This is a genomic window from Mycetocola reblochoni REB411 (assembly GCF_900163835.1).
Taxonomy (GTDB): domain Bacteria; phylum Actinomycetota; class Actinomycetes; order Actinomycetales; family Microbacteriaceae; genus Mycetocola_B; species Mycetocola_B reblochoni.
In genome coordinates this window covers 57052-114722 of record NZ_FUKR01000032.1, presented here as the reverse complement: position 1 = coordinate 114722, position 57671 = coordinate 57052, and the positions used below count along the sequence as shown (strand labels likewise).

General features: G+C 69.9%; 50 protein-coding genes and 1 tRNA gene (2 of these 51 only partly in view). 9 read left to right on the top strand and 42 right to left on the bottom strand.

Annotated elements, in window-relative coordinates:
• Positions 1 to 409, top strand: the end of a protein-coding gene (locus tag FM119_RS05465) for an ArsR/SmtB family transcription factor (protein WP_087136672.1). The gene continues 560 nt to the left of window position 1, outside the view; only the last 409 of its 969 coding nucleotides appear in the window; the start codon falls outside the window, past its left edge; it ends in the stop codon at positions 407 to 409.
• A 104-nt stretch (positions 410 to 513) separates the two neighbouring features.
• Here FM119_RS05465 and FM119_RS05460 read toward each other — a convergent pair whose 3' ends face one another.
• Positions 514 to 1434, bottom strand: coding sequence for a heme o synthase (locus tag FM119_RS05460; protein ID WP_087136671.1), 921 nt, complete (start codon positions 1432 to 1434; stop codon positions 514 to 516).
• A gap of 299 nt (positions 1435 to 1733) precedes the next feature.
• Here FM119_RS05460 and tkt point away from each other — a divergent pair, with 299 nt between their 5' ends.
• From tkt to pgl, 6 genes are read left to right on the top strand one after another with little or no spacing between them, the layout of a single operon-like run.
• Positions 1734 to 3827, top strand: a complete 2094-nt coding sequence (tkt, locus tag FM119_RS05455; protein WP_087136670.1) for a transketolase — start codon at positions 1734 to 1736, stop codon at positions 3825 to 3827.
• A 28-nt stretch (positions 3828 to 3855) separates the two neighbouring features.
• Positions 3856 to 4965: a transaldolase gene (tal, locus tag FM119_RS05450; protein ID WP_087136669.1), complete on the top strand. Its 1110-nt coding sequence runs from the start codon at positions 3856 to 3858 to the stop codon at positions 4963 to 4965.
• Complete coding sequence (locus FM119_RS05445; RefSeq protein ID WP_087136668.1) at positions 4962 to 6566, top strand: glucose-6-phosphate isomerase; 1605 nt, start codon at positions 4962 to 4964, stop codon at positions 6564 to 6566. Before tal ends, FM119_RS05445 begins: the two co-directional genes overlap by 4 nt.
• 24 nt (positions 6567 to 6590) lie before the next feature.
• The gene (gene zwf / locus FM119_RS05440; RefSeq protein WP_087136667.1) at positions 6591 to 8138 is read left to right on the top strand and encodes a glucose-6-phosphate dehydrogenase; all 1548 of its coding nucleotides are present in this window, start codon (positions 6591 to 6593) and stop codon (positions 8136 to 8138) included.
• Positions 8135 to 9085, top strand: coding sequence for a glucose-6-phosphate dehydrogenase assembly protein OpcA (locus tag FM119_RS05435; protein WP_087136666.1), 951 nt, complete (start codon positions 8135 to 8137; stop codon positions 9083 to 9085). The genes zwf and FM119_RS05435 overlap by 4 nt, the downstream gene beginning before the upstream one ends.
• Positions 9082 to 9852: a 6-phosphogluconolactonase gene (gene pgl / locus FM119_RS05430; RefSeq protein WP_087136665.1), complete on the top strand. Its 771-nt coding sequence runs from the start codon at positions 9082 to 9084 to the stop codon at positions 9850 to 9852. The genes FM119_RS05435 and pgl overlap by 4 nt, the downstream gene beginning before the upstream one ends.
• A gap of 215 nt (positions 9853 to 10067) precedes the next feature.
• Here pgl and FM119_RS05425 read toward each other — a convergent pair whose 3' ends face one another.
• The 16 genes from FM119_RS05425 to polA all read right to left on the bottom strand — a co-directional run bounded on the left by FM119_RS05425 (position 10068) and on the right by polA (position 31596).
• Positions 10068 to 10445 (bottom strand): RNA polymerase-binding protein RbpA, encoded by a 378-nt coding sequence (locus FM119_RS05425; RefSeq protein ID WP_087136664.1) that lies wholly within the window; start codon positions 10443 to 10445, stop codon positions 10068 to 10070.
• 8 nt (positions 10446 to 10453) lie between these two features.
• Complete coding sequence (secG, locus tag FM119_RS05420; RefSeq protein ID WP_087136663.1) at positions 10454 to 10705, bottom strand: preprotein translocase subunit SecG; 252 nt, start codon at positions 10703 to 10705, stop codon at positions 10454 to 10456.
• A gap of 68 nt (positions 10706 to 10773) precedes the next feature.
• A complete protein-coding gene (gene tpiA / locus FM119_RS05415; RefSeq protein WP_087136662.1) occupies positions 10774 to 11562 on the bottom strand; it encodes a triose-phosphate isomerase in 789 nt (262 codons plus the stop codon).
• A complete protein-coding gene (locus tag FM119_RS05410) occupies positions 11556 to 12767 on the bottom strand; it encodes a phosphoglycerate kinase (RefSeq protein ID WP_087136661.1) in 1212 nt (403 codons plus the stop codon). Before FM119_RS05410 ends, tpiA begins: the two co-directional genes overlap by 7 nt.
• Before the next feature lie 10 nt (positions 12768 to 12777).
• Positions 12778 to 13782 carry a type I glyceraldehyde-3-phosphate dehydrogenase gene (gene gap / locus FM119_RS05405; RefSeq protein ID WP_087136660.1) on the bottom strand — a complete coding sequence of 335 codons (1005 nt, stop codon included), beginning with the start codon at positions 13780 to 13782 and terminating at the stop codon, positions 12778 to 12780.
• Positions 13783 to 13882: 100 nt separating this feature from the next.
• Positions 13883 to 14509, bottom strand: a complete 627-nt coding sequence (locus FM119_RS05400; protein ID WP_087136659.1) for a superoxide dismutase — start codon at positions 14507 to 14509, stop codon at positions 13883 to 13885.
• 148 nt (positions 14510 to 14657) lie between these two features.
• On the bottom strand, positions 14658 to 15635 hold the full coding sequence (gene whiA / locus FM119_RS05395) for a DNA-binding protein WhiA (RefSeq protein WP_087136658.1): 978 nt from the start codon (positions 15633 to 15635) through the stop codon (positions 14658 to 14660).
• Positions 15636 to 15684: 49 nt separating this feature from the next.
• Positions 15685 to 16563, bottom strand: a complete 879-nt coding sequence (gene rapZ, locus FM119_RS05390; protein ID WP_087136657.1) for an RNase adapter RapZ — start codon at positions 16561 to 16563, stop codon at positions 15685 to 15687.
• 36 nt (positions 16564 to 16599) lie between these two features.
• A complete protein-coding gene (uvrC, locus tag FM119_RS05385) occupies positions 16600 to 18708 on the bottom strand; it encodes an excinuclease ABC subunit UvrC (RefSeq protein WP_087136656.1) in 2109 nt (702 codons plus the stop codon).
• Positions 18709 to 18713: 5 nt separating this feature from the next.
• Positions 18714 to 21614 carry an excinuclease ABC subunit UvrA gene (uvrA, locus tag FM119_RS05380; protein ID WP_087136655.1) on the bottom strand — a complete coding sequence of 967 codons (2901 nt, stop codon included), beginning with the start codon at positions 21612 to 21614 and terminating at the stop codon, positions 18714 to 18716.
• Positions 21615 to 21728: 114 nt separating this feature from the next.
• Complete coding sequence (gene uvrB / locus FM119_RS05375; protein WP_087136654.1) at positions 21729 to 23798, bottom strand: excinuclease ABC subunit UvrB; 2070 nt, start codon at positions 23796 to 23798, stop codon at positions 21729 to 21731.
• A gap of 44 nt (positions 23799 to 23842) precedes the next feature.
• On the bottom strand, positions 23843 to 24472 hold the full coding sequence (gene coaE / locus FM119_RS05370) for a dephospho-CoA kinase (protein WP_245827291.1): 630 nt from the start codon (positions 24470 to 24472) through the stop codon (positions 23843 to 23845).
• A gap of 9 nt (positions 24473 to 24481) precedes the next feature.
• Positions 24482 to 25141, bottom strand: coding sequence for a TetR/AcrR family transcriptional regulator (locus FM119_RS05365; RefSeq protein ID WP_179205217.1), 660 nt, complete (start codon positions 25139 to 25141; stop codon positions 24482 to 24484).
• Positions 25142 to 25395: 254 nt separating this feature from the next.
• Entirely contained in the window at positions 25396 to 26841 is a 1446-nt protein-coding gene (rpsA, locus tag FM119_RS05360) for a 30S ribosomal protein S1 (protein ID WP_087136652.1), read from the bottom strand.
• Positions 26842 to 27220: 379 nt separating this feature from the next.
• The gene (locus FM119_RS05355; RefSeq protein ID WP_087136651.1) at positions 27221 to 28936 is read right to left on the bottom strand and encodes a DUF885 domain-containing protein; all 1716 of its coding nucleotides are present in this window, start codon (positions 28934 to 28936) and stop codon (positions 27221 to 27223) included.
• Complete coding sequence (gene polA / locus FM119_RS05350; protein WP_087136650.1) at positions 28936 to 31596, bottom strand: DNA polymerase I; 2661 nt, start codon at positions 31594 to 31596, stop codon at positions 28936 to 28938. Before polA ends, FM119_RS05355 begins: the two co-directional genes overlap by 1 nt.
• Positions 31597 to 31652: 56 nt before the next feature.
• Here polA and FM119_RS05345 point away from each other — a divergent pair, with 56 nt between their 5' ends.
• On the top strand, positions 31653 to 32072 hold the full coding sequence (locus tag FM119_RS05345) for a hotdog fold thioesterase (RefSeq protein WP_087136649.1): 420 nt from the start codon (positions 31653 to 31655) through the stop codon (positions 32070 to 32072).
• A gap of 99 nt (positions 32073 to 32171) precedes the next feature.
• Here the strand turns inward: FM119_RS05345 and FM119_RS05340 are convergent, their stop codons facing one another.
• The gene (locus tag FM119_RS05340) at positions 32172 to 32777 is read right to left on the bottom strand and encodes an ANTAR domain-containing response regulator (RefSeq protein WP_087136648.1); all 606 of its coding nucleotides are present in this window, start codon (positions 32775 to 32777) and stop codon (positions 32172 to 32174) included.
• 37 nt (positions 32778 to 32814) lie between these two features.
• Between FM119_RS05340 and FM119_RS05335 the strand changes: the two genes are divergently transcribed.
• A tRNA-Leu gene (locus FM119_RS05335) sits at positions 32815 to 32897 on the top strand.
• 171 nt (positions 32898 to 33068) lie between these two features.
• Here FM119_RS05335 and FM119_RS13855 read toward each other — a convergent pair.
• The 24 genes from FM119_RS13855 to carA all read right to left on the bottom strand — a co-directional run.
• Positions 33069 to 33881, bottom strand: a complete 813-nt coding sequence (locus FM119_RS13855) for a hypothetical protein (RefSeq protein ID WP_087136647.1) — start codon at positions 33879 to 33881, stop codon at positions 33069 to 33071.
• Positions 33882 to 34012: 131 nt separating this feature from the next.
• Positions 34013 to 35455, bottom strand: coding sequence for a pyruvate kinase (gene pyk, locus FM119_RS05325; protein WP_087136646.1), 1443 nt, complete (start codon positions 35453 to 35455; stop codon positions 34013 to 34015).
• 171 nt (positions 35456 to 35626) lie between these two features.
• The gene (lgt, locus tag FM119_RS05320; RefSeq protein ID WP_087136759.1) at positions 35627 to 36589 is read right to left on the bottom strand and encodes a prolipoprotein diacylglyceryl transferase; all 963 of its coding nucleotides are present in this window, start codon (positions 36587 to 36589) and stop codon (positions 35627 to 35629) included.
• 45 nt (positions 36590 to 36634) lie between these two features.
• Positions 36635 to 37420, bottom strand: a complete 786-nt coding sequence (gene trpA, locus FM119_RS05315) for a tryptophan synthase subunit alpha (protein ID WP_087136645.1) — start codon at positions 37418 to 37420, stop codon at positions 36635 to 36637.
• A complete protein-coding gene (gene trpB, locus FM119_RS05310) occupies positions 37417 to 38631 on the bottom strand; it encodes a tryptophan synthase subunit beta (protein ID WP_087136644.1) in 1215 nt (404 codons plus the stop codon). Before trpB ends, trpA begins: the two co-directional genes overlap by 4 nt.
• Entirely contained in the window at positions 38631 to 39404 is a 774-nt protein-coding gene (trpC, locus tag FM119_RS05305; protein ID WP_087136643.1) for an indole-3-glycerol phosphate synthase TrpC, read from the bottom strand. The genes trpB and trpC overlap by 1 nt, the downstream gene beginning before the upstream one ends.
• Positions 39405 to 39408: 4 nt before the next feature.
• A complete protein-coding gene (locus FM119_RS05300; RefSeq protein ID WP_087136642.1) occupies positions 39409 to 39639 on the bottom strand; it encodes an HGxxPAAW family protein in 231 nt (76 codons plus the stop codon).
• 95 nt (positions 39640 to 39734) lie between these two features.
• Entirely contained in the window at positions 39735 to 40349 is a 615-nt protein-coding gene (locus tag FM119_RS05295) for a Trp biosynthesis-associated membrane protein (protein WP_087136641.1), read from the bottom strand.
• Positions 40346 to 41872 carry an anthranilate synthase component I gene (locus tag FM119_RS05290; protein WP_087136758.1) on the bottom strand — a complete coding sequence of 509 codons (1527 nt, stop codon included), beginning with the start codon at positions 41870 to 41872 and terminating at the stop codon, positions 40346 to 40348. Before FM119_RS05290 ends, FM119_RS05295 begins: the two co-directional genes overlap by 4 nt.
• Positions 41873 to 41874: 2 nt before the next feature.
• A complete protein-coding gene (hisI, locus tag FM119_RS05285; RefSeq protein ID WP_087136640.1) occupies positions 41875 to 42237 on the bottom strand; it encodes a phosphoribosyl-AMP cyclohydrolase in 363 nt (120 codons plus the stop codon).
• On the bottom strand, positions 42234 to 42998 hold the full coding sequence (gene hisF, locus FM119_RS05280) for an imidazole glycerol phosphate synthase subunit HisF (RefSeq protein WP_087136639.1): 765 nt from the start codon (positions 42996 to 42998) through the stop codon (positions 42234 to 42236). Before hisF ends, hisI begins: the two co-directional genes overlap by 4 nt.
• Position 42999: 1 nt before the next feature.
• The gene (gene hisG / locus FM119_RS05275) at positions 43000 to 43839 is read right to left on the bottom strand and encodes an ATP phosphoribosyltransferase (RefSeq protein ID WP_087136638.1); all 840 of its coding nucleotides are present in this window, start codon (positions 43837 to 43839) and stop codon (positions 43000 to 43002) included.
• A 40-nt stretch (positions 43840 to 43879) separates the two neighbouring features.
• Positions 43880 to 44143: a phosphoribosyl-ATP diphosphatase gene (locus tag FM119_RS05270; protein WP_087136637.1), complete on the bottom strand. Its 264-nt coding sequence runs from the start codon at positions 44141 to 44143 to the stop codon at positions 43880 to 43882.
• A 15-nt stretch (positions 44144 to 44158) separates the two neighbouring features.
• The gene (rpe, locus tag FM119_RS05265; protein WP_087136636.1) at positions 44159 to 44833 is read right to left on the bottom strand and encodes a ribulose-phosphate 3-epimerase; all 675 of its coding nucleotides are present in this window, start codon (positions 44831 to 44833) and stop codon (positions 44159 to 44161) included.
• A gap of 20 nt (positions 44834 to 44853) precedes the next feature.
• Entirely contained in the window at positions 44854 to 46362 is a 1509-nt protein-coding gene (locus tag FM119_RS05260) for an RsmB/NOP family class I SAM-dependent RNA methyltransferase (protein ID WP_087136635.1), read from the bottom strand.
• Entirely contained in the window at positions 46359 to 47306 is a 948-nt protein-coding gene (locus FM119_RS05255; RefSeq protein ID WP_087136634.1) for a methionyl-tRNA formyltransferase, read from the bottom strand. Before FM119_RS05255 ends, FM119_RS05260 begins: the two co-directional genes overlap by 4 nt.
• Before the next feature lie 79 nt (positions 47307 to 47385).
• Positions 47386 to 49449 carry a primosomal protein N' family DNA-binding protein gene (locus FM119_RS05250; RefSeq protein ID WP_179205215.1) on the bottom strand — a complete coding sequence of 688 codons (2064 nt, stop codon included), beginning with the start codon at positions 49447 to 49449 and terminating at the stop codon, positions 47386 to 47388.
• Positions 49450 to 49451: 2 nt separating this feature from the next.
• On the bottom strand, positions 49452 to 50645 hold the full coding sequence (gene metK, locus FM119_RS05245; RefSeq protein WP_087136633.1) for a methionine adenosyltransferase: 1194 nt from the start codon (positions 50643 to 50645) through the stop codon (positions 49452 to 49454).
• Positions 50646 to 50779: 134 nt separating this feature from the next.
• Entirely contained in the window at positions 50780 to 51991 is a 1212-nt protein-coding gene (gene coaBC / locus FM119_RS05240; protein ID WP_087136632.1) for a bifunctional phosphopantothenoylcysteine decarboxylase/phosphopantothenate--cysteine ligase CoaBC, read from the bottom strand.
• Between the two features lie 30 nt (positions 51992 to 52021).
• A complete protein-coding gene (gene rpoZ / locus FM119_RS05235) occupies positions 52022 to 52279 on the bottom strand; it encodes a DNA-directed RNA polymerase subunit omega (protein WP_087136631.1) in 258 nt (85 codons plus the stop codon).
• A 61-nt stretch (positions 52280 to 52340) separates the two neighbouring features.
• On the bottom strand, positions 52341 to 53261 hold the full coding sequence (gmk, locus tag FM119_RS05230; protein WP_087136630.1) for a guanylate kinase: 921 nt from the start codon (positions 53259 to 53261) through the stop codon (positions 52341 to 52343).
• Positions 53245 to 54099, bottom strand: coding sequence for an orotidine-5'-phosphate decarboxylase (pyrF, locus tag FM119_RS05225; protein ID WP_087136629.1), 855 nt, complete (start codon positions 54097 to 54099; stop codon positions 53245 to 53247). The genes gmk and pyrF overlap by 17 nt, the downstream gene beginning before the upstream one ends.
• Positions 54096 to 57383: a carbamoyl-phosphate synthase large subunit gene (gene carB, locus FM119_RS05220; protein WP_087136628.1), complete on the bottom strand. Its 3288-nt coding sequence runs from the start codon at positions 57381 to 57383 to the stop codon at positions 54096 to 54098. Before carB ends, pyrF begins: the two co-directional genes overlap by 4 nt.
• Positions 57383 to 57671: the final stretch of a glutamine-hydrolyzing carbamoyl-phosphate synthase small subunit gene (carA, locus tag FM119_RS05215; protein ID WP_087136627.1), read on the bottom strand. 878 nt of this gene lie beyond the right edge of the window; 289 of the gene's 1167 nt are visible here — the last part of the coding sequence; the start codon falls outside the window, past its right edge — the gene reads right to left on this strand; its stop codon occupies positions 57383 to 57385. The genes carB and carA overlap by 1 nt, the downstream gene beginning before the upstream one ends.

The window sequence follows — 57671 nt, the reverse complement described above, 5'->3', positions numbered from 1 at the left end:
CGCGCCGTTCGGCCGCGATCGGCCGGTCGGCGTGGACGGGCTGACGCTCGCGCCGTCGGTGTTCGTGATCAACGCCTCCACGATGATCGACCTCGATCGCTCCCCCACGCTGATCTACCCCGCCCGCGGTCAGGGCGCCATGTGGGCGCCGCTCGACCGGTCCGCCCCCGGCGCGACCGATGCGCTGCTCGGGCCGACGCGCGCGGGACTGCTGTCGTCGCTGGCCGAGCCGCGATCGTCCACCGAGCTCGCCTTCTCGCTCGGGGTGAGCCCCTCGGCCGTCAACCAGCACCTCCGGGTGATGCACGCTGCCGGCCTCCTGAACAGGACCAGGCACGGTCGGAGCGTGCTGTACTACCGCAGCGCCCTCGGGGACGCGCTCCTGGCCGGTCGCGGCACGCGGATCTGAGCTGGCCCGGCTGCCGGGCACGGAGCGGACACCGCTCCACGCGGACAGCCGCGCCACACCGGCGGCAGAGCTCGACGGGACGCGGAGTTAGATGAGCCGCGGAGTCAGAAGGGCAGCAGCGGGTCGACGCCGACCGCGACGAACAGCAGCGTCAGGTAGCTGATGGAACCGTGGAACACGCGCATCGGCGAGACATGGTCCTCACGGATCGCCCGGTTGTAGAGGCGGTGCGTCTCGAAGATGAACCAGCCGCCCGTCACGACCGCGACGATGCTGTAGACCAGGCCCATCCCCCCGACGGGGATGAGCAGGAGCGAGCACGCCACCGTCGCCCAGGCGTACAGGATGACCTGGAGCCCGACCTGCGCCCTGCCGCGGACCACGGCGAGCATCGGCACACCGGCCGCACGGTAGTCGGCGCGGTACTTCATCGAGAGCGGCCAGTAGTGCGGCGGGGTCCAGAGGAACACGACGGCGAACAGGATCAGGGCCTCCCAGCTGAGGGCTCCCGTCACGGCGGCCCAGCCGATCACCACGGGGAAACAGCCGGCGATCCCGCCCCAGACGATGTTCTGCTCCGTCCGGCGCTTGAGGATGAGCGTGTAGATCACGACGTAGAAGAAGATCGCCAGAACGGAGAGCGCTGCGGCCATGAGCGTCGTCGTCAGCGCCAGCCAGACCGTCGACGCGACCGCGAGGGTCCAGGAGAACACCAGCGCCTCGCGCGGGCTGAGCACGCCGGTCACCAGCGGGCGGTTCTTCGTCCTACCCATGATCCGGTCGATGTCACGGTCGAAGTAGCAGTTGAACGCCGCGGCCGAGCCGGCGCTCATCGCGCCGCCGACGACGGCCGCGAGGACGAGCCCGAGCGGAGGCATGCCGCCGTAGGCCAGGATCATCACCGGAACGGTCGTCACGAGCAGCAGCTCCATGACGCGGGGTTTCGTCAACGCGATGTATCCGCGGACCTTGTCCCGCACCGTGTACGTGGGGGTGCTGATCACCGTTTCGACAGTGCTGTCCATGACTCCTCTTAATGCGGTCGCCGATCCGGCCCGCGACGCGATGCTCTCGGGTCAAGTGTACGCGAGGAACGGCCAGGAAAAGCCCAGCCGATCGCGGCTCGCCGGAAGGCTTCCGGCCTCGTTCGCGTTGTCACCTATGGCTATGCTTGGTTGGGTGTTCGGAACGACCGTGGCGGCACGCCCGGTCCTCTGCGCTGATGCGGGAGACACCGTCTCCGGCGCCGCCCGGCACCGCACACAATCCGAGCGGAAAAACGCGGACTAACCACCGCCTGCACGAATGAGAAGGGTAAGCAATAGTGGCTTCACTCCAGTGGGAACCCATTGACAGCAAGGCGGTTGACACCGCACGCATCCTCGCCGCCGACGCGGTCGAGAAGGTCGGCAACGGCCACCCCGGAACCGCGATGAGCCTGGCACCCGTCGCCTACCTCCTGTTCCAGAAGATCATGCGCCGCGACCCCAGCGATCAGGACTGGCTCGGTCGCGACCGCTTCATCCTGTCTGTCGGGCACTCCTCGCTGACCCAGTACGTCCAGCTGTACCTCGGCGGCTACGGCCTCGAGCTCGACGACCTGAAGGCACTGCGCACCTGGGGCTCCAAGACCCCCGGTCACCCCGAATACGGCCACACCGCCGGCGTCGAGATCACCACCGGACCGCTGGGCCAGGGACTGGCCTCCGCCGTCGGTTTCGCCTACGCGGCCCGCTACGAGCGCGGCCTGTTCGACCCCGAGGCGGCCGCGGGCACCAGCCCGTTCGACCACAACATCTACGTCATCGCCGGCGACGGCGACCTGCAGGAGGGCGTGACGAGCGAGGCGTCCTCGCTCGCCGGCCACCAGGAGCTCGGCAACCTCATCGCGATCTACGACTCCAACCAGATCTCGATCGAGGACGACACCGACATCGCGTTCACCGAGGACGTCGCCGCGCGCTACGAGGCGTACGGCTGGCAGGTCCTCCGCGTCGACTGGAAGAAGACCGGCGAGTACGTCGAGGACATCCAGGAGCTCAACGACGCGATCGAGGCGGCGAAGGCCGAGACCGGCAAGCCCAGCCTCATCATCCTGCGCACGATCATCGGCTGGCCCGCCCCGAAGAAGCAGGGCACCGGCAAGATCCACGGTTCGGCGCTCGGCGCGGACGAGCTCGCCGCCGTCAAGCGGGTGCTCGGCTTCGACCCCGAGAAGACCTTCGAGGTCGCGGACGAGGTCATCGACCACACCCGTCAGGCCGTCGAGCGCGGCGCCCAGGAGCGTGCGGCGTGGCAGAAGGACTTCGACGCCTGGGCCGCCGCCAACCCCGAGCGCAAGGCTCTGCTCGACCGCCTCGAGGCCGGCGAGCTGCCCGCCGAGGTGGAGCAGGTCCTCCCCGTGTTCGAGGGCGGAACCCAGCTGTCCACCCGTGCCGCCTCCGGCAAGGTCATCAACGCCCTCGCCGGCGTCCTCCCCGAGCTCTGGGGCGGTTCGGCTGACCTCGCCGAGTCGAACAACACCACGATCGCCGGGGCGGCGTCCTTCGTGCCGAGCGAGCACTCGACGCGGGAGTGGACGGGCAACGACTACGGTCGCGTCCTGCACTTCGGCATCCGCGAGCACGCCATGGGCTCGATCCTCAACGGCATCGTCCTGCACGGCAAGACGCGCGCCTTCGGTGGCACCTTCCTCATCTTCAGCGACTACATGCGCCCCGCCGTGCGCCTGGCCGCGCTGATGAACGTGCCCTCGATCTTCGTCTGGACGCACGACTCCGTCGCGCTCGGCGAGGACGGCCCGACGCACCAGCCGATCGAGCAGCTCGCCTCGCTCCGCGCGATCCCGAACCTCGCCGTCGTCCGCCCCGCGGACGCCAACGAGACCGCGGCCGCGTGGCTCGAGATCCTCCGTCGCCACGGCGGTCCGACGGGCATCGCGCTGACGCGTCAGAACATCCCCGTGTTCGAGCGTGGGGAGGGCGCGGCCTCCGGCGACGTCTTCGCCTCCGCCGACAACACGGCCAAGGGCGCCTACGTCCTCGCGGAGGCCCCCGGCGGCACCCCCGACGTGCTGCTCATCGCCACCGGTTCCGAGGTGCAGCTGGCCGTGGAGGCGCGCGAGCAGCTCGCCGCCGACGGCATCAACGCGCGTGTCGTCTCCGCCCCGAGCCTGGAGTGGTTCGCCGAGCAGAGCGCCGAGTACCGCGAGCAAGTGCTGCCCTCCTCCGTGACGGCGCGCGTGTCCGTCGAGGCGGGAAGCCACCTCAGCTGGGACCGGATCGTCGGCGACGCCGGCCGCTCCATCGCGATCGACCACTTCGGCGCCTCCGCCGACTACAAGACGCTGTTCCGCGAGTTCGGCATCACCACCGAGGCCGTCGTGGCCGCAGCCAAGGACTCGCTCGGTCAGAACTGACCCCGCGTCTCGACAGAAGGAGTTCATCATGACGGAAACACCCACCGCAGCCCTCTCGTCCGCAGGCGTGAGCATCTGGCTCGACGACCTCTCGCGTGAGCGCATCTCGACGGGCAACCTGCAGAAGCTCATCGACGAGAAGAACGTCGTCGGCGTGACCACCAACCCGACGATCTTCGCCACCGCGCTGAGCAAGGGCGACGCGTACCGCGAGCAGGTGGCGACGCTCGCCGCCGCCGGTACCGACGCCTCCGCGGCCGTGTTCGAGATCACCACCGATGACGTCGCCGCGGCATCGGACCTGTTCCGGCCCGTCTACGACGCCAGCGCCGGCTACGACGGTCGCGTCTCGATCGAGGTCGAGCCCGGCCTCGCGCACGACGCGGCCGGCACGATCGCCGAGGCCACGCAGCTCTGGGCCAAGGTCGACCGCCCCAACGCGATGATCAAGATCCCCGCGACCGTCGAGGGCCTCGAGGCCATCACCGCCGTCATCGCCCAGGGCATCAGCGTCAACGTGACGCTGATCTTCAGCCTGCAGCGCTACCGCGAGGTCATCAACGCGTACCTCACCGGACTCGAGAAGGCCAAGGCCGCTGGCATCGACCTGTCGACGATCCACTCGGTCGCCTCGTTCTTCGTGTCGCGGGTCGACACCGAGATCGACAAGCGGCTCGAGGCGGTCGGAACCGACGAGGCGCTCGCCCTTAAGAGCAAGGCAGGCGTCGCGAACGCCCGCCTCGCCTACCAGGTGTTCGTCGAGGAGTTCGACTCGGAGCGCGCACGCGTGCTCCTGGCCGCGGGCGCGAACAAGCAGCGCCCGCTGTGGGCGTCCACCGGCGTCAAGTCCGCCGAGCTGCCCGACACGCTGTACGTGACCGAGCTCGTCGCCGACGGCGTGGTCAACACCATGCCGGAGAAGACCCTCGACGCGACCTTCGACCACGGCGTCGTGACCGGTGACACCGTCACCGTGTCCTACGACGAGGCGAACGCCGTCCTCGACGCCATCGCGGCGCAGGGCGTGTCCTACGACGACGTCACCGCGCTGCTCGAGAAGGAGGGCGTCGAGAAGTTCGTCGTCTCCTGGAACGAGCTGCTCGAGACCGTCGGCAGCGCGCTGGAGGCCGCACGATGAGCTTCGAGATCCACGTCTCCGGCGACGCGGCCGCGGCCGTCGAGGCCACACTCCCCCAGCTGCTGGACGACCACGTCGCCTCGCGCATCACCTCGCAGGACCCGACGCTGTGGGGGCCCGAGGCAGAGGACGAGTCGGCGAAGCGTCTCGGCTGGACCGAGGCCGTCGCCGTGTCCCGCGCCCTCGTGCCGGAGATCACCGCGCTGCGCGACGAGCTGCGTGCGCAGGGCGTCGACCACATCGTGCTGGCAGGCATGGGCGGCTCCTCGCTCGCCCCCGAGGTCATCACCCGTACCGCCGGTGCGGAGCTCACCGTGCTCGACTCGACGGCACCCGGCCAGGTCATCGCCGCCCTCGGCGACCGGCTCGCCACCAGCGCGCTCGTGGTGTCGAGCAAGTCGGGCTCCACCGTCGAGACGGACAGCCAGCGCCGTGTGTACGCCCAGGCGTTCACCGAGGCGGGCATCGACCCGCGCCAGCGCATCGTGGTCGTCACCGACCCCGGCTCCCCCCTCGACGTCCAGTCGCGTGAGGGCGGCTTCCGCGTGTTCAACGCGGATCCGAACGTCGGCGGACGCTACTCCGCGCTGACCGCGTTCGGCCTGGTCCCCTCGGGGCTGGCCGGCGTCGACATCACCGAGCTCCTGGACGAGGCTGACGCGATCTCGCTTCCGCTCGCGATCGACGACGCGGCCAACCCCGGCCTCGTTCTCGGTGCCGCGATCGCCGCGACCTCGCCGCGCCGCGACAAGCTCGGCATCGTCGCGGACGGCACGCACATCGTCGGGTTCGCCGACTGGGCCGAGCAGCTCATCGCCGAGTCGACGGGCAAGATCGGCACGGGCATCCTCCCCGTCGTTCTCGACACCCTCTCGACCGAGGTCGAGGCCGGATACCCGGACGTGCAGATCGTTCGGCTGGTCGAGGACGCCAATGCGCGCCACCTCTTCGGCGAGAAGCACGAGGGCGAGATCCACGTGTCCGGCACGCTCGGCGCGCAGCTGCTCGTCTGGGAGTACGCGGTCGCCGTCGCCGGGCGCCTGCTCGGCATCAACCCCTTCGACCAGCCGGACGTCGAGTCGGCGAAGGTCGCCACCCGCGGCCTGCTCGACGCACGCCCGGAGCCCGTCGCGCCGGCGTTCACCGACGGCGGCATCGAGGTCCGCGGCACCGCAGCGGTCGTCGACGGCCGCACGACGGTGGCCGAGGTGGTCACCGCGCTCCTCGAGCAGCTGCCCGAGGACGGCTACCTCTCCGTTCAGGCCTACGTGGACCGCCTCGCGCTCCCGCAGCTGGACGGGATCCGCAACCTGCTGGCCGCGCGGGCGGGTCGCCCGGTGACGTTCGGCTGGGGCCCCCGGTTCCTGCACTCGACCGGTCAGTACCACAAGGGTGGTCCCGCGACCGGCGTGTTCCTGCAGATCACGCAGAGCTCCGCGGCCGACCTGGCCATCCCCGAGCGTCCGTTCACCTTCGGGCAGCTCATCCAGGCGCAGGCCGCCGGCGACGCGAGCGTGCTCGCCGAGCACGGTCGCCCCGTCGTCACCCTCACCCTGCCCGACGGAGACGACCTCACGGCCCTGTTCTCCGCGGTCGACTAAGGACACGTCCAGCTAAGGAGTTGCATGTCCCCCGTGGATATCACAGCGGAGAACAACCCTCTCCGTTCCGCAGACGACCGTCGCCTCAACCGGATCGCTGGCCCGTCCAGCCTGATCATCTTCGGTGTCACCGGTGACCTGTCTCGGAAGAAGCTCATGCCCGCCGTGTACGACCTCGCGAACCGGGGGCTCCTGCCCCCCGGTTTCGCGCTGGTCGGTTTCGCGCGGCGGGACTGGGAGGATCAGGACTTCATGGAGGTCGTTCACGCCTCCGTGAAGGAGCACGCCAGGACCCCGTTCAGCGAGGAGGTCTGGAAGCAGCTCGCTCAGGGCATCCGGTTCGTCTCCGGCGAGTTCGGCGACGACGAGGCCTTCGCTCAGCTGAAGGAGACGCTGGACACGCTCGACACCGAGCGCGGAACGAACGGCAACCACGCCTTCTACCTGTCGATCCCGCCGAAGGCGTTCCCCCAGGTCACGGAGCAGCTGCGGCGTTCGGGGCTGGCGGAGGCCGGCAGCGACGAGCAGTGGCGCCGCGTCGTCATCGAGAAGCCCTTCGGCAGTGACCTCAAGACAGCTCGCGAGCTGAACGCCGTCGTCGAGTCCGTGTTCCCGGCCGACGCGGTGTTCCGCATCGACCACTACCTCGGCAAGGAGACGGTGCAGAACATTCTCGCCCTCCGCTTCGCCAACGAGCTCTTCGAGCCGGTCTGGAACGGTCAGCACGTCGACCACGTCCAGATCACCATGGCGGAGGACATCGGTGTGGGTGGCCGTGCCGGCTACTACGACGGCATCGGCGCGGCGCGCGACGTCATCCAGAACCACCTGCTCCAGCTGCTCGCGCTCACAGCCATGGAGGAGCCCATCTCGTTCGACGCCGCGGATCTGCGCGCCGAGAAGGAGAAGGTCCTCGCCGCGGTGAGCCTCCCCGAGAACCTGGACGAGGCCACAGCCCGCGGACAGTACGCCGGCGGGTGGCAGGGTGGCGAGCACGTCACCGGTTTCCTCGACGAGGACGGCATGGACCCCGCGTCCACGACCGAGACCTACGCGGCCATGAAGCTGAACATCAACACCAGGCGTTGGTCGGGTGTGCCGTTCTACCTGCGCGCGGGCAAGCGTCTCGGCCGACGGGTGACGGAGATCGCGATCGTGTTCAAGCGTGCGCCGCAGTACCTGTTCACCGAGAGCCAGACCGACCAGCTCGGTGAGAACGCGATCGTCATCCGCGTCCAGCCGGACGAGGGCGTCACGATCCGTTTCGGCTCGAAGGTCCCCGGTGCGGGGACGCAGGTCCGCGACGTGACGATGGACTTCGGCTACGGCCACGCCTTCACGGAGGCGAGCCCCGAGGCCTACGAGCGCCTCATCCTCGACGTGCTGCTCGGCGATCCGCCGCTGTTTCCGCGTCACGAGGAGGTGGAGCTGTCCTGGAAGATCCTCGACCCGATCGAGGAGTTCTGGGCCGACAAGGGCGGCCCCCTTGAGCAGTACAAGCCGGGGACCTGGGGTCCCACATCGGCGGACGAGCTCCTCGCTCGCGACGGCCGGACCTGGAGGCGCCCGTGATCATCGACCTGCCCAACACGACGACGAGCAAGGTCTCGAAGAAGCTCGTCACCATCCGCGAGGAGGGCGGTGCCGTCGCCCTCGGCCGGGTGCTGACGCTGATCATCGCGACGGAGCTCGGCTCGGAGGAGGCGGCCATCGAGGCGGCCAACGACGCCTCCCGCGAGCACCCGATGCGCGTGATCGTCCTGCTCACCGAGCCGGGCAATCCCGACGTCGAGCCCCGGCTCGACGCCCAGATCCGTGTCGGTGGCGACGCGGGCGCGAGCGAGGTCATCGTGCTCCGCGCCTACGGAGCGGTCGCCAGCAACGAGGAGAGCCTGATCACGGGACTCCTGCTGCCCGACGCACCGGTTGTGGCGTGGTGGCCGGGGCGCTCCCCCGTGACGCCGGCCAGCTCGCCGATCGGCCGGATCGCCCAGCGCCGGATCACCGATGCCTCCGCCGGAGAGATCCCCGTCGAGGCGGTGGCGTCGCTGAGTGACAGCTACCGCCCCGGCGACACAGACTTCGCCTGGACGCGCCTGACCCACTGGCGTGCCCAGCTGGCCGCCGTTCTCGACCAGGCCCCCTACGAGCCGGTCGAGAGCGTGGAGGTCTCCGGCGCCGCCGACTCGCCCTCGACGGTGTTGCTGGCCACCTGGCTGCGGCTCCGGCTGCAGGTGCCGGTCAAGTACAAGTCCCATCACCGGGGCAACGGGTCGAGCGGTATCCACGGTGTGCGCCTCAACCGCCGCTCGGGTGCTGTCGTGCTGGAGCGTCCCATCGAGAACGTGGCGACGCTCAGCCAGCCGGGCCAGCCGACGCACGACATCTCGCTGCCGCGGAGGAGCCTGCGCGACTGCCTGGCCGAGGAACTGCGCCGCCTCGGCCCCGACCTCATGTACGGCGAGGTCGTGACCCGGGGGCTCAAGGAGTTCGACACCGAGGTTCGGAGCAACGGATGACGAACGAGCGACGCGTCCTGATCCATGCGGACAAGCCGGCGCTGACCGCGTCGGTCGCCGCGCGGTTCCTCACGAAGACGGTCGACCTCCTCGACGAGTTCGAGGTGGCCCACGTGGTGCTCACCGGGGGCTCGGTCGGTATCGGGGTGCTGGAGGCCATCAACGCCTCGAGCGCCAGGGACACCATCGACTGGTCGCGTATGCACTTCTGGTGGGGCGACGAGCGCTTCGTGCCCGCCGGTGACCCGGAACGGAACGAGGGCCAGGCGCGCGCCGCTCTGCTCGATCACATCGCCGTTCCCGCCGGGAACGTCCACGTCATGGCGGCGGCAGACGAGGGGCTCGACCTCGACGCCGCGGCCGTGGCGTACGCGGACGAGCTTCGTCGCTACGCACCGGAGGGCGGTGACTGGCCACGGTTCGACATCACCTTCCTCGGCGTGGGGCCGGACGGCCACGTCGCCTCGCTGTTCCCCGACCGTGGCGAGGTCGGGGCGAAGGATGGCGCCGTTCTGCCGGTGCGGGACTCCCCCAAGCCGCCGCCGGAGCGCATCACGCTGACGCGGGGTGCGTTGAACTCCTCCGATCGCGTGTGGCTGGTGCTCGCCGGACCGGACAAGGCGTCGGCGCTCGGACTGGGCCTCGCCGGCGCGAGCTTCCATGAGGTTCCCGTCGCGGGCATCAAGGGGCGCAAGCGCACCGTGTTCTTCGTCGACCAGGAGGCCGCGGCCGAAGTCCCGGAGAACCTGATCAGCTCGTCCTACTGACGCGGTGACACAACGGGCGGGTCCTCTCGGGGGCCCGCCCGTTTCTCGTCCCCTCTCACCGGTGGCGTGCACGGGACGAGCGGTGCGATGGCGGACGCACATTGCGAGCGGTCTGTCGGCGAGTTGCGCTGACCGGCCGGGTGGTGTGGGCCGCACGGGCGACAGACGAAAGGCCCCGACACGTAATGTGTCGAGGCCTCTCGTGATGATATGACTCAGCGGCGGCGCGCTGCCGTCGCCGCCGTCCCCCGCCGTTCGCGGAGCTGCTGCAGCGCCTGCTCGAGAAGCTCTGCGGCCTCTTCCTCCGTGCGGCGCTCCTTCACGTAGGCCAGATGCGTCTTGTATGGCTCCGGCTTGGCTACGGCCGGCGGGTTGTCCTTGTCCTGACCGGCGGGCAGGCCGCTCTTCGGGCAGTCGATGACCTCGGGAATGTCCTCGTCCGCCACGTTCGCGGCGAAGTAGCGGACGGTCGCGTTTCCCAGGGCGTCCCAATAGGTGATCGCACGACGCTCGGCGTGAAAACCGTGGTCCTGCTCCCCCATCGGGCCCGCGCCGACGCGTGAGCCGCGGATCGCGCTTCCTCCTGCAACCATGATGCTCCTTAGACTCCGGCCTGGAACTTGGTGATCAGACCAAGCGCGACGATGGTGAGGAACCAGACCAATCCGAGGATGATCGTGATCCGGTTGAGGTTGCGCTCCGCAACGCCCGAGGCGCCGAGGTTCGACCCCATGCCACCGCCGAACATGTCGGACAGGCCGCCACCGCGGCCCTTGTGCAGGAGGATGAGGAAGGTCAGGAGCAGGCTGGTCAAACCAAGCACAACCTGCAGGACGACCTGAAGAATTTCCACGAGGACCTTTCTGGAATGAGGCACAGAGCTGCCTCAACTATACCCGCTGGAAGGCGGTACGCCCTGGACTACAGTCCGACGTGACTCTGATAACGGATGATGCTCGCGAACTCGTTCAGGTCGAGGCTCGCACCGCCGACGAGCGCGCCGTCCACGTTGGGCTCCCGCATGAAGCCGGCGATGTTGTTCGCCTTCACGGAACCGCCGTAGAGGATGCGCGTGCGGTCGGCCGCCTCGTCACCGAGTGACTCGCGCAGGGCGGAACGCAGCTCAGCGGCGACCTGCTCGGCCTGCTTAGGCGTCGCGGCCTGGCCGGAGCCGATCGCCCAGACGGGCTCGTACGCGACGACGATGTCCGCGGCGGAGTCGACACCCTCCAGTGCGCGCGTCAGCTGTGCGACGGGAACCGCGCTCGGACCGTGCTTCTCCAGGTCCTCCGCGGTCTCGCCGACACAGATCACCGGCACGAGCGAGGAGCCGAGCGCGGCCGAGACCTTCGCGGCGACGACCGCGTCGTCCTCGCCATGGAGGGTCCGACGCTCCGAGTGACCGACGAGCACGTACCGGCAGTCGAGGGACGCGAGGAAGGACGCCGCGACCTCACCCGTGTAGGCGCCGGATGCGTGCACCGAGACGTCCTGGGCTCCATAGCCGATCTCGTACTTGTCCGCCTGGACGATCGTCTGGACGGAGCGGAGGTCCGTGAACGGGGGGAACACGGCCGCCTCGACGGAGGAGTAGTCGTGCTTGGCGTCCTTGAGGGCCCAGGCGAGCTTCTGCACGAACGCGATGGCCTGGAAGTGATCCAGGTTCATCTTCCAGTTGCCCGCGATGAGCGGGGTGCGTGTGGTCACCATCCGAGGACCTCCAGTCCGGGAAGAGTCTTGCCCTCGAGGAACTCGAGGCTGGCCCCACCGCCGGTGGAGATGTGTCCGAAGTCGTCGTCCGAGAAGCCGAGGGCGCGAACGGCCGCGGCGGAGTCGCCGCCACCGACGACGCCGAGTCCGTCGACACGCGTGAGCGCCTCGGCCACGGCCTTCGTTCCCGCCGCGAACGCGTCGAACTCGAACACGCCCATCGGGCCGTTCCAGAACACGGTCTTCGACTCCGCCACGATCCGGGCGAAGGTGGCCGCGGTTTCGGGGCCGATGTCCAGCCCGATGCCGGAGGCGCCGAAGGCGGTGTCCTCGATCGCGTCGACCGGCGCGACGACGTGGTCGGCGTCGGCGGCGAAACGGGAGGCGACGACGACGTCGCTCGGCACGACGAGGGTGACCCCGAGGCGCTCAGCCTCGGAGATGTACCCGCGCACCGTGTCGAGCTGGTCCTTCTCGAGCAGGCTCGCGCCCACGGGGTGGCCCTGAGCGGCGAGGAAGGTGAACAGCATGCCGCCGCCGATGAGCAGCGTGTCGACGCGAGGCAGGAGGTGCCCGATGACGCCGAGCTTGTCGGACACCTTGGAGCCGCCGAGAACGACCGTGTACGGACGCTCGGGCTTCTCGGTCAGGGCCTCGAGGACGTGGAGCTCGCGCTCGATCAGACCGCCGGCCGCGCTCGGCAGGAGGGTGGCGAGGTCGTAGACGCTGGCCTGCTTGCGGTGGACGACGCCGAAGCCGTCCGAGACCAGCACGTCGCCCAGCTCGGCAAGCTGGGCGGCGAAGGCGGCGCGCACCCCCTCATCCTTGCTCGTCTCCCCCGGGTTGAACCGAAGGTTCTCGAGGACGACGACATCGCCGTCCTCGAGCGCGGAGACCGCATCGTGCGCCGACTCGCCCACCGTGTCGGTGGCGAAGGCCACCGGGCGGCCGAGCAGCTCGCCGAGGCGAGCGGCGACGGGGGCAAGTGAGAACTCCTGCTTCGGCTCGCCCGCGGGGCGGCCGAGGTGGGAGATCACGATGACCCGTGCCCCGGCCTCGCTCAGCTCACTGATCGTGGGCAACGAAGCCCTGATCCTGCCGTCATCGGTGATGACGCCGTCGCTGACGGGGACGTTCAGATCGCTTCGGACGATGACGCGTCGGCCCGCGAGGGAGCCGAGGGATGAGAGGGTGCGCAGAGCCATATCGCTGAGCCTACAGGCGGTCGGCGACGAGCTCGGTCAGGTCGACCAGGCGGTTGGAGTAGCCCCACTCGTTGTCGTACCAGCTGGAGAGCTTGACCTGGTTCCCGATGACGCGCACGAGGCCCGCGTCGAAGATCGACGAGTGCGGGTCGGTGACGATGTCGCTGGAGACGAGGGGCTCCTCGGTGTACTTGAGGATGCCCTTCAGGGGGCCCTCGGCGGCCTTCTTGTAGGCGGCCTTGACCTCGTCGACGGTGACCTCGCGGGCCGACTCGACGGTCAGGTCGGTGATCGAGCCGGTGGGGACCGGGACGCGCAGGGCGAAACCGTCCAGCTTGCCCTTGAGCTCGGGCAGGACGAGGCCGATCGCCTTCGCCGCACCGGTCGAGGTCGGGACGATGTTGATCGCCGCGGCACGGGCGCGACGGGGGTCGCTGTGCGGGCCGTCCTGCAGGTTCTGGTCAGCCGTGTACGCGTGAACCGTGGTCATCAGGCCCGTGACGATGCCGAACTCGTCGTTGAAGACCTTCGCCAGCGGCGCGAGACAGTTGGTCGTGCACGAGGCGTTGGAGATGATGTGGTGGTTCTCGGGGTCGTAGTCGCCGTCGTTGACGCCGAGGACGAAGGTGGCGTCCTCACCGGAGGCGGGGGCCGAGATGAGCACCTTCTTGGCGCCGGCGGCGATGTGCTTCTTGGCGTCGTCCGCCTTGGTGAAGCGACCGGTGGACTCGATGACGATGTCGACACCCAGCTCGCCCCACGGGAGGTTCGCGGGGTCGCGCTCGGCGAGGACCTTGACGGGCTTGCCGTCGACGACGATCGTGTCGCCGTCGACCTCGACGGTCGCGTCGAGACGGCCGGTGATCGAGTCGTACTTGAGCAGGTGGGCGAGGGCGGCGGGGTCGGTCAGGTCGTTGACGGCGACGATCTCGAAGTCACTGCCCTTGGCGAGGGCTGCGCGGAAGTAGTTGCGGCCGATGCGGCCGAAACCGTTGATACCGATCTTTACGGACAAGATCTTCTCCTGTTGCTGGGGCGCTGATGCGCGAAACGAATTATTTCCCTGCAGAAATAAGATGGGGTACCCGCGCTAGCCGGGCACCCCATCGTGTCGATTACGACAGTACCAGCAGGCCGTCCGTCTTCTCGCGTGCGGTCAGGAACCGCTGCTGGACGTTCTCCCAGTCGACGATGTTCCAGAACGCCTTGACGTAGTCGGCGCGGACGTTGCGGTAGTCGAGGTAGTACGCGTGCTCCCACACGTCGAGCAGCAGCACAGGCACCACGCCGACGGGGAAGTTCGACTGCTGGTCGAAGAACTGCTGCACGAGCAGGCGCTGGCCGATCGAGTCCCAGACCAGTGCGGCCCAGCCCGATCCCTGCACGCCGAGGGCGGCGGCGGTGAAGTGGGCCTGGAACTTGTCGAAGGAACCGAAGAAGTCGTCGATCGCGCTCGACAGCTCGCCGGTCGGCTTGTCGCCGCCGTTCGGCGAGAGGTTCGTCCAGAACACCGAGTGGTTGACGTGACCGCCGAGGTTGAACGCGAGGTCCTTCTCGAGCTTGTTCACGTTCGCCAGGTTGCCGGAGTCGCGCGCCTCGGCGAGCTGGTCCAGCGCCGTGTTGGCACCGGTGACGTAGGCCTGGTGGTGCTTGGAGTGGTGCAGTTCCATGATCGCACCGCTGATGCTCGGCTCGAGCGCGGCGTAGTCGTATGAAAGCTCGGGGAGTGTATAGACAGCCATCTGTGCTTCTCCTTACGTGATGTCGCAGCTGACGCTGCATGGAGCGTGGTCCACGGAAAAGTCTAGTCGTCGGGCGCCGAAGCCCAAGCTCCCCGAGCGCCCGCGTCGCCCGGTTACGCCCCGGGCGAAATCCTCCGTGCCGGGCGGATCAGATGCCGTCGATGTCTCCGGGCAGGCTGGCCTCGGTGCTGGGGACGCCGAGCTCCTGGGCGCGCTTGTCCGCCATCGCCAGCAGGCGGCGGATACGGCCGGCGATGGCGTCCTTCGTCATCGGCGGGTCCGCGTGGTGGCCGAGCTCGTCCAGGCTCGCGTCGCGATGGGACAACCGCAGCTCCCCCGCGTAGCGGAGGTGCTTGGGGACGTCGGTCCCGAGCAGCTCGAGCGCACGTTCGACGCGCGCGCAGGCCGCCACGGCCGCCTGCGCGGAACGACGGAGGTTGGCGTCGTCGAAGTTGACCAGGCGGTTCGCCGTGGCCCTCACCTCGCGCCTCTGCCTGATCTCGTCCCACTCCGCCACGGCCCCGTTCGCCCCCATGCGGATCAGCATCGAGCTGATGGCCTCGCCGTCGCGGATGACGACGCGCTGCACTCCCCTGACCTCGCGGGCCTTCGCGGAGATGTCCAGCCGCGACGCGGCACCGACCAGAGCCATCGCCGCCTCGTTGCTGGGGCAGACGATGTCCAGCGCCGCGCTCCGGCCCGGCTCCGTCAGGGTTCCCGCGGCGAGGAAGGCGCCGCGCCAGAGGGCGGCCAGGTCGTCGCGCGAGCCGGTGGTGAGCCGATTGGGCAGGCCGCGCACGGGCCGCTTACGCGCGTCGAGGAGGCCCGTCTGGCGTGCGAGGGTCTCCCCCTCCATCACGCGCACGATGATGAGGTCCTGCCCCGTTGTGGAGTTCGTTCCCGCGCGCGCCGCGATGCTGCGGACGCCGTAGATCTCGGCGAGGTCCTTGCGGATCCGCTGCGCCAGGACGACTGTCTCGACCTCGACCTCGACCACGAGTCGGCCGGAGATGACGTGCAGCCCCCCGGCGAAGCGCAGCAGCGCGGTCAGCTCGGCAGCCCGCACGGAACTGCGGGTCTCCGCCACCCGGGACAGCTCTGCCTTTACTTCGGTCGTCAACGCCACTTAAGCACTCCACTTTCTCTGCGTCCCTCGTGGGGCCGCGCTCTCACGGTTATTCGCGCCCGAGGTCGCGATGTCTGATGGTCACCGCGACGCCGGGCAGGCTGGACAGGCGCGCGGCGATCCTCTCCACGAGCGCGACCGAGCGGTGTTTACCGCCGGTGCATCCGATCGCGAAGGTCGCGTTCCGCTTGTTCTCGCGCTGGTACCCGTCGAGTGTGAGTTCGAGGGCGGTGCTGTACGCATCGATGAACTCCTCGGCGCCAGGGCGGCCAAGAACATATTCTCTCACCTGTTCGTCCCGACCGGAAAACGAACGCAGCTCCGGGATCCAGAACGGGTTCGGCAGGAATCGGGCGTCGGCCACCGTGTCGGCGTCCTGGGGGTGGCCGTACTTGAAGCCGAAGCTCAGCATGGTCACCCGCACCCCGGGTGTGTCTTGCTCGCGGAAGAGCTCGTTGACGCGGGTCGCGAGCTGGTGGATGTTGAGCTCGCTGGTGTCGATGATGACGTCACTGGAGTCGCGGATCTCCGACAGCCGTGCGCGTTCGGTCGAGATGCCGTCCAGCAGGGTGCCGCCGTTCTGCAGCGGATGCGGACGGCGCACCGCGTCGAAGCGCGTGACGAGAACGGCGTCGCTCGCGTCGAGGAACACCACTCTCAGCTGCGTGCCCTCCCTCAGCGTGCCGATCATCTGCTGCAGGTCGGGGAAGAAGTCCCTCCCCCTGACGTCGACGACGGCGGCGATCCGGGGCAGCCGGTCGTCGGCACGCTCCGCGAGGTCGACGAGGGGGCGCAGCATTTGCGGGGGCAGATTGTCGACGACGTACCAGCCCAGGTCCTCCAGCGCCTTGGCGGCTGTCGAGCGCCCGGCGCCGGACATCCCTGTGACGATGAGGACTTCTTGCTGGGGCTGGGTCGTCTCGGACATGCTGCCTTCTCGCGCTGACGGTGGGGTTGTCCCAGCCTAGCGACTGAGCCGCTCGCGGACAGCGCCCGCCAGGGTGGGCCCGATCCCGTCGACCTGAGCGATCTCGTCGACCCCCGCCGCGCGCAACCGTGTGACCGAGCCGAAGTGTCCGAGCAGGCGTTTGATCCGTGCGGGACCGAGTCTGGGCACGTCGGAGAGCACCGTCGTGATGTCGCGCTTGCGGGTGGCCCGCTGGTAGGTGATTGCGAAGCGGTGGGCCTCGTCACGGATCCGCTGGATGAGGAACAGCGCCTCGCTGTTCCGCGGCAGGATGACGGGGAAGTCGTCGTTGGGAAGCCAGAGCTCCTCGAGACGCTTCGCGATGCCGCACACGGCGATGTCCGTTCGCCCCGCCTCCTCGAGCGCGCGCCAGGCGGCCTGCACCTGGGGTTGGCCGCCGTCGACGATGAGGAGCTGTGGCGGGTAGGCGAAACGGCGACGAGGGGTCGTCGCCACGACGACCGCGTCGGGGTCGGCGACGTCGACCGGCGGCGCGGCGTCCTCGCCGTCGAGCGGCCCTCCGCTCACGGTGACGCCCGGTCCGGCGGGTCCAGGGGTCGCGTCCTCCGGTCGCGCGTCGTCCGGCGCCGCCCCGGCCGCCCCAGCCGACGCGGCGGTTGCGGTCGGCGCTGTCGCTCCGCTGGGCGGCGTCGCTGCAGCGGACGCGGTGGCCGCCGGCTCGTGAGCGCCATCGGGGCCGGCATCGCCGTCGTCGGCTCGCAGCCGGGCCAGGCGCCGGGTCAGCACCTGGTGGATCGAGTCGGTGTCGTCGGTGGTCTCGGCGATGGAGAACTTGCGGTACTGGTCCTTGCGCGGAAGCCCGTCCTCGAAGACCACCATGGACGCGACGACGTTCGTCCCCGCGAGGTGCGAGATGTCGTAGCACTCCATCCGCAGCGGCGCCTCGCTCATCCCGAGGGCGTCCTGGAGCTCGGCCATCGCGTCGCTGCGGGCCACGAAGTCGGCGTTTCGCCTGCTCGTGTACAGCTTGAGCGCGTGCATCGCGTTGACCGAGGCGGTCTCCATGAGGGCCTGCTTCTCGCCCCGCTGCGGGACGGCGAGGCTCACCCGCCCCCTCCCCCTGTGCTGGCTGAGCATCGCCTCGAGCTCCTCACGGTCCTCGGGCAGCTCGGGAACCAGGATCTGCTTCGGGATGTCGTCGACGCCCGAGGCCTCCGCGTAGACACGCTGCAGCGCGCTGCGGACGATGTCGGCCGTCGACATGTCGATCTCCTTGTCGACCGTCCACCCGCGGACCCCCCTGATCCGGCCGCCGCGAACGGTGAACCCCTGGACCGTGGCCGAGAGCTCGTGGTGTGCGACGGCGTACAGGTCGGCGTCGACGCGGTCGGAGAGCACCACGGCGCTCTTGGACAGCACAGCCTCGAGCGACTGCAGACGGTCCCGGTAGAGCGCCGCGCGCTCGTAGTCCTGCTCGGCCGCGGCCGCCATCATCTGCTCGCGGGCCTCGGCGACGAAGCGGTCGTCGCCCCCGGACATGAAGGCGACGAAGTCATCGACGATGGCGCGGTGCTCGTCGATCGTCACCCGTCCGGAGCACGGCCCGCCGCACTTGCCGATCTGCCCGGCAAAGCACGGCCGACCCGACTGCATCGCCCGCTTGTAGTTGGCGTCGGAGCAGGTCCGGATCGGGAATGCCTTGACCATCAGTTCGATCGTGTCGTTGACCGCCCAGATCTTCGGGTACGGGCCGAAGTACTTCGCGCCCCTGATCGAGCGGTTGCGCGACACCATGACGCGCGGTGCCTCGTCCCGCAGCGTGACGACCATGTAGGGGTAGCTCTTGTCGTCGCGGAACTTGACGTTGAACGGCGGATCGAACTCCTTGATCCACGTGTACTCCAGCTGCAGTGCCTCGACGTCGCTTCCGACGACGGTCCAGGTCACCCCGGTCGCCGTGGTGACCATGCGGCGGGTTCGTTCGTGCAGCGTGTGCAGCGGACCGAAGTAGTTGCTCAACCGCTGCCGGAGGTTCTTCGCCTTCCCGACGTAGAGCACCCGCCCGTCCGGGCCGGTGAACCGGTACACGCCCGGGGTCGTCGGTATCTCCCCGCTCGCGGGGCGGTAGCTCAGCTGAGTGGACATGCCGCTCAGGCGGACCGGTCGGCCGCGGCCAGCCCTGCCGTCTCCTCGGCGAAGATCTCGGCGAGGAAGGTACCGGTATGGCTGTCCGGGTTGACGGCGAGCTGCTCCGGTGTCCCGGTGCCGACGATCGTCCCCCCGCCTGCGCCGCCCTCAGGCCCGAGGTCGACCAGCCAGTCGGCGGACTTGATGACGTCGAGGTTGTGCTCGATCACCAGGACGGTGTTGCCCTTGTCGACGAGCGAGTTGAGCACGAGGAGCAGCTTGCGCACGTCTTCGAAGTGCAACCCCGTCGTCGGCTCGTCGAGCACGTAGATGGAGCGACCGTTGGTGCGCTTCTGCAGCTCCGTCGCCAGCTTTACCCTCTGCGCCTCGCCGCCGGACAGCGTGGTGGCGCTCTGTCCCAGCCGGACGTAGCCGAGGCCGACGTCGACGAGGGTCTTCAGGTAGCGGTGGATGGCGCTGATCGGCTCGAAGAAGACCGCGGCCTCGGCGATGGGCATGTCGAGCACCTCGGCGATGTTCTTGCCCTTGTAGTGGATCGCCAGGGTCTCGCGGTTGTAGCGCGCCCCGTTGCAGACCTCACACGCGACGTAGACGTCGGGAAGGAAGTTCATCTCGATCTTGATGGTGCCGTCGCCCGAGCACGCCTCGCAGCGTCCACCCTTGACGTTGAAGCTGAAGCGGCCAGGGAGGTAGCCCCGTGCCTTCGCCTCGGCGGTCTCCGCGAAGAGCGTGCGCACCCGGTCGAAGACGCCGGTGTACGTGGCCGGGTTCGACCGGGGGGTCCGGCCGATCGGCGCCTGATCCACGTGGATGACCTTGTCGAGGTGATCGAGGCCCGTCACCCGTGTGTGCTTGCCCGGCACCTTGCGCGCGCCGTTTAGCCGGTTGGCGAGCACCCGGTAGAGGATGTCGTTGACGAGGGAGGACTTGCCGGAGCCGCTCACGCCGGTGACCGCGGTCAGCGTGCCGAGGGGGAACTGCGCGGTGACGTTTCGGAGGTTGTTGGCCTGCGCCCCCGTCACGGTCAGCATCCGTCCGCGGTCGACCGGGCGGCGCGTGCTCGGAGTGACGATGGAGCGTCGGCCGGAGAGGTAGTCGCCGGTCAGGGAGTCGGTGTTGTCCAGCAACGAGGCGTAGTCGCCGGAGTGGACCACGGTCCCCCCGTTCACGCCCGCGCCCGGACCGATGTCGACGATCCAGTCGGCTGCGCGGATGGTGTCCTCGTCGTGCTCGACGACGATGAGGGTGTTGCCCAGGTCTTTGAGCGCCAGCAGTGTCTCGATGAGGCGACGGTTGTCGCGCTGGTGCAGGCCGATGCTCGGCTCGTCGAGCACGTAGAGCACACCCGTCAGACCGGACCCGATCTGCGTGGCCAGCCGGATGCGCTGCGCCTCGCCGCCGGACAGCGACCCCGCGGCCCGGGCGAGCGAGAGGTAGGTCAGCCCCACCTGGATGAGGAAGTTGAGCCGGACCCGGATTTCGCGGAGCACCTGCGCCGCGATCCGCGCCTCACGATCGGTGAGCGTGAGCTCCTCCATGAACTCCCGTGCGTCGGCCAGGCTGAGCTCGGCGACGGCCGCGATGCTCCTGCCGTTGACGGTCACGGCGAGGACCTCGGGCTTGAGCCGGGTGCCCCCGCAGCTCGGGCAGGGGATCTCGCGCAGGTACTCGGCCCAGCGGGCGCGCTGGGTGTCGGTCTCCGACTGGGCGTACTGGCGCTCGATGTAGGGGGCCACGCCCTCGAACCCCGAGGTGTAGCTGATCTCTCGGCCGTAGCGGTTCTTCCACTTGACCTTGACCTTGAAGTCCTTGCCGGTGAGGATGCTCGTCCGCACGGCAGCCGGCAGCTTCTTCCACGGCGTGGTCAGCGAGAAGCCAAGGTCGTCGGCGAGGGCGACGAGCAGCTTCTCGTAGTACTGGTACAGGCCCTTGCCCTGGGTGCTCCACGGCACGATCACGCCCTCGCTGATGGACAGCTGATCGTCGCCGATGAGGAGTTCGTCGTCGACGGACATCCGTGTGCCCAGGCCCGAGCACTCCGGGCAGGCGCCGAAGGGTGCGTTGAACGAGAACGTCCTCGGCTCGATCTCGGTGAGCTGGATCGGGTGCTGGTTGGGGCAGGCGAGCTTCTCGGAGAAGGTCTGCACGGCCTCGTCGCCCTCTTGGTCCACGTAGTCGATCTGGACGAAGCCGTCGGTCAGGCGGAGGGCGGTCTCGAGAGAGTCGGTGAGGCGTCCGAGGATGTCGGGCCCCGCGACGAGCCGGTCGACCACGACCGAGATGTCGTGCTTGTAGGACTTCTTCAGCGTGGGCGGCGAGGCGAGCTGGATCTGCTCGCCGTCCACGATCGCGCGGACGTACCCCTGCCCGGACAGCTCCTGGAAGAGCTCGACGAACTCGCCCTTCTTCTGCGTGACGACGGGACTGACGACCATGTACCTGGTGCCCTCGTCGAGCTCCATGAGGCGATCAGCGATCTGCTGTACCGTCTGGCGCTGGATCGGCTCGCCGCACACGGGGCAGTGCGGAATGCCGATGCGTGCCCAGAGGAGGCGGAGGTAGTCGTAGATCTCGGTGATCGTGCCGACGGTGGATCGTGGGTTGCGGTTGGTCGACTTCTGGTCGATCGACACGGCGGGGCTGAGCCCCTCGATGAAGTCGACGTCCGGCCGGTCCACCTGGCCCAGGAACTGGCGGGCGTACGCGGACAGGGACTCGACGTAGCGGCGCTGGCCCTCCGCGAAGATCGTGTCGAACGCGAGCGAGGACTTCCCCGAGCCCGAGAGTCCGGTGAAGACGACGAGCGAGTCTCGGGGGACCTCGACGTCGACGTTGTGGAGGTTGTGCACTCGGGCACCGCGAACGCTGAGAACGCTACCCGTATTGATCCTTTGAATCGTCACCCGACGAGTCTACGGCGCACCTCCGACACTGTTCGCTGTGGGCTGTCGTCCGAGTCTCGTGCCGGTCCGCCGGGACATCCGGAGGGGGTCACGGGGTGCGCCAGGGTGCCGCGATCAGGCGTCGACGTGACCGGCGCTCTCCATGCGCCTGAGCTCGCGCTTGAGCTCGGAGACCTCGTCGCGCAACCGTGCCGCCAGCTCGAACTTGAGCTCCGCCGCTGCGGTCAGCATCTGGTCGTTCAGGTCGGCGATGATGCCTTCGAGGTCGTTGGCGCCCTCCGCCGCGATCCCGGTACGCGCCGGTGCCGGGGCGGAGCGCTTGCCCGACCCCGCCCGTCCGGCGAGCAGCTCGGCGGTGTCGGCTCCCTCGCGGGCCAGGACCTCGGTGATGTCGGCGATGCGCTTCCGCAACGGCTGAGGGTCGATGCCGTGTTCGGTGTTGTAGGCGACCTGGATCTCGCGACGGCGCTCGGTCTCCTCGATGGCGAGTGCCATGGAACGTGTCACCGTGTCCGCGTACATGTGCACCTCGCCCGAGACGTTTCGGGCGGCGCGCCCGATCGTCTGGATGAGGGACGTCGACGAGCGGAGGAAGCCCTCCTTGTCCGCATCGAGGATCGCGACGAGGGAGACCTCCGGCAGGTCGAGACCCTCGCGGAGCAGGTTGATGCCGACGAGGACGTCGTAGACGCCCGCTCGGAGCTCCGTCAGCAGTTCGACGCGTCGCAGGGTGTCGACGTCGGAGTGCAGATACCTGACCCGCACACCGGCCTCGGTCAGGAAGTCGGTCAGGTCCTCCGCCATGCGCTTCGTGAGCGTCGTCACCAGCACGCGCTCGTCGCGCTCCGTCCGCTGGCGGACCTCCTCGAGCAGATCGTCGATCTGGCCCTTGCTCGGCTTGACGACGATCTTCGGGTCGACGAGGCCGGTCGGGCGAATGATCTGCTCGACGACCCCGTCGGCCACCCCGAGCTCGTACTTGCCCGGCGTTGCCGAAAGGTACACCGTCTGTCCGACACGGTCCTTGAACTCCGACCAGGTCAGCGGCCGGTTGTCGAGGGCGCTCGGCAGCCGGAACCCGTGGTCGACGAGCGTGCGCTTGCGCGAGGCGTCCCCCTCGAACATGGCTCCGATCTGCGGCACCGTGACGTGCGACTCGTCGATGACCGTGAGGAAGTCGTCGGGGAAGAAGTCGAGGAGGCAGTGCGGCGCCTCACCGGGCTGGCGCCCGTCGATGTGCCTCGAGTAGTTCTCGATGCCCGAGGTGAAGCCGATCTGCTCCATCATCTCGAGGTCGAAAGTCGTGCGCATCTTGAGCCGCTGAGCCTCCAGCAGTTTGTTCTGGGACTCGAGCTCCGCGAGCCGCTGGTCGAGCTCGTCCTGGATGGAGACGATGGCCCGCTGCATCACGTCGGTGCTGGCCACATAGTGGGATGCGGGGAACACGGACACCGACTCGGGCGAGGCGATGATGTTGCCGGAGAGCGGGTGCAGGGTGTGCAGTGCCTCGATCTCGTCTCCGAACATCTCGATCCGGATCGCGTGCTCCTCGTACATCGGGATGATCTCGATCGTGTCGCCCCTGACCCGGAAGGTCCCCCTGCTGAAGTCGATGTCGTTGCGCTTGTACTGCATCGACACGAACTTGCGGATCAGCCAATCGCGGTCGATGCGCATCCCCGCCTGCAGCGCCACCATCGCGTTGAGGTATTCCTCCGGCTTGCCGAGTCCGTAGATGCAGGACACGGTCGACACCACGATCACGTCGCGGCGGCTGAGCAGCGAGTTGGTGGTCGAGTGCCGAAGGCGCTCCACCTCCTCGTTGATCGACGAGTCCTTCTCGATGAAGGTGTCGGTCTGGGGGACGTAGGCCTCCGGCTGGTAGTAGTCGTAGTAGGAGACGAAGTACTCGACCGCGTTGTGGGGGAAGAGCTCGCGGAACTCGTTGGCCAGCTGTGCGGCGAGCGTCTTGTTGTGGGCGAGAACGAGGGTCGGCCGTTGCACCGCCTCGACGAGCCACGCCGTCGTGGCCGACTTGCCCGTTCCGGTCGCGCCGAGCAGGACGACGTCGGTCTCCCCCGCGTTGATGCGTCCCGCCAGCTCTGCGATCGCCTGGGGCTGGTCACCGCTGGGCTGGTAGGGGCTCTCAACGGTGAACGGGCGGACGGCACGGGTGGGTTCCATGTCAAAAGTCTAGGCTCGACCACCGACACGGCGGGCGCTGTTCACTACGGGCGATGGCGGGAAGGGAACGAGCGCGGGCGGATCCGTTCGCGCCACAGCTGGTCGGTCTGCGCGAGGGTCTGCGCCTCCGTCCCCTCGGTGTTGAGCACGACATCCGCGACCGCCCGACGCTCCGCGTCACTCGCCTGCGCGGCGACGCGCGCCTGCGCCTGCTCCCGGCTCAGACCCCTGTTCTCGACGAGGCGCCTGACCCGAGCCTCGGCGGACGCCTCGACCACGACGACCAGGTCGAACTCGTGCGGGACGGCCGCCTCGACCAGGAGCGGGACGTCGTAGACCACGACGGCATCGGGGTCGGACCCGGTCGCCGCCGTGATGAGTTCGGCCGTGCGCCGCCTCACCGCGGGGTGGACGATCGCGTTGAGCTCGGCCCTCGCATCGTCGTCGGAGAACACGATCGCCCCGAGCGCCGCCCGATCGAGGGAGCCGTCCGCAGCCAGGACGGCAGGGCCGAAGTGCTCGCGGATGCGGCTGAGGGCGTCCGTGCCCGGCTCGACCACCTCGCGGGCCACGACGTCCGCGTCGATCACCACCGCGCCGAGGGTGGCCAGACGTCGTGCGACCGTGGACTTCCCCGCGGCGATTCCGCCCGTGAGACCGATCAGCATGGACATGAGCCCAGGTTACCCCTGCTCGTCGAGATGCTCGCTGAGGTAGCGCAGCGGAAGGGACACCGCTTCACCCAGCAGTCTCTCGTCGCCGGAGGGGCTCATGTCGAACGCGAGACGCTGCAGCGACAGGGACAGCTCGTAGGCGACGGTGACGTGCTGCACCCACTCCTCCGAACTCGGCAGACCGAACGTGGACAGCTCCCCCGCGATCGCCGTGCCGATGCCGGTGATGCGCTCCCGGTAGCGCTCGCTGTCGCCGGTCTCGCCGAGGATGCGGTGGTGCACGCTCTGATAGCCGGGGATGGTGCGACGGGCCTCGGCGGAGGCGGTGAGGATCGTCGCGAAGCTGTCCTGCCAGCTCTGCGGCGACGACTCCGCGAGGCGGGCCACCGCGATGTCGAGGAAGCCCTTGAGGACGTGGTCGTACACACCGAACATGAGCGCGATGCGGTCGGGGAAGAACCGGTACACCGTCCCGATCGCCAGCCCCGTCCGCTTCGCCACCTCCGCCGTCGTCACGCTCGCGTAGCCGCTCTCGTCGATGAGGTCGGCGGTCGCGCGAAGGATCACGTTGAGGGACTGCTTGCTGCGGTCCTGGCGCGGGTTGCTCCTGAGCCCGCTCGCTGAGCTGAAGTCGGAGTCGAGGTAGGACTGGAGTGAGTGAGTGAGCAACGGCGTCCCTAAGACGTTGAGAGGTATGTGGGGGCTACGCACCAAGGCGCGATACCGACTGATCTTAGCAGCGACTTCTCAGCCTGATCCGCCGCCCCGGGCAGCGCCACGCCGGACGAATCGCGTGGAGGACGGCGAAGAAGCCGCGATCCGTGCGGTCGAGGGACTGTGGCACGGGAGGAGCGAGTCGACGTTCGGCCGGGGACGCCGAAGGGGCCGGCCCGGAAAACCGGGCCGGCCCCTTCTGTTCGTGCTTAGGAGTTGCTCGAGAGACGCTCGCGCAGGGCGGCGAGGGACTCGTCGTCCGCGAGGGTTCCAGCCGAAGCCGAGTCGCTCGAGAAGCTCGGGCCACCGGTCGAGGCAGGAGCCTCGGCCTCTTCGGCCTGCGACGTGGCGACCTGCTTCTTGTGGGCCTCCCAGCGAGCCTGAGCGGCGGCGTACTCCTGCTCCCAGGTCTCGCGCTGAGCCTCGAAGCCTTCCTTCCACTCGTTGGTCTCCGGGTCGAAGCCCTCGGGGTACTTGTAGTTCCCCTGGTCGTCGTACTCCGTGGTCATGCCGTACAGCGCCGGGTCGAACTCGGTGCCCTCGGGGTCGACACCTTCGTTGGCCTGCTTGAGGCTCAGCGAGATGCGGCGACGGTCGAGGTCGATGTCGATGACCTTGACGAAGACCTCTTCGCCGACCGAGACGACCTGCTCGGCGAGCTCGACGTGCTTGCCGGAGAGCTCCGAGATGTGCACGAGGCCCTCGATACCGTCGGCGACGCGAACGAACGCACCGAAGGGAACGAGCTTGGTGACCTTGCCCGGTGCGAGCTGACCGATCGCGTGGGTGCGGGCGAAGACCTGCCACGGGTCTTCCTGCGTCGCCTTGAGCGACAGCGAGACGCGCTCCCGGTCCAGGTCGACCTCGAGGATCTCGACGGTGACTTCCTGACCGACCTCGACGACCTCGCTGGCGTGCTCGATGTGCTTCCAGCTGAGCTCGGAGACGTGAACCAGGCCGTCGACGCCACCCAGGTCGACGAACGCACCGAAGTTGACGATCGAGGACACGATGCCCTTGCGGACCTGGCCCTTCTGGAGGTTGTTGAGGAAGGTGGTGCGGCTCTCGGACTGCGTCTGCTCCAGCAGGGCGCGACGCGACAGGACCACGTTGTTGCGGTTCTTGTCGAGCTCGAGGATCTTCGCCTCGATCTCCTGGCCCAGGTACGGGGTCAGGTCGCGGACGCGGCGCAGCTCGATGAGCGACGCGGGAAGGAAGCCACGCAGGCCGATGTCGACGATGAGGCCGCCCTTGACGACCTCGATGACCTGGCCGGTGACGACGCCATCCGACTCCTTGATCTTCTCGACATCGCCCCAGGCGCGCTCGTACTGGGCACGCTTCTTGGACAGGATGAGGCGACCCTCCTTGTCCTCCTTCTGGAGAACAAGAGCCTCGACCGTGTCGCCGACCTTGACGACCTCGTTCGGGTCGACGTCGTGCTTGATGGAGAGCTCGCGGGAGGGGATGACGCCCTCGGTCTTGTAACCGACGTCGAGGAGGACCTCGTCGCGGTCGATCTTCACGACGGTGCCCTCGATGAGGTCGCCGTCGTTGAAGAACTTCAAAGTCTTCTCGACCGCGGCGAGGAAGTCTTCAGCGGATCCGATGTCGTTGATCGCGATCTGCTTGGGTGCGGTCGTTGCGCTTGTCATGTAGTGGTTGCTCCAGTACGGATGTAATGTCGGGCCGCACGGCGATCGAGCAGGGCTGATCGGGAGTCCCGCGCGGCGAACGAATAGGACGTCACGGATGTGACCTCCATATCCTACCCGGGGCGCGACGCGCGGTGCAAGGCGCCGAACGGGCGGATCCGCCCGTCACGACGCGGGTTTCGCTGGACACGACGACGGCCCGTGGACGCGGCGAGGACCGCGGACGGCGGTGGCGTCGTGGACGGTGACGGATGCCGCACAGGACCGGTGAAGCCGGCGGGGCCTGAAACGACTCCGCTGCGTCCTGCCCGTGGGCCACTCCCTGGTTGGCTCCCCCGCGCCGCGGCGCGGCGTTGCCGACCCGTCCGCATCACGACGGCTATGGCCCGCTGGAGCCGAGGGCCTTCTCGAGGGTGTCGAGCCGCAGCCCGCCGAGCGCGAGAGCCTCCGCGTGGAAGGCGGCGACGTCGAAGTCGTCGCCGTCGCGTCGCTGCCGATCCGCACGAAGCGACTCCCAGATCCGCTGGCCCACCTTGTACGACGGTGCCTGCCCGGGCCAGCCGAGGTAGCGATTCAGCTCGAAGCGCACGAAACCATCGTTCATGTTCACGTTGCGCGAAAGGAAGTCATGCGCGTACTCGGCCGTCCATACCCCGCCACCGTCGGGGCGCTGCTTGCCCAGATGCACGCCGATATCGAGCACGACCCTCGCCGCGCGAAGCCGCTGGCCGTCGAGCATCCCCAGGCGGTCGGCGGGGTCGTCGAGGAAGCCGAGCTCGTCCATGAGCCGCTCGGCGTACAGCGCCCACCCCTCGATGTGGCCGGAGGTCCCGGCCAGCTGGCGGCGCCACCTGTTCAGCTGACCCCGGTTGACGACCGCCTGCCCGATCTGCAGATGATGGCCGGGGATGCCCTCGTGGTAGACCGTCGTCTTCTCGCGCCAGCTGTCGAACCGCGTCACCCCAGGGGGAACCGACCACCACATGGTGCCGGGGCGGGAGAAGTCGTCGCTCGGTCCCGTGTAGTAGATCCCGCCGTCCTGGGCCGTCGCGATCCGGCATCTCAGGTCGTGCAGGGGCTGGGGGATGCTGAACTGGGTTCCGCTCAGCCGGGCCAGGGCGTCGTCACTGGTGTGCTGCATCCAACGCTGAAGGGCGTCCGTGCCGGTGATGACGTAGCGTTCCTGCGTCTCAAGGAAGGCGATCGCCTCGTCCACGCCGGCGCCGGGAAGGATGCGGTCGGCTGTGGCGTTCTGCTCTGAGACCATGCGGTCGAGCTCGGCCAGCCCCCACTCGTAGCACTCGTCCAGGTCGATGCGCTGACCGAGGAACTCCTCCGAGCGCAGCGCGTAGACGTCGCGCCCCACCCCGTCTTCGCGTCGGGCTCGGGGAAGGTACTCGTCGCGGAGGCGTGCGGCGAGCCCGGCGTAGGCCGCTCTGGCCCCCGTCAACGCCTCGGTGACCGCGCTGAGGAGGGTGTCGGGAAGGGCAGCCCCCTCCGCCGCATCGGCGAGCAGGGCGAAGCCGCCGTCCGTGTCGGCCGTGGACTCGAGCTGCGCGGCGACCTCGACGACCTGGCGCGCGGCAGGCGCGCTGCCGCCATCCGCCGCGCGGTGCAGCGAGCGAAGGTAGCCGGTGAGCGCGTCGGGGACTGCGGCCGCGCGCTCGGCGATCCTCGCCCAGTCGTCCTCCCCGTCGCGGGGCATCAGGTCGAAGGCGTCCCTGATCCGCTGCGGCGGGCTCTCGATGACATTGAGATCGCCGGCGTCGAGACCGGCGTCGTGCGCGGCGAGACGCAGCCGCAGCCCCGAGCCCAGATCCGCGCGGGTCACCTCGTCGCAGGCGTCCTGGGGGCGGAGGCGGTCGAGTTCGGTTCGCGCCCGGGACAGGCGCTCGGCCGCCGCGTCCAAGCCCTCGGGCGAGAAGTCGCCGAGCCTGCCGTCGCTTCGGCGGTCGCCGAGATAGCTGCCGACGAGCGGGTCGAGCTCGATCTCCACATCGACCCAGCGCTCGGCGAACCGGTCGATCTCAGTCCAGCTCCGCTCGCCCGGCTCGGCGTTGTGCGAGTCCGAAGCGTCGACGTCCTGAGCGGGCATCAGTGACCCGCCGTATTCCAGTCGGTTCCGACTCCGAGCTGCACATCCAGTGGAACGCTGAGCTCGGCCGCACCCGACATGTGCCGCGTCACGAGCTCTCCCAGGGTGTCCGTCTCGCCGGGGGCGACATCGAAGACGAGCTCATCGTGCACCTGAAGCAGCATGCGGCTACGGAGATCCGAGGTGCGCATCTCATCGGCGATGCGCACCATGGCGATCTTCATGATGTCGGCCGCGCTGCCCTGGATCGGGGCGTTGAGGGCCGCGCGCTCCGCGTTCTCGCGCACCACGCGGTTCGGGCTGCTCAGCTCGGGGAAGGGGCGTCGACGGCCGAAGATCGTCGTGGTGTACCCGTCGGTCTTGGCCTGCTCGACGACGTGCCGGAGATAGTCGCGCACCGCGCCGAAGCGCTCGAAGTAGTCGGACATGAGCTTCTTCGCCTCCGACGACTCGATGCGCAGCTGCTTGGACAGGCCGAAGGCGCTCAGGCCGTAGGCGAGCCCGTAGGACATCGCCTTGACCTTCGAGCGCATCTCCGGGGTCACGTCGCTCGGGTCGACCCCGAAGATCCTCGCGCCGACGAAGCGGTGCAGGTCCTCCCCCTCCTTGAACGCCTGGATCAGCCCGGGATCGCCGGAGAGGTGCGCCATGATCCGCATCTCGATCTGGGAGTAGTCCGCGGTGAGCAGCGTCTCCATGCCCTCGCCCGCGTGGAAGGCGCTGCGGATGCGCCGGCCCTCCTCCGAGCGGATCGGGATGTTCTGCAGGTTCGGATCGGTCGACGACAGACGGCCGGTGGAGGCGCCGATCTGCCCGTAGGTCGTGTGGATCCGCCCGTCGGGGGCGATCGCCTTGTCGAGCGACTCGACGATCTGCCGGAGCTTGGTCGCGTCCCTGTGCTGCAGCAACAGTCCGAGGAAGGGGTGAGGGCTCTTGGCCTGCAGGTCGGCCAGGGCACCCGCATCCGTCGAGTACCCGGTCTTGTTCGCCCTGGTCTTGGGCATGCCCAGCTGGTCGAACAGGACCTCCTGCAGCTGCTTGGGCGAGCCCAGGTTGACCTCGCGGCCGATCTCCGCGTAGGCCTGCGCCGCGAGGTCGGCGGCACGGTCGCCGAGAGACGTGGACAGGGTGTGCAGCTCGTCATGGCTGACGGCGACGCCCGCGAGCTCCATCTCGGCGAGGACGGGCAGGACCGGCACCTCGATGTCGTCGAAGACCCGCAGCGAGCCCTCGTCCAGCGCCTCCCGCATGACCGGCGCGAGCCGGGACAGGAACCACGCATCGACGGCGAGCCCCGAGCCCTCGGAGGCGATCAGCTGGTTGGGGTCGCCGACCGGCAGGTCCTCCCCCAGGTACCGCCTGGCGATGCCCGCGAGATCCTTCTCCGGCGATCCCGGACGCAGCACCCAGCCGAGAAGCTCCACATCGATGATCGGTCCGGCGACCTCGAGCCCCGAGCGATGGAACGCCTTGATGAGCGACTTGGCGCCGGCCATCACGACGGGAGAGTCCCCGGTGAGCCACTCCTCGAAGGGCGCGTAATCGGCACCGTGCAGCTGCCAGGCGAGCTCGACCGACTGCTCCGCTGTCGACAGTGCCACGTCGACGACCCTGCCCTCGACCACGTCGGCCGTCAGCGCGATGCCGCAGCCGCTGGCCGCGTTGCGTTCGATCCAGGCGCGCAGCTCCTCATCGAGCAGGCGCTGCGGCTCCGGGCGCTCGGGCGCGGACGTCGGGGTCGCGCTACCGGCCTGGCTGGCTGAGGGGTCGATCCCCTCGGTCTTGAGCAGACGGTCGAGCAGCGTCCGGAACTGAAGCCGGGCGAAGATGTCGCGAACGGCCTCCTCGTCGATCGCCGAGCGGGCGAGCGACGACAGCTCGACCGGGAGCGCCAGGTCGGTGACGAGCCGGTTGAGCCGGCGGTTGCGGACGGCCCTGTCCTTGTGCTCGCGCAGGCTCTCGCCGACCTTTCCGGTGATCGCCTCGGCGTTCTCCAGGATCCCGTCGAGGCTGCCGTAGATCCCGAGCCACTTGACGGCAGTCTTTTCGCCGACCTTGGGGACTCCGGGCAGGTTGTCGCTCGTCTCGCCCACGAGCGCGGCGACGTCGGGGTACTGCTCCGGCCGGATGCCGTAGCGCTCCTGGACCTTCGCCGGGTCGTAGCGGGTGAGATCGGACACGCCCTGGCGGGACGGGTAGAGCAGTGTGACCTCGTCGTTGACCAGCTGGATGGTGTCGCGGTCGCCCGAGACGACGAGCACGCGATAGCCGGCGGCGGAACCGGTTGTCGCCAGCGTGGCGAGGATGTCGTCGGCCTCGTAGTCCTCGACCGTGATGGTCGTGATGTTCATCGCCGCCAGCGCCTCCTGCAGGAGCGGGATCTGGCCGATGAACTCCGGAGGGGTCTCGCCGCGCGTTCCTTTGTACTCCGGATACTCCCTTGTGCGGAACGAGTACCGGGAGATATCGAAGGCCACGGCGATGTGTGTGGGCTTCTCCGCCTTGAGCAGGTTGATCAGCATCGCGATGAAGCCGTGGATCGCGTTCGTGTGCTGCCCGTCCGAGGTCTGGAAGCTGTCGACCGGCAGGGCGTAGAACGCCCGGAAGGCCAGCGAGTGGCCATCGATCACGAGCAGAGTAGGCTGATTTTCATTCGACACCTGTTCAGCCTACAAGCCGCCACCGACGACGGCGCGGCAGCAGAAGGAGCACCCGCATGGACGACGGCCTCGACTACATCCGCGACCGTGGAATGGGGCAGCTCGCGGAGAAGATGGGCATGGTCTTCACCGAGTTCACCGTGGAGCGGGCGGTCGCCACGCTCCCGGTGGAGGGCAACAGGCAACCGGTCGGGCTCATGCACGGCGGTGCGTACGTCGTGCTCGGCGAATCGCTCGGCTCGATGGCGGCGAACCTCTGGGCGGGCGCCGACAGGGTCGCGGTCGGCATCGACATCAACGCCACGCACACGCGGTCGGCCGTGGACGGCATCGTCACCGGCGTGTGCACGCCGGTGCACCTCGGTCGGACGCTGACGGTGCATGAGATCGCGATCACCGACGAGCAGGGGCGGCGGTGCTCCACCGTGCGCATCACCAATCTGATCAGGTCGGTTCCGACGCAGCCGCAGCACTAGCGCCTGGCGCCAACGGCCCCGGCCGTCGACCCACGACGAGACGGGGCCGGCCACCGTGATCGGTGGCCGGCCCCGTCTGGTCGGCGGAGTCCGCCGAGCCTACTTCTTCGCGCTCAGCTGCTCGATGATCGCGTGGGCGACGTCGTGCATCGTGAGCCGGCGATCCATCGAGGCCTTCTGGATCCAACGGAAGGCCTCGGGCTCGGACAGGCCCATCTTCTCGTTCAGGAGGCCCTTCGCCCTGTCGACCAGCTTGCGGGTCTCGAAGCGCTCGACCATGTCGGCGACCTCGGCCTCGAGGGTGATGATCTGCTGGTAGCGGCTCAGAGCGATCTCGATCGCCGGGATCAGATCGTTGGGGCTGAACGGCTTGACGACATACGCCAGCGCCCCCGCCTCGCTCGCGCGCTCCACGAGCTCCTTCTGGCTGAAGGCCGTCAGCAGGACGACCGGAGCGATCTGATCCTTGTTGAGGCGCTCGGCCGCGGAGATCCCGTCGAGCTTGGGCATCTTGACGTCCATGATCACCAGGTCGGGGCGAAGCTCGGTGGCCAGGGCCACGGCGGCCTCGCCGTCGCCGGCCTCGCCGACGACATCGAAACCGTTGTCACGCAGGATCTCGACGATGTCGAGCCGGATCAGGGACTCGTCCTCAGCGACGACGACACGACGCGGTGCCGGGGAGGTTGCTTCTTGATCAGTCACGCCACGATTCTACGGTACTATCGGCACGTTGTTGTGCGCCGGTGTGGCGGAATGGCAGACGCGGAGCACTCAAAATGCTTTGTCCGTGAGGACGTGTGGGTTCGAGCCCCACCACCGGCACAACCGCCCTCCGTGGCACTCCCCCGTGACCGCGCCCGACGCGGCCCATCGATCGCGTCGTGCTGCCGGCACCCCTCATCGAGGCGCGCGTACGTGACGTCCCGGCCTCCCGGCGGCGGACGCCCGTCCGTCGCCGGGAGTGTCGCTTCGCCGCGCGATACGACGGATCGCTCAGCCCTGGGGCCAGAACGCGTCGTAGACGTGAGACGTGGAGTCGTCGATCGTGCCCTCCGAGCCGGAGGCCCACGTGGCGATCCAGATGCCGTCCCGGATGAGGGACTGCTCCTCGACCCACCAGGTGTCCCAGGTGTTCGGGTCGTCGTCGGGCTCGTCGGTCGGGCTCAGCAGCACGAGCGAGCAGAGGGTGCCCCCGTGCGCCTCGGAGCAGGTGGCCCCGTTCGCCGTCAGGAGGTCGACGGCTTCGGCCGCCTGCGCCTCGTCGACGTAGCGGACACCGTTGAAGACGCCGCCCTCGGTCGGCCCACCCCAGCGGCAGTCGAAGCCGTCCAACGAGGTCCGGAACGCCTCGACGGGTTCCTCTCTCAGGATCGGGGTCTCGGCCGTGCCCGGGTCGTTGAGGACCACATCATCGATGTTCTGCCAATACCCCGGCGTGTAGATGCTGCGGCACTCCGTCGGGTAGGAGACAGGGGCAGCCGTCGTCGGACTGGCCGAGGGCTGCTCCTGTGTGGGCGAGGGCGTGGACGACGGCGTCGCGGTCGGTGCGCTCGTCTCCGTGGCGGAGGCGTCCGTGGCGACCGGGGCCGTCGGGGCGACCGGTCGAAGCAGGGCGAAGGTCACCAGCCCCGCGACCACGGCCGCGGCCAGCAGGACAACAGGGATGACCCAGCGGCGTCGGCGTGTGGCCGTCCCATCCCCGTCCGGAGCGGTGCTCGTCGCGTCGGACGGCGCCCCCTCCGTCGGGTCGACGGCGGATGCTGGGGGCTGCTCATCCGGCTGAACGGGGTCGCGAGGGTCGGTCATGTGCTCCTGCTCTCGTGGTGCGGCGTCCACCGGCGCGGACGGCTCATGATGCAGAGCATAGGGGGCGCACAGAAACGCCGTCCCCTCCCGACAGCGTGTCGGGAGGGGACGGCGGGACCGGCGGTCGCGTGCTACTTGACGTAGGCGGGGGCCACGCCGGCGTGGGCGTCACCGACCCTGTGCACGCGGACGTCGTTGGTCGACCCCGCAATGCCGGGAGGCGAGCCGGAGATGACGACCACCTTGTCGCCCTCACGGGCGAGCTTGCCCTCGAGCAGCGCGTCGTCGACCTGGCCGAACATGGCGTCTGTGTGGGTGACGCGCTCGACGATGGAGCCCGTCACACCCCAGATGAGCGACATGCGGCGCAGCGTCTCCTCGCTCGGCGTGAAACCGATCACAGGGATCCTGCTGCGCAGCCGCGTCATGCGGCGCACGGAGTCGCCCGACTCGGTGAACACGCAGAGGAACTTGGCGCCGACGAAGTCGGCGACCTCGCTGGCCGCCAGGGTGATCGCGCCGCCCTGGGTGCGGGGCTTGGTGCCGAGCGGGGCGATGCGGTCCAGGCCGTGGTCCTCGGTCGACTCGATGATGCGGGCCATCGTCTGGACGGTGATGGTGGGGAACTCGCCGACGCTCGTCTCGCCGCTGAGCATGACCGCGTCCGCGCCGTCGAGGACGGCGTTGGCGACGTCGCTCGTCTCGGCGCGGGTCGGACGCGGGCTGGAGATCATCGACTCGAGCATCTGGGTGGCCACGATGACGGGCTTCGCCATCCGGCGGCACAGCTCGACGGCGCGCTTCTGCACGATCGGAACGGCCTCGAGCGGGAGCTCGACGCCGAGGTCGCCACGGGCGACCATGATGCCGTCGAAGGCGTCGATGATCTCCTCGAGGTTGTCGACGGCCTGCGGCTTCTCGATCTTGGCGATGACGGGGACCTTGCGGCCCTCCTCCGCCATGATCTCGTGCACGCGCTTGATGTCCTTCGCGTCGCGCACGAACGACAGCGCGATGAAGTCGGCACCGAGGTTGAGCCCCCAGCGCAGATCCGCCTCGTCCTTGTCGCTCAGCGCGGGGACGTTGACGGCGACGCCCGGCAGGTTGATCCCCTTGTTGTTGGAGACGGGGCCGGGCACGACGACCTCGGTCGTGACGACCTGGCCCTCGACGGACAGGACCTTGAGGGTGACCTTGCCGTCGTCGATGAGGAGCGGGTCGCCCGGCTTGACGTCCTGGGGCAGGCCCTTGAACGTCGTCCCGCTGATCTCGCGGTTGCCGACGATCTCCTCGGTCGTGATCTTGAAGATGTCGCCCTCGGCGAGGTTGTACGGGCCGCCCTCGAACTTGCCGAGACGGATCTTGGGGCCCTGCAGGTCGACGAGCACGGCGACCGGCTGACCGGCGTCGGCCGCGGCCTGACGGACGTTGGCGTAGACGCCCTCGTGCACGTCGTAGCTGCCGTGGCTGAGGTTCATCCGCGCGACGTTCACCCCGGCGTCGATGACGGCGCGGATCTGGTCGTAGGAGGACGTTGCGGGACCGAGGGTTGCGACGATTTTCGCGCGTCTCATAAATAAATCTCCATGATTCTGCGTTCCGCGTCAGTGGGTGCGGGTGCGTGAACGCGTGGCGGTTCCAGTGTAGGGCGAGGTCGGGCCGGGGTCAGCCCCGACCGGGGGGTGCTGCTCGTCTCGCGTGGGCGGGGCCTGCGATCGCGACCCGGATCCGGTACCCGCCCGCGCCTAGCGGGTGGGGTGGGCTGGTGCGGTGACCGGGTGCTCCGCGCCGGGAGCGTCCGTGGCGGATCCCGCCTCGGGGGCTGACACGTCGACGAAGCCGTCCACGTCGTCGTCCGCCTCGTCGGCTGCAGGGCCGCGGCCGGCGCGATAGGGCGACGTCTCCAGGCCCGGGTGCCGACGGCCCTGCACGATGAGGATGACGATGCCGAGCACGACCGCGCCCAGCGCCATCCACACGTTGATGCGCAGGCCGAGCACCACGATGCTCGGGTCGATGCGAATCGTCTCCCACACCACGCGGCCGGCGCCGTACCAGATCAGGTAGAGCGCGAAGGTGCGGCCCCACTGCAGACGCAGACGGGAACCGACCGCGATGATCGCGGCGACGCCGATGAGGTTCCAGATGATCTCGTAGAGGAACGTGGGGTGGAACAGCACGCCCTCGGGCAGGCCGATCGGGTAGGCCGGGTTGCTCGACTCAATCTCCAGGCCCCACGGCAGCGTCGTCGGCTGGCCGAAGAGCTCGTGGTTGAACCAGTTGCCGAGCCGGCCGAAGGCCTGGGCGAGCAGCAGACCCGGCGCAAGCGCGTCGGCGAAGGCCCAGAACCGGATGCCGGTCATGCGCGAGGCGATGATCGCGCCGACCGCGCCGCCGATCAGCGCGCCGAAGATCGCGATGCCGCCGGCACGGAGGTCGAACACGGCCCAGAACGGCTGGCCGATGTAATCCCCCAGGTGCGTGAGCACATGGAACGCGCGCGCCCCGATGATGCCGAGCGGAACGGTCCACAGCACGAAGTCGAGAACGACGCCGCGCTCCCCACCCCTCGCCGTCAGCCGACGGTCGGTGAGCAGCGCCGCGGCGATGATGCCGGCGAGGATGCACAGGGCGTAGAAGTACAGCGGGAACGGGCCGATCGAGAAGTGGTTGACGCTCGGGCTCGGGATGCTCAGAGGGAAGCTCATCGCGATGCGCACCTTTCGTGCTGCGGGTGGGGTGGTGAAGTCAGGTCAGGAGGTGCGTGCGGTGCCGGTGGCCAGCTCGGCCGCCACGCGTGCGACCTCGTCGACGCCGCGCTCCAGCGCGGACACCAGAGCCGAGCCGACGATCGCACCGTCGGCGTACTCGAGCACCTGGGCGACCTGCTCGGCGGTGGAGATACCCAGGCCGACGCAGGCGTTCTCGACACCGTGCGCGCGCAGGCGGCCGACGAGGGTCCGCGCGGCCGAGTCGACGTCGCTCCTGGCCCCGGTGATGCCCATCGTCGAGACCGTGTACACGAACCCGCGGCTCTCCGACACGACGGTGTCGAGCCGGGCATCGGTCGAGCTCGGCGCGGCGAGGAACACCCGGTCCAGCCCGGTGCGCTCCGACGCGGCGAGCCAGTCGCCGGCCTCGTCGGGGATCAGGTCGGGGGTGATCAGGCCGGAGCCGCCCGACTCGAGCAGCTCGTCCGCGAAGCGGTCCACGCCGCGCTGCCTGACCAGGTTCCAGTACGTCATCACCAGGACCGGCACGTCGACCTGGGCGGTGATGCGCCTGATCGCCTCGAAGGTGTCAGAGACGTGGAAGCCGGCGTTGAGCGCCCGTTGCGTCGCCGCCTGGATGACCGGGCCGTCCATGACCGGGTCGGAGTACGGGATGCCCAGCTCAATGACGTCGACGCCGCTCTCGGCGATGGCAACGGCGGCGTCCACGCTGCGGTCGAGGTCAGGGAAACCGACGGGGAGGTAGCCGATGAGCGCTCCCGCCGCGTCGGCGTTGCGCTGGATGATGCGTTCGGAGACCCCGGTCACGACTGCGTTGCTCCCTCGTCGATGAGCCGGAAGTACTCCCCGGCCGTGGTCATGTCCTTGTCTCCCCTGCCGGACAGGCTGACCAGGACCGTGTCGTCCTCGCCGAGCTCCTGCCCGAGGCGGATCGCCCCGGCGAGGGCGTGCGCGGACTCGATGGCGGGGATGATGCCCTCGGAGCGGCTGAGCGTGAGCAGGGCGTCCATCGCCTCGGCGTCCGTGACCGCCCGGTAGCTGGCCCTGCCGGTGTCGGCGAGCCAGGCGTGCTCGGGACCGACGCCGGGATAGTCGAGCCCGGCGGAGATCGAGTGCGACTCGATCGTCTGGCCGTCCTCGTCCTGGAGCAGGAAGCTGTTCGTCCCGTGCAGCACGCCGGGGCGGCCCTTGGTGATGGTCGCGGCATGCCGCGGCGTGTCCACGCCCTCGCCTCCGGCCTCGAAACCGAACAGCGCGACCCCCGGGTCGTCGAGGAAGGCGTGGAAGATCCCGATCGCGTTCGACCCGCCCCCGACGCAGGCGGCGACGGCCGTGGGCAAAGCCCCGGTGCGGGCGAGCATCTGCTCCCTGGCCTCCTCGCCCACGACCTTCTGCAGGTCGCGGACCATCGCGGGGAAGGGGTGCGGGCCGGCCACCGTGCCGAAGATGTAGTTGGTCGTCTCGACGTTGGTGACCCAGTCGCGCATCGCGTCGTTGATCGCGTCCTTGAGGGTGCGTGATCCTGCCTTGACGGCGACGACCTCGGCACCGAGCAGCCGCATCCGCGCGACGTTGAGCGCCTGGCGCTCGGTGTCGACCTCGCCCATGTAGACGACGCAGTCCAGACCGAACAGGGCCGCGGCCGTCGCGGTCGCCACCCCGTGCTGGCCCGCGCCCGTCTCGGCGATCACCCGGGTCTTCCCGATCCGCTTGGTGAGCAGTGCCTGGCCGAGCACGTTGTTGATCTTGTGCGAACCGGTGTGGTTCAGGTCCTCACGCTTGAGGAAGATGCGTGGCCGACTGCCGACGGCCTGCTGGAAGCGGGGAACCTCGGTCAGCCGCGAGGGGCGGCCGACGTAGTTGTCGAGCAGCTCGTCGAGCTCAGAGTGGAAGGCGGGGTCGGCCTTGGCGTCCTCCCACGCCAGGGTCAGCTCGTCCAGCGCGGCGACGAGCGACTCGGGAACGTACCTCCCACCGAAGTCGCCGAAGTACGGCCCGGTCTCATCGCGAAGTGCCACTATCCCACCGCCAGAAAATCGTTGAGCGTCGTCACCGGGTCCCCGGTGACCAGAGCCTCGCCGATGAGGACGACATCAGCGCCGGCCTGCCGGTACGCGGCCACGTCGTCGGGTGTGGACACCGCCGACTCGGCGATGCGCACGACGCCGGCGGGGATCTGCGGGGCGAGGGTGCCGAACAGCGCGCGGTCCAGCTCGAAGGTCGACAGGTTGCGCGCGTTCACACCGAGGAGCTCCGCACCGACGTCGAGCGCCCGCTCCACCTCGTCGGCGCTGTGCGTCTCAACGAGCGCGGCCATGCCCAGCTCCCTCGTCTCGTCGTGCAGTCGTCTCAGCTCGTCCTGCTCGAGGCCGGCCACGATGAGCAGCACGATGTCCGCTCCTGAGGCCCGGGCCTCGAGGACCTGGTACGAGCTGGAGATGAAGTCCTTGCGGAGCACGGGGACGGACACGGTCTCCCGAACCGACTCCAGGTCGGCGAGCGAGCCCTTGAAACGGCGGCCCTCGGTGAGGACGCTGATCGCGCTCGCGCCGCCGAGCTCGTAGCTGGCGGCCAACTGCGCAGGGTCGGGGATGTCGGCGAGGTCGCCGCGCGACGGTGATGCACGCTTGACCTCGGCGATCACCTTCACCCGGTCGGAGGGGGCGAGCGCGTGGAGGGCGTCCAGGGGGGCGCGTCGGGCGAGGGCGTCGGCACGGACGGCCGACAGCGGGCGGGCCAGCTCGCGCTGCCGCGCATCCTCGGCGGCGCCCGCCATCAGATCGGTGAGCACGGCGTCAGTGGCCCTTCGGCTGGTACTTCGGACCGTTCACGCCGTAGCCGGCCTTCGCCAGGATCGGCCCGAGGGCCGCCCCGACCAGAAGGATGGCGACGCCGACCCAGAAGGCCGGCCACGAGTCGACGAAGAGGGCGACCGTTCCCACGACGAACGCGACAAGCATCACGATGACGCAGACCCATGCTGCGGGCGAATGCCCGTGGCCGAGGTCGTCCAGCTCGCTGCTCATGTAACTCCTTTGAAGTCGGATGGGTGTCACCTCAGTCTAGACCGCTCGGTGCGGCGGTCGACGACGCCGACGCGGCCGGGCGCCGCGGCGGTGCGTCAGCGGGTGGGGTCCTCGCCCCTGCTGAGCTCGTCCCAGCCGTCGATCGCGTCGACAGGGCCGGAGCGCACAGTGGTGCCCCGCGGGGAGGCGTCGTACTTGCGCGTCGCCGTCGGCCAGCGCGACGCGGACACGACGACCACGGCACCGGCGATGATCAGCAGGGCACCGCACACGAGGGTGAGCCACGGCCACGGCGTGGCCTGTGCGCCCGTCACGATGCGCGCGACCGACTCCGCCCCGGCGATGCCCGTCCTCTCCGTCACGGCGGGGGCGGCGGCGGCGCCGGGATCGGACAGCACCGTCGCGGTCGCCACGGTGACGGCCAGCCCGGTCAGCGTCAGCACGACGCCGAGCACGACGCGCCACACCCGCCCGACGAGCGCGAGAGCCGCCACGAGTGCGAGGCCGGTCAGACCGAGCCCGGCCAGGACCGGCAGGAGGGTCTGGCCGTCCGCGGGCAGCGACTCGACGACGCCAGGCTCCGGCTCGATGGTGACGGCGTACCACTGCTGCGTCGCCCCGATGAGGGCGAGCCCGCTCGTCACGAGGGTGACCAGGAGGACGAGGGACTTGATCCGCCTGGTCGCCGGGGTCCGGCTGGCCGAGCTCACCGTCGCACCAGCGTGTTGGCGATGGCGACGGCACGCAGCGGAGCGGCGGCCTTGTTCACCGACTCCTGGAACTCGGACTCGGGGACCGAGTCCGCGACGAGACCGCCACCGGCCTGGACGTACGCCGTCCCGGCGGCGATCGTCGCCGTCCGGATGGCGATGGCCAGATCGAGGTCACCGGAGTGCGCGAAGTACCCCACCACTCCCCCATAGACGCCCCGGCCGGCCGGCTCGAGCTCGTCGATGATCTCCAAGGCGCGTGGCTTGGGCGCGCCGGAGAGCGTTCCGGCGGGGAACGTGGCCTTGAACACGTCGATCGGCCCGGCATCGCTGCGGACATCGCCCTCGACGGAGGAGACCAAATGCATGATGTGGCTGAACCGCTCGATGCGCATGAACTCGCTCACCTCGACGCTGCCCGCCCGGCAGACGCGAAGCAGGTCGTTGCGTGCGAGGTCGACGAGCATGAGGTGCTCCGCGCGCTCCTTGTCGTCGGCGGCGAGCTCGGCGGCGAGCTCCGCGTCCCTGTCGGGCGTCTCGCCGCGGGGTTTCGAACCGGCGATGGGGTGCGTGAACGCCCGGCCGTCCTGGACCTTCACCAGCGCCTCGGGCGAGGAGCCCACCACGGAGTAATCGTTGCCCTTCGCGTCGACGAGCGAGAGCAGATACATGTACGGGCTCGGGTTGAGCGAGCGCAGGATGCGGTAGACGTCGAGCGGGTCGGCCTGCGTCGGCACCTCGAAGCGCTGGGAGATGACGACCTGGAAGATGTCGCCGTCGACGATGTACTCCTTGGAGCGCTCCACGGCCGCGAGGAAGTCGGCACGCTCCGTCCGGTGCTCCGGATCGGGCAGAGCGGCGGTGTCGGCCAGCCCCAGCCAGCTCACGGCCGGCTCCGCGAGGCGCCGCTCCAGCTCGTCCAGCTCGGCCTGGGCCGTGGCCCACAGCTCGTCGGCGTCGCCGTCGCCGTCGGTGAGGACGGTGGTGATGAGCTGGACCGTTCCGGACCGGTGGTCGAGGACGGCGAGCTGCGACACGAAACTCAGCGCCTGCCCGGGGACGGGGATCTCGCGCGGAGGGGCGTCGGGAAGCGACTCGATCTGACGGATCGCATCCCAGCCGATGAAGCCGACCAGTCCCCCGCTGAGCGGCGGCAGGCCAGCGATAGCCGGAGTCCGCCAGCGCTCGAGCACTCGGGCCACCGCATCGAGCGGCGCCAGGCCCTCCACATCGCCGAGGGCACGCTCGGCGTCCAGGGGTGATCCCTCGCCCCTCTGCCACACGAGCCGTCCGTCGTCGTCCGTGAGCACCCCGAAGCTCGCCGCGCCGACGAAGGAGTACCGCGACCAGATCCCGCCCTGCTCAGCCGACTCCAGCAGGAAGGTCCCCTGTCGGCCGGCCGCCAGCTTGCGGTAGACCCCGACGGGCGTCTCGCCGTCGGCGAAGAGCTCCCGCACGACGGGGACGACGCGGTGCCCGTCCAGCAGCTCGTCGAAGCGGGTCCTGCTCGTGGTGTGCGGCATGGTCATGCGGTCTCCCCCCTGTCACCGAGCACGGCGTCGAAGGCGCGCTCGTCGAAGCAGCTGTGGTCGCCGGTGTGGCACGCGGCACCCACCTGGATCGCTCTGACCAGGACCGTGTCCCCGTCGCAGTCGAGCCTGACATCCCTGACGTACTGGGCGTGCCCGGAGGTGTCGCCCTTCCTCCAGTACTCCTGGCGGGAGCGCGACCAGAACGTGACCCTGCCCTCGGTGAGGGTGCGCCGCAGCGCCTCGTCGTCCATGTAGCCGAGCATCAGCACGTCGCCGGTGCCGTCCTCCTGCACGATCGCGGGTACCAGCCCGTGCTCGTCCCAGCGCACCGCCGTGGCGTCGACCGTCGTGCTCATGACCTGACCTCGATCCCGTCCTGCGCCAGCGCCTGCTTGACCTGGCCGATGCTGAAGGTGCCGGAGTGGAACACGCTCGCGGCGAGCACGGCGTCCGCTCCCGCGCGGACCGCGGGGGCGAAGTGTTCGAGCCTGCCCGCACCCCCCGAGGCGATGACCGGCACCTGGGCGATGGCGCGGACGTCGCGGAGCAGCTCGATGTCGAAGCCCTCCGTCGTGCCGTCCGCGTCGATCGAGTTGACCAGCAGCTCCCCCGCACCCCGTTCGACCGCCTCCGCCGCCCAGGCGAGCGCATCGATCCCGGCGTTGCGCCTGCCGCCGTGGGTGGTCACGGCGAAACCGGACGGCTGCGCGGGGTCGCGCATGATGTCGAGGGAGAGCACGAGCACCTGGTTGCCGAAACGGTCGGCGATCTCGTCGACGAGCCCCGGCCGCGCGATCGCGGCGGAGTTCACGCCCACCTTGTCCGCCCCGCTGGCCAGCAGCCGGGACACGTCCTCGGCGCTGCGCACGCCCCCGCCGACCGTCAACGGGATGAACACCTGCTCGGCCGTGGCCGTCACCATCTCATAGGTGGTCGCACGGTTGTCGACGGTCGCGGTCACGTCGAGGAAGGTGAGCTCGTCCGCCCCCTGCTCGTAGTACCGCCTGGCCAGCTCGACCGGGTTCCCGGCATCACGGAGGTTCTGGAAGTTGACGCCCTTGACGACCCGGCCCTCCGCGACGTCCAGGCACGGGATCACCCGGGTGACCACGGCCATGTCAGAGCCTTGCCGCGTGGATGGGGCTGACGAGGATGGCCCTGGCCCCCAGCTCGTACAGCTCGTCCATGATCTGGTTCGTGTCCGCCCGGGAGACCATCACGCGCACCGCGACCCACTCGGGGTCCTTCAGCGGCGACACCGTCGGCGACTCGATGCCGTGGGCCACCTCGGTCGCCCGGTCGAGCAGCGCCAGAGGGAGGTCGTAGTCCATGATCACGTACTTGCGGGCCACCAGGACGCCCTGCAGGCGGCGCAGCAGCGTGTCCTGCCCGGCGCGGGGCTCCGGCGAGCCGATGAGGACGGCCGTCGAGTCGAGGATGACGGGGCCGAAGATCTCCAGACCCGCCTTGCGGAGGGTCGCGCCGGTCGACACGACGTCGGCGACGGCGTCGGCCACGCCGAGCTGCACCGCGGACTCGACCGCTCCATCGAGCTTGACGAGCTCGGCCTCGACGCCGTTCGACCGGAGGAAGTCACCGACTAGCCCGGGGTAGCTCGTCGCCACCCTGACGCCCTGGAGATCGGTGAGAGCGCGGAACCGCCCGCTCGGGCCGGCGAAGCGGAAGGTGGAGTCGGCGAAGTCGAGCGCGTGGACCTCGCGCGCCGCTGAGCCGGAATCCAGCAGCAGGTCACGGCCGGTGATGCCGACGTCGAGGGCGCCCGAACCGACGTAGGTGGCGATGTCGCGCGGCCGGAGGAAGAAGAACTCGACGCCGTTACGGGCGTCGACGAGGTGCAGCTCCTTCGGGTCGCGGCGGCCGGCGTAGCCGGCCTCGCTGAGCATGACGGAGGCGGTTTCGGACAGCGACCCCTTGTTGGGGACGGCGATTCTGAGCATGGTGGTTCGCTTTCGGCGGGGGTGGGTGACGGGCGGCCGATCAGAGATGTCGGTACACGTCCGCCGGCGTGAGCCCCTTCGCGACCATGAGCACCTGCAGGTGGTAGAGCAGCTGGGAGATCTCCATCGCGGTGTTGTCGTCGGTCTCGTACTCGGCGGCCATCCAGACCTCCGCGGCCTCCTCAACGATCTTCTTGCCGATCGTGTGGACACCGCCGTCAAGCTCCCTGACGGTGCCCGAGCCCTCGGGACGCTCAGCGGCGATGCGGGTCAGCTGGGCGAAGAGCTCGTCAAAATCTTTCACGCCTCAATCGTAGCGTCAGGCGGGCCGGTGCTGGTGACCGGCGGCGAGCTCGCGCAGCCTGCCGATCATGGCCCCCGGGTGCTCAGCGCCGAAGACGGCGGAGCCCGCGACGAAGGTGTTCGCGCCGTTCTCCGCAGCGATGGCGATCGTGTCGGCGCTGATGCCGCCGTCGACCTGGAGCCGCAGCTCCACGCCCGCGTTCCTCGCCCGCTCGGCGAGCGTGCGCAGCTTCGGCATGGTCTCCGGCATGAACGACTGCCCGCCGAAGCCGGGCTCCACCGTCATCACCAGCACGAGGTCGAAGGCGGACAGGTCGTCAAGGTAGGGCTCGAGCGGCGTTCCCGGCTTGATCGCGACACCCGCGGCGGAGCCGATCTGACGGAGCCGCCTGGCCAGCGCCACCGGGTCCGCCGAGGCCTCGGCGTGGAACGTCACGCTCGCCGCGCCGAGCTCGGCGTACTCGGGCGCCCAGCGCTCGGGGTCGTCGATCATCAGATGCACGTCGAGGGGGACGGGCGAGACGTCCTGGATCCGGGCCACCATCTGCGGGCCGAAGGTGAGGTTCGGGACGAAGTGATTGTCCATGACGTCGACGTGAACGAAGTCGGCGTCGCTGATCCGCTCGAGCTCGGCCTGCATGTTGACGAAGTCGGCGGAGAGGATGCTCGGGTGGATGTACGTCGCGGTCACCGCTCAAGCCTAGCGGCGGCTCAGGCGCGTTTGCGCACCAGCGCGAGGAACATCGCATCGGTGCCGTGCCGGTGCGGCCAGAGCTGGACGGTCGCCCCCTCGCCCTCCCTCAGCGGCTCGCCGAGCGGAAGCTCCGCGCGGGTCAGGCCAGCGAGCACCCCCGGGGCGTCGAGCAGCTCTGCCGCGCCACCCCACTGCATGAGCGCCGTGCTCACGATCCCCCGCGTCTCGGCGATGTGGGGCGAGCAGGTGACGTATGCCAGCACACCGCCGGGGACGAGGGCGTCGAACGCCGAGCGGATCAGCGCGAGCTGTATCAGGCCGAGCTCCGCGACGTCGGAGGGGTGCTTGCGCCAGCGTGCCTCGGGCCGGCGCCTCAGCGCCCCCAGGCCCGTGCACGGCGCGTCGACGAGGACGCGTGCGTAGCGCTCGCCCCGCTGCTGACCGATCATCGTGCCGTCGCCGACGGTCACCTCGACGGGGAGGGGGACGGCCGAGACGGCGCGGCGCACCAGGCCGGCCCTGGCCGGAACCAGCTCGACGGCGTCGAGCTCGGCCCCGGCCGCGAGGGCACGGGCGGCCAGCAGCGCGGTCTTGCCGCCGGGACCCGAGCACAGGTCGAGCCAGCGCTCCGCGGTGATCGACGGGTCCACCGGAGCTGCGGCGAGGGCGAGGGCGACGAGCTGCGACCCCTCGTCCTGGACCCGCAGGCGGCCATCGCTCGAGGTGACCAGCTGATCGGGGTCGCCACCTGCGGAGCGGAACCCCACGGGGCTGTACACGTCGGCCGTGGCGCCCTCCGGCGCGGCCGCGAGCCCCGGCAGGGCGACGAGGTTCACCGCGGGGGCCTCGTTGTCCGAGGCCAGCAACGCAGCGAGCTCGTCCTCCCTGCCCTCGGCACGCAGGGACTGCCGGAACGCGCGCACGATCCACGCCGGGTGGGCGGTCGCCCGTGCCGCGGCCTCGTCCGGCGAGGTCGCGTCGGCGACGATGCGGTCCGTCCAGTCCTCCGGGGCGGTCCGCGAGACCGTGCGCAGCACCCCGTTGACGAAGCCGCTCGCCGCCGGCTTGCCGCGCTCCCTCGTGAGGAGGACGGACTCGTCGACGGCGGCGTGGTCCGGCACCCGGGTGTTGAGAATCTGGTGGACGCCCAGCCGGAGGACGTCCTGCACCTCGACATCGATCCGGTCGAGGGAACGCCCGGCGGCCTGCTCGATGACGGCGTCGTAGTAGCCACGCAGCCGCAGCGTCCCGTAGCAGAGCTCCGTCGCCAGGGCGGCGTCGGCCCTGCTCAGCTTCGCCCTGTCGATCTCGACGGGAAGCAGCAGGTTGGCGTACGCGTCGTCGACGGTGACGGCATGCAGGACCCGGTAGGCGACTCGGCGGGCGGGCGCGGCCAACCGGACGGGCGCGTCGGACGGCCCCGGCCCGCGCCGGGGACGACCGCTGCGCGGACCCGCCGCGTGCCTGCCCTGCTCGCGACCCTGGCGGGAACGCCCGCCGCGTGCGTTGTTGTCGTTCGTGCTCATGCGACCTCGACCTCCTCGACGCCCAGACCGCGCCACCAGTCGGCGGCGGTCATGCGCTGTTTCCCTGCGGGCTGCACCTCGACGAGTTCGAGCGCGTCGTCCGCCGTCCCGAGCAGGATGCGGCCCCGGACCCGTCGGATCGTTCCGGGTTCGATCCGGGCCCGGTCGGACACCTCGTCGTCGCTCGTCGTCGCGGCGTCGGCACGGCGGAGCGAATGGATCTTCACGCGGTCTTCGCCGAGCATGACGAACGCGCCCGGCTCCGCGGTGACGCCCCGGTACCGGGCCAGGACGGCCTCGGCGCCGAGGCGCGGGTCGAGCAGCCCGTCGGCGGCGGTCAGCTTGGCGGCGTGGCTCGGCTCCCCCCGCTGAGGCACGGCCGTGGCCGTTCCCGTCTCGATCCCGTCGACGACGTCGACGACGCGGTCCGCGCCGATGCCCGCCAGTCGCGGGAGCAGCTCGGCGGCGGTCGCCCCGTCTGTGTTCTCGACGGCACGGGTGTCGTACAGGTCCCCGGCGTCGAGCTGCTCGACCAGGCTGAACACCGAGACGCCGAGCCCCTCACCGCCCGCGATGAGGGAGCGCTGCAGCGGCGCGGCGCCGCGCCAGGCGGGGAGAAGGGAGAAGTGGAGGTTGATCCAGCCGAAACGGGGCAGATCCAGCAGCCGCCGCCTGACCAGGGCGCCGTAGGCGACGACCACGCCGAGGTCCGGATCCAGGCGGGCGATCTCGTCGGTCACCGCATCGTCGAGCCGTGTGGCCTTGATGACGGGGAGCCCGAGCTCCGCGGCCGCGACGGCGACGGGGCTCGGGGTGAGCACGCGCTTGCGGCCGACGGGCGCGTCGGGCCTGGTCACGACGGCCACGATCTCGTGCGCCGTGCCGTGCAGCGCTGTCAGACTCGGGACGGCGGCGTCCGGTGTTCCGGCGAAGACGATCCTCACGGTGTGCTCTCCCCTTCGGGTGGCTGGTCGGTCGCGACGGGAGGGCGCGCGCCGGATGGTCGGGGGCGGGGCGTTCGGTTCATGCGACGACGTCGGGGTCGTCGAACCTGACCCTCAGTTTAGGCCGCGCACGGGCGCGCTCCGTGCCGGGCACGGCCGGTCGTCTGGCGGTCGCCTCGCGGATGAGGGCGGCCTTCAGCACAGCGGCGAGCTCATCGCCGGCGCCGTAGGGGAACCGGACGATGACGCGCATGCCCTCGATGTCGGGCATCGGACCGAGGACGGCGCCGGACGGAAGGGGCGGCAACGCCTCGACCGCGCGCTCCACGGGCGCCGCATCGCCGCTGATCGTCAGCGCCCTGACGGCGGGGGGGAAGTGCAGCTCCGCCCGGTCGGCGAGCTCTGCGGCCGCGAAGCGGTCCCCCGCGCCGGTCGCGAATGCCGCGGCGAGGCGACCGCCGACCCCCACGAGCACCACCTCGCCGTCGGGGGCGGCCAGCGCGGCGGCGTTGCTCCACCAGCGCATCGCGTCCTCGGCGATGCGCAGCGACTCCGCCTGCAGCATCCGCTCCCCGTCGAGCAGCAGAACGGCACGATAGCCCCCGTCGACGAGGGGCTCCGCCCCGCGCGTGGCGACGACGAGTGCCGGGGCGTCGCCGAGCCTCGGCAGCGGCCGCTCACCGTCGGAGACGTAGACGCGCGTGCGGGGGAACGCGCGCCCGAGCTCCTCGGCGGTGCGGACCGTCCCCCTGCTGGACATGCGGATGTGCGTCCCCGAGCAGTGCGGGCAGTGCCAGTCGGTGGCCAGCGCTCCGCACCAGGCGCACGAGGGTGTGCTCTCCGTCGACGACAGCTGCAGCGGTCCGGCGCACACCGTGCAGCGCGCGGGTGCCCCGCAGTCCCCGCAGGCGAGCCCCGGCGCGTAGCCGGGCCTGGCCACCTGCAGCAGCACGGGACCGGTCTCGATGGCCGCCCTGGCCCTCCGCCAGGCGGACGGCGGGATGCGCTGGCCCCTGTGCTCATCCCCCGCGCCGTCGCCGACGACGACGCGCGCGCGCCGGTCGGGGCCGGAGCGCAGCGCGCGCAGGAAGCGGAGCTCGACGAGACGCTGCGTGTCGACGCTCGGGGTGTGGTGGGCGAACAGGAGGGCCGCCCCCTGCTGCCGCTGGCGGAGCAGGGCGACGTCCCTCGCGTGCGCGCCGGGGGCCAAGGGTTCACGGTGCAGCGGATCGCCGTCGTCCCAGACGGCGATGAGACCGGGGTCGACGGCTGCGGCGTAGAGCACGGAGCGGTTGCCGATGATGACCAGGGGACGACCCTCGAGCGTCGCCAGGAAGGCGCGGTAGCGCTCGGGGCCGGACTGGGCCGCATCCAGGCGCACGACGTGGTCCGCGGCCGGTGTTGCGGCGAGGGCCGTCGCGAGCACGTCGAGGTCGCGGTGGTCGGGGACGGCGATGAGCGCGCTGCGGCCGTCGGCGTGGACGGCTGCGGCCGCGGCGGCGAGGGTCAGGGCCCAGGAGCCCACCCACTCCCCCGTCGCCGTCTGCTCGACGACCGGCGTGCAACTCACCGCGAGGCGCTGCCCGGCCCGGACGGCCGCCATCAGCTCGGCGTGGTCCGCGGTCGCCGCGCCCTCCGGCGGGACATCGACATCGGCCCCGTCGGTGACCGGAGCAGCAGAGTCGTCCGCGCCCGCCCCGCCCGCCGTGGGGGTCGTGGCGCGCGGCTCCGGTCCCGTGGCGGCGCCGGTCGGGTCGTCGCCCACGCCGCCGACGGCCGCCCTCTCGCTGAGCCAGGCCTTCTCGACCCGCACTTGACGCTTGGGGATCGCCAGCCGCAGCACGTCGGAGGCCGTTCCCGCCTGACGGTCGGCGACCGCCCGCGCGAGACGCCAGACCTCCGGCGCCAGCACCGGCGCCGAGGACACCAGCTGCTCGATCGGGGCGAGCGTGCCGGAGAAGTCGCTGCTGTCGACGCAGTCGACGACGTAGCCGGAGGCGATGCGTCCCCCCGTTCGCAAAGGAACGCGCACCCGGACACCGGGACGGACCCCGGCCATGTCGTCGGGGATCCGGTAGTCGAGCAGCCGGTCCAGCTGCGGCAGCGGCGAATCGATCACCACCCTGGCGACCGAGGCCGGCACGGTCAGAGTCCGGCGGCCGCGCGCAGCTCGTCGACGCGGTCCAGTCGCTCCCAGGTGAACTCGGGGAGCTCCCGGCCGAAGTGACCGTAGCTGGAGGTGAGCCGGTAGATCGGACGGAGCAGGTCGAGGTCGCGGACGATCGCCGCCGGACGCAGGTTGAAGACCTCCCTGATCGCCCGGACGATCTGCTCGTCGGGCAGGTGACCGGTGCCGAAGGTCTCGACGTAGAGACCGACGGGGGCCGCCTTGCCGATCGCGTATGCCACCTGCACCTCGAGCCGGTCGGCGAAGCCGGCGGCGACGGCGTTCTTCGCGACCCAGCGCAGTGCGTAGGCGGCCGAGCGGTCGACCTTCGACGGGTCCTTGCCGCTGAACGCTCCGCCTCCGTGGCGGGCGGCTCCGCCGTAGGTGTCGATGATGATCTTGCGGCCGGTCAGGCCGGCGTCGCCCTTCGGCCCCCCGATGACGAAACGGCCCGTCGGGTTGATGATGCGGGTCACGTCGCTCACGTCCAGGCCCGTCGTCGCCAGCACCGGGTCGATGACGTGCTCGTTGATGTCGGCACGCAGCTGCTCGGTGGTGACGTCCTCGTGGTGCTGGGTGGAGAGCACGACCGTGTCGACCGTGACCGGGACGGTCCCGTCGTAGCCGATGGTGACCTGGGTCTTGCCGTCGGGGCGCAGGTACCACAGTGTGCCGTCCCTGCGCACCTGCGTCAGACGCTCGGCCAGACGGTGGGCGATGTGGATGGCCGTGGGCATGTAGACGGGGGTCTCGTTCGTGGCGTAGCCGAACATGATCCCCTGGTCGCCCGCGCCCTGCCGGTCCAGCTCGTCGTCGCTGGACTGCTCCCTCGACTCGAACGCCGCGTCGACGCCCTGGGCGATGTCGGGCGACTGCTGCCCGATCGACACCGTCACGCCGCAGGAGGCGCCGTCGAAGCTGACGTCGGAGCCGGTGTACCCGATCCCCGTCACCACGTCGCGGACGATCGCGGGGATCTCGACGTAGCCGGTCGTGCTCACCTCGCCGGCGACGTGCACGAGACCCGTCGTGACGAGCGTCTCGACGGCCACCCGGCTGTGGGGGTCGGCCGTGAGCAGCGCGTCGAGGATGGAGTCGGAGATCTGGTCGCAGATCTTGTCGGGGTGGCCCTCGGTCACGGACTCGGAGGTGAACAGGCGCAGATCGGTCACGGTGGATCCTTCAGAAAAGTTCGGTGGTTGTCAGGTGCGGCCCCGCACGGCACGGGGTTCGCGGCGCGGGGTTCGCCGAGCGGTGGCGGGGCGCGCCCCGACCGTCGGCGCCGACCCGGCGTGAAGTCGCCGGATCACCGCGGTGTCGCCGGCTCCGAGGCGGTACCGGTGACGGCATCCAGGATGCGGTCGGCCACCGACAGCTTGTCCCCTGCAGCCGTGGCAACTATATCGCCGGACGCGTCGATCACGATGACGCTGTTACGGTCCTCGACGAAGCCGTGGTCGACGCCCACACTGTTGAGGACGAGGAAATCGGCTCCCTTGCGTTCGCGCTTCGCACGTCCACGCCTGAGCAGCTCGTCGGCGTCGTCGACGGTCTCCGCGGCGAAGCCGACGACGCGCTGACCCTCGGGAGCGGTCCGGACCAGGCCGCGCAGGATGTCGGGGTTCTGCACGAGATCGAGCGCGAGCGCCTCCCCGGTGTCCTGCTTGCTGATCTTGCGATCGCTCGCGACGGCGACGCGGAAGTCGGACACGGCCGCCGCCATGACGACCACGTCCGCCGCCGGCTGCTCGGCCACGAGCGCGGACTCGAGCTCGGCCGCGCGCGACACCTCGATCGTGCGCACGCCCGCGGGGACGGGGACCTCCAGGTGGGCGGCGACGAGGGTGACCTCGGCACCCCTCGCCCGCGCGGCGGCGGCGATGGCGACGCCCTGACGCCCGCTGGAGCGGTTGCCGATGAAGCGCACCGGGTCGATCGGCTCCCGCGTCCCGCCCGCGGAGACCAGAATCCGCGTGCCGGCGAGGTCACGCCTTGTCGAGACGACGGCGTCCAGCTCGGCGAGGATGACCTCGGTATCGACGAGCCGCCCCTCGCCGGAGTCGGAGCCGGTCAGCCGCCCCGTCCCCGGGCCGACGATGCGCGCGCCCCGCTCGGTCAGGCGGGCGATGTTCGCCCTGGTCGCCGCATTCCGCCACATCTCCGTGTGCATCGCCGGGGCGATGATCAGCGGGGCCGTGGAGGCGAGGACGGTGTTCGTCAGCAGGTCGTCCGCGAGACCGGCCGCCAGGCGCGCGATCGTGTTCGCCGTCGCGGGGACGATGAGGATCGCGTCCGCGCCCTGCCCGAGCGCCACGTGCCTGACCTCGGCGACGCCGGTGAACAGATCGGTGTGCACCTCCGCGCGCGAGATCGCCTCCCAGGTGGGGAGCCCGACGAAGCGCAGCGCCGCCTCCGTGGGGATCACCTGGACGTCGTGGCCGCCCTCAACGAGAGAACGGATGACACCGACCGCTTTGAACGCGGCGATGCCACCCGTCACCCCGACGACGATCCTCACAGCGATCGTCCCAGTGCGCGCATCGGAGTGCTACTCGCTGATCGGCTTCAGGACGAGCTTGTCCTCGTTGATCTCGTGCAGAGCCACCGACAGCGGCTTGTCCTCGACGTTGGAGTCGACGAGCGGTCCGACGTTGTCGAACAGGCTGCCCTCCTGCAGGTCGGCGTAGTAGTCGTTGATCTGGCGGGCCCGCTTGGACGCGAAGATGACCAGCGCGTACTTCGAGTCGACGCGGGCGAGCAGCTCGTCGATGGGCGGGTCGATGATTCCGGTGAGCTTGTCAGCCACGTGGTCACACTCCTTGAGTGGGTGTCGAAAGCGGGAACGATGCCGGGACGCCGAGCGGCGCTCAGGCAGGCGATGTCAACAAGTGTACGACCTCCGCGGCCGCTTCGGCCACGTCGTGGTTGACGACGCGGTGGTCGAACTCGTCCTGGGCGGCCAGTTCGACGCGGGCCGTCCGCAGCCGCCGTTCGCGTTCCTCCTCGCTCTCGGTGCCCCTGCCGACCAGCCGGCGCACCAGCTCGTCCCAGCTCGGCGGCAGCAGGAAGACGAGGGTGGCCTCCGGCATGGACCGTCGGACCTGGCGGGCTCCCTGCAGGTCGATCTCGAGCAGGACGCTCTCGCCCCTGGCCAGCGCCTCGTCGATCGGCGCGCGCGGCGTGCCGTAGCGGTGCGAATTGTGCACGGTCGCCCACTCCAGCAGCTCGCCGCGCTCGACCATGGCGTCGAAGCGGGCGTCGTCGACGAAGTAGTAGCTCACGCCCTCGACCTCGCCGGGGCGTGGGGCGCGGGTCGTGGCAGAGACGGAGAGCAGGACCTCGGGGAAGCGCTCACGGATGTACCCCGCGACCGTGCCCTTTCCGACGGCCGTCGGACCGGCGAGGACGACGAGCCGGGGAACGGCGGTTCCCCCGGGACGGCGTGACTCGAGGTACGCCCTGAGTCGGGCGCGCTGGTGCACGCCGAGGCCGCCGAGCCGCTTCGAGGCGGAGATGCCGAGGGACTCGAGCACACGCGGCAGCTTGGTCTTGCCGATCGCGGGCAGGGAGAGCAGGAACTCGGTCACCCGGATGCGCCCCTCGACCCCCGCGGGGTCGGTGGTGGCCGCGGCGAGCACGTCGAGCGCGTCACGGTCCCCCGCGGCGACCGCCCTCTTCACCTCCGCCCTGGCCTGCCGTGCGCGCACGGCTGCCTGGGAGGCCTGGGTCCTGTCGACCTCAGGCGGGCGGCGACGGCCGGCGGCGGGGGTGTCATCGGACACGGACATGACGGACCTCCTCGGCTCGTGCGTCGATTCGTGCGGACAGCAGTGCGGGGTCGCCGCCGAGGACGCCGCGGGACTCCGCGACGATGAGCCCCGGCGCGAGTGCGCCGAACCGTTCGGCTGCGCCGTCCAGCGTCGCGCCCTGGGCGCCGAACCCGGGTGCGAGCACCGGAAGCACCGGTCCGCCGGGCGCCGGGATCCCGAAAGGCTGCAGGTCGAGGGTCGCGCCGATCACGACGCCGAGCGATCCGACGTCGGTCGGCCCTCCGGCGCGGTTGAGCGCGTCGACCTCGGCGACGATGTGCGCCGCGACGGTCGTGGAACCGCCGTCCGCGTCATCCAGTCGTGCCTGCTGCTGTCGCACGCCCTCGGGGTTCGAGGTCGCGGCGAGCAGGAAGACGCCCTTGCCCGTGCGGGACGCCAGCTCGATGGCCGGTGCGAGCGATCCGACGCCCTGGTACGGGTTCAGCGTGACGGCGTCGGCCTCGAGCGGTGACCCCGGTTCGAGCCAGGCCTGGGCGTACCCGGCCATGGTGGAGCCGACGTCGCCCCGCTTGGCATCGGCGATGACGAGCAGGCCGGCGCGGCGCGCGGCCGCGATCACCTGCTCGAGCGCGGCGAAGCCTGCCGAGCCGAAACGCTCGAAGAACGCCACCTGTGGCTTGACCACACCGACGCGTCCGGCGGCGGCCTCGACGACCCTGAGGCCGAACTCGCTGACGCCGACGGCGTTCCGCGGGAGACCCCACTCGTCGAGCAGCGCGTCGTGCGGGTCGATGCCGACGCAGAGCCTGCCGAAGCGCTCCCAGGCCGTGGCAAGTGAGGAGCCGAAGCCGGTCATCGGCGCGCGTCCCGCTGGCGCTGGTACTCCTGCAGGCTCGTCACCTCGAATCCGTCCCTCTTTGCCTCGATCGATGCGACGGCGGCCGACAGCTCGGCCATCGTCGTGAACAGCGGCGTGTCCTCGGCGACCGCGGCCGCGCGGATCTCGTAGCCGTCGGCGCGCGCGGCTCCCCCGCTCGGCGTGTTGATGACGATGTCGACCTCGTTGCGGGTGATCAGGTCGACGATGCTGTCCTCGCCGCTGCCGCTCGCCTCGCTGTACTTCCGGACCGTGCGGGCCTCGACGCCGTTCCGGCCGAGGATCTCCGCCGTGCCCTCCGTGGCGAGCAGGGTGAAGCCGAGATCCCTGAGCCGCTGCGCCGGGAGCACGATGGAACGCTTGTCCGTGTCGGCGACGGAGACGAACACCGTGCCGCTCGTCGGCACGCCGCCGTACGCGGCCGTCTGGCTCTTCGCGAAGGCACGGGGGAAGTCGCGGTCGATACCCATGACCTCGCCGGTCGAGCGCATCTCCGGGCCGAGGACCGAGTCGACGACGACGCCCTCGGCGGTGCGGAAACGCTTGAACGGCAGGACGGCCTCCTTGACGGCCACGGGCGCGTCCAGGGGGATGCGCGAGCCGTCCACCTCGGGGAGCAGGCCCTCGGCGCGCAGCTCGGCGATCGTCGCACCGGTCATCACCCTGGACGCGGCCTTCGCGATGGGGACGCCGAGCGCCTTCGCGACGAACGGCACCGTACGCGAGGCACGCGGGTTCGCCTCGATGACGTAGAGCACGCCGGCGGCGATCGCGAACTGCACGTTGAGCAGGCCGCGAACGCCGATGCCCTCGGCGATGGCCAGCGTCGCCTCGCGGACCCTGTCGATCTGGGCGCGCCCGAGCGTCACCGGCGGCAGGGTGCAGCTGGAGTCGCCCGAGTGGATGCCCGCCTCCTCGATGTGCTCCATGACGCCGCCGATGTACAGATCCGTGCCGTCGTAGATCGCGTCGACGTCGATCTCGATGGCGTCGTCGAGGAAGCGGTCCACGAGCAGCGGGTGCGCGGCGTCGATGATGCCCTGGTCCGCCATGCGCGCGAAGTAGTCGCGCAGGGCGTCGGTCGAGTACACGATCTCCATGCCGCGGCCGCCGAGCACGAAGCTCGGGCGCACAAGCACGGGGTAGCCGATGTCCTCGGCGATGGCGGTCGCGCCGGTGAGGTCGATGGCCGTGCCGTTCTTCGGCGCGACCAGGCCGGCGGTGTCGAGGATGCGCGAGAACGCCCCGCGCTCCTCGGCCAGGTCGATCGCCTCGGGGGTGGTGCCGAGGATGGGCACACCCGCGGCCTCCAGGCCGGCCGCGAGGCCGAGCGCCGTCTGGCCGCCGAGCTGGACGACCACGCCGAGCAGGGTGCCCGACGCGCTCTCCGCGTGGATGACCTCGAGGACGTCCTCGAGCGTGAGCGGCTCGAAGTAGAGCCGATCGCTCGTGTCGTAGTCGGTCGAGACCGTCTCCGGGTTGCAGTTGATCATGATCGTCTCGTAGCCGGCGTCGCGGAGGGCGAAGGAGGCGTGGACGCAGGAGTAGTCGAACTCGACGCCCTGGCCGATCCGGTTCGGGCCGGAGCCGAGGATGACGACCTTCGTCCGCTCGCTCGGGACGACCTCGGTCTCCTGGTCGTAGCTGGAGTAGTGGTACGGCGTCTGGGCGGGGAACTCCCCCGCGCAGGTGTCGACCGTCTTGTACACGGGCCGCAGGCCGAGGATGTGGCGGATCTCGCGCACCTGGGCCTCGCCGAAGCCGCGCAGTTGACCGATCTGCGCGTCGGAGAAGCCGTGGTCCTTGGCGACCTCCAGGACCTCGCGGTCGAGCCGTTCGGCGCCGGCCACGTAGTCGGCGACCTGGTTGATGAGGACGATCTGGTCGAGGAACCAGGGGTCGATCCCCGTCGCCTCGTGCAGCTGCGCGACCGTTCCGCCCCGGCGCAGCGCCTGCTGGACGGTGACGATGCGGCCGTCGGTCGGGATCGTCGAGCGCTCGATGAGCTCGGCCAGGGTGTCGTCCGTGGCGTTCCAGTGGAAGCTCGACCCGCGCTTCTCCAGCGACCGCAGCGCCTTCTGCAGGGCGGTCGCGTAGTTGCGTCCGATCGCCATGGCCTCGCCGACGCTCTTCATCGTCGTCGTCAGCGTCGCGTCGGCCGCGGGGAACTTCTCGAAGGCGAAGCGGGGCACCTTGACGACCACGTAGTCGAGCGTCGGCTCGAAGCTGGCCGGCGTGACCTTGGTGATGTCGTTGGGGATCTCGTCCAGGCGGTAGCCGATGGCGAGCTTCGCGGCGATCTTCGCGATCGGGAAGCCCGTCGCCTTGGACGCCAGGGCGGAGGACCGCGACACGCGGGGGTTCATCTCGATGACGATGACGCGGCCGTTGCTCGGGTCGATGGCGAACTGGATGTTGCAGCCGCCGGTGTCGACGCCCACGCGCCGGATGATGTCGATGCCGATGTCGCGCAGCTTCTGGTACTCGCGGTCCGTGAGGGTCAGCGCGGGGGCGACGGTGATCGAGTCACCCGTGTGCACGCCGACCGGGTCGACGTTCTCGATGGAGCACACCACGACCGTGTTGTCGGCCGTGTCGCGCATGAGCTCCAGCTCGTACTCCTTCCAGCCGAGGATCGACTCCTCCAGGAGCACCTCGCTGGTCGGGCTGGAGTGGATGCCGTCGCCGACGATACGGACGAGGTCCGCCTCCGTGTAGGCGAAGCCGGAGCCGAGGCCGCCCATGGTGAACGACGGGCGCACCACGAGGGGGTAGCCGAGGTCCTTGGCGAACTCCTTGGCCTCCTCGACGGTGTGCGCGATGTGGGACCTGGCGACGTCGGCACCGGACTCCAGGACGAGGTCCTTGAAGATCTGCCTGTCCTCGCCGCGCTGGATCGCGTCCACCTTCGCGCCGATCAGCTCGACGCCGTGCTTGTCGAGGATGCCCTGCTCGTGCAGTGCGATCGCGGCGTTCAACGCGGTCTGGCCGCCGAGGGTGGGCAGGATCGCGTCGGGGCGCTCCGCGACGATGATCGACTCGATCACCTCGGGCGTGATCGGCTCGACGTAGGTGGCGTCGGCGAAGTCCGGGTCGGTCATGATGGTGGCCGGGTTGGAGTTGACCAGGATGACGCGGATGCCCTCCTCCCGCAGCACGCGGCAGGCCTGGGTGCCGGAGTAGTCGAACTCGCAGGCCTGGCCGATGACGATGGGGCCGGAGCCGATGACGAGGACCGAAGAAATATCGGGGCGCTTGGGCATTACTTGCCTTCTCCCTTGGCGTGCGTGGCGGATGCGACCATGTCGCGGAAACGATCGAAGAGGTACACGGCGTCGTGCGGTCCCGCCGCGGACTCCGGGTGGTACTGGACGCTGAAGGCCCTGATGTCGTGGCACACGAGGCCCTCGACGACCTGGTCGTTGAGGCTGTAGTGGCTGACCTCGACCTCGCCGAAGCCCTCAGGGCTGGTGTGGCGGCCCTCGACGGGCAGGTCGACGGCGAAGCCGTGGTTCTGGCTGGTGATCTCGACGCGGCCGGTGGCCTTGTCC

What these genes read in the sequence shown, in the direction of transcription:
- FM119_RS05290 (WP_087136758.1), bottom strand. Translation starts at nt 41,872, where the DNA reads ATGCCGCACACCACGAGCAGGACCCGCTTCGACGAGCTGCTGGACGGG.
- lgt (WP_087136759.1), bottom strand. Translation starts at nt 36,589, where the DNA reads ATGAGCTTCCCTCTGAGCATCCCGAGCCCGAGCGTCAACCACTTCTCG.
- FM119_RS13855 (WP_087136647.1), bottom strand. Translation starts at nt 33,881, where the DNA reads ATGACCGACCCTCGCGACCCCGTTCAGCCGGATGAGCAGCCCCCAGCA.
- rapZ (WP_087136657.1), bottom strand. Translation starts at nt 16,563, where the DNA reads ATGTCCGAGACGACCCAGCCCCAGCAAGAAGTCCTCATCGTCACAGGG.
- gmk (WP_087136630.1), bottom strand. Translation starts at nt 53,261, where the DNA reads ATGTCCGTGTCCGATGACACCCCCGCCGCCGGCCGTCGCCGCCCGCCT.
- pyrF (WP_087136629.1), bottom strand. Translation starts at nt 54,099, where the DNA reads ATGACCGGCTTCGGCTCCTCACTTGCCACGGCCTGGGAGCGCTTCGGC.
- coaE (WP_245827291.1), bottom strand. Translation starts at nt 24,472, where the DNA reads ATGTCCATGCTGATCGGTCTCACGGGCGGAATCGCCGCGGGGAAGTCC.
- carB (WP_087136628.1), bottom strand. Translation starts at nt 57,383, where the DNA reads ATGCCCAAGCGCCCCGATATTTCTTCGGTCCTCGTCATCGGCTCCGGC.
- uvrB (WP_087136654.1), bottom strand. Translation starts at nt 23,798, where the DNA reads ATGGAACCCACCCGTGCCGTCCGCCCGTTCACCGTTGAGAGCCCCTAC.
- FM119_RS05400 (WP_087136659.1), bottom strand. Translation starts at nt 14,509, where the DNA reads ATGGCTGTCTATACACTCCCCGAGCTTTCATACGACTACGCCGCGCTC.
- FM119_RS05460 (WP_087136671.1), bottom strand. Translation starts at nt 1,434, where the DNA reads ATGGACAGCACTGTCGAAACGGTGATCAGCACCCCCACGTACACGGTG.
- FM119_RS05260 (WP_087136635.1), bottom strand. Translation starts at nt 46,362, where the DNA reads ATGAGCACGAACGACAACAACGCACGCGGCGGGCGTTCCCGCCAGGGT.
- tpiA (WP_087136662.1), bottom strand. Translation starts at nt 11,562, where the DNA reads ATGGTGACCACACGCACCCCGCTCATCGCGGGCAACTGGAAGATGAAC.
- FM119_RS05345 (WP_087136649.1), top strand. Translation starts at nt 31,653, where the DNA reads ATGGACGACGGCCTCGACTACATCCGCGACCGTGGAATGGGGCAGCTC.
- FM119_RS05425 (WP_087136664.1), bottom strand. Translation starts at nt 10,445, where the DNA reads ATGGTTGCAGGAGGAAGCGCGATCCGCGGCTCACGCGTCGGCGCGGGC.
- FM119_RS05410 (WP_087136661.1), bottom strand. Translation starts at nt 12,767, where the DNA reads ATGGCTCTGCGCACCCTCTCATCCCTCGGCTCCCTCGCGGGCCGACGC.
- FM119_RS05300 (WP_087136642.1), bottom strand. Translation starts at nt 39,639, where the DNA reads ATGAGCAGCGAGCTGGACGACCTCGGCCACGGGCATTCGCCCGCAGCA.
- FM119_RS05355 (WP_087136651.1), bottom strand. Translation starts at nt 28,936, where the DNA reads ATGCCCGCTCAGGACGTCGACGCTTCGGACTCGCACAACGCCGAGCCG.
- rpsA (WP_087136652.1), bottom strand. Translation starts at nt 26,841, where the DNA reads ATGACAAGCGCAACGACCGCACCCAAGCAGATCGCGATCAACGACATC.
- hisF (WP_087136639.1), bottom strand. Translation starts at nt 42,998, where the DNA reads ATGGCCGTGGTCACCCGGGTGATCCCGTGCCTGGACGTCGCGGAGGGC.
- zwf (WP_087136667.1), top strand. Translation starts at nt 6,591, where the DNA reads ATGTCCCCCGTGGATATCACAGCGGAGAACAACCCTCTCCGTTCCGCA.
- hisG (WP_087136638.1), bottom strand. Translation starts at nt 43,839, where the DNA reads ATGCTCAGAATCGCCGTCCCCAACAAGGGGTCGCTGTCCGAAACCGCC.
- tal (WP_087136669.1), top strand. Translation starts at nt 3,856, where the DNA reads ATGACGGAAACACCCACCGCAGCCCTCTCGTCCGCAGGCGTGAGCATC.
- pgl (WP_087136665.1), top strand. Translation starts at nt 9,082, where the DNA reads ATGACGAACGAGCGACGCGTCCTGATCCATGCGGACAAGCCGGCGCTG.
- pyk (WP_087136646.1), bottom strand. Translation starts at nt 35,455, where the DNA reads ATGAGACGCGCGAAAATCGTCGCAACCCTCGGTCCCGCAACGTCCTCC.
- FM119_RS05445 (WP_087136668.1), top strand. Translation starts at nt 4,962, where the DNA reads ATGAGCTTCGAGATCCACGTCTCCGGCGACGCGGCCGCGGCCGTCGAG.
- hisI (WP_087136640.1), bottom strand. Translation starts at nt 42,237, where the DNA reads ATGAGCACGACGGTCGACGCCACGGCGGTGCGCTGGGACGAGCACGGG.
- uvrC (WP_087136656.1), bottom strand. Translation starts at nt 18,708, where the DNA reads ATGTCCACTCAGCTGAGCTACCGCCCCGCGAGCGGGGAGATACCGACG.